Raw genomic sequence first — 57094 nt, 5'->3', positions numbered from 1 at the left:
ACAAAGGAAATGATGCCATATATTTTATTAAAGGGAGAATTTACTGAAACTATTGAAATACTTCCTTTAGTTAAAGAATGCTTTCAAGGAAGTAAAAGTGATGAGGAGTGTAAAATTATTTCATATCAATTAATTTCATTTATGCAATTAGTATTTTACAGAGCAGATGAATTTAAATTCTTTAGTAATATTGATATTAATATTAAAGAAGAAAGAGATAAGCTTATTGATATTCAATTAGATTTATTTTTTAAATAAAGAGTTTTGGGGGGGGGATAAATAATGAGTAAAGAATTTAATTTATCTGAATATATGAGTGAAGGTATTGAAAATATAGTAAAGAACGTTTTAAAATCATCTATAAAAAATCCAAAGGAAGCTGCATTTGTAATAAAGTATATGTTAGCAGTAAAGGATGCAAAAAATAAAAGGGATATGTTAGAAAGTAACGGAGAGCATATCTCACCATTTTTAATGGTAAGTATCGCTACTAATTGTAATTTGCATTGTAAGGGCTGTTATGCAAGAGCTAATAAATCATGTGGAGATAACTTAAAAGCTAGTGAGATGTCAGAAAAAAGATGGGGAGAAATCTTTAATGAAGCAAAGGAAGTTGGAATCTCATTTTTATTATTATTAGGGGGAGAACCGTTGATGAGAAGAGGGGTTATTGAAAAAGCTTCTTCTGTTAAAGAAATAGTTTTTCCAATTTTCACAAATGGAACTATGCTAGATGAAAGTTATATAAATTTATTTGATAAAAATAGAAATCTTGTGCCAATGATAAGTATTGAAGGTGATAAGGATCAAACAGATGAAAGAAGAGGAGAAGGAACTTATAATTCAATAATGACTGCAATGAATAGCTTGAATAAAAAGGGGATTTTATTTGGAGGTTCTGTAACCGTAACAACTGAAAATATAATAACTGTTACAAGTAAAGAATTTGTACAGGAGCTTTATAATAAAGGGACAAGAGTATTAATATTTGTAGAGTACGTTCCAGTAAATAACTCTACTAGAAATCTTGCACCTACGGATAAAGAACGTTTAATATTAGAAGAAAAGATAGAAGAATTGAGAAAAGTATTCGAAAACATGGTGTTTTTATCATTCCCTGGTGATGAAAAATATTCAGGTGGATGTTTAGCTGCTGGAAGAGGTTTTTTTCATATAAATGCTAATGGTGGAGCAGAGCCATGTCCATTTTCACCATATTCAGATATTAATTTAAAAGAGTGTAGTTTAAGAGAAGCCTTAAAATCACCATTATTTAAAAAGCTTAAAGATAATGAAATGTTACTTGGAGAACATGATGGTGGATGTTTATTATTTGAAAAAGAAGACCATGTTAAAGAGTTGTTAGGATTGTAATAAAGTGAGAGTGAGCAAATGGTGTTAAAAATACCTATGTTTTCTGAGGGGTGATGAAAAAATATATATACTATGATATAATTTTCCATGCAAATTAAAAGATAGGAATTACCTGTTGCAGCAACTCGGCTCATTTAATGGATACCAAAAAAGAAGAAAATAGATATATTAAGTTTTGTAACTAGAGAAATAGAGAATGTAACATAAAAGATTAAAAGTTAAGGAGGATATGGTTTCCCACACCCTCCTTATAAATTCTGACAATTTATGTTATATAACTTTGCAGCATTCATTATTTCCATAGCAGCCTTTTTGAACTTATCCATTTCCATTGTGAGATTTTTAAATTGGCTATTAGTCTCAAAAGTATGGGTATTTTTTAGTATCTCAATGAATGATAAAGCTTTCATAAAATTATTAGACGCTGGGGTAAGGAGATTCATTGTCCAATAACAGATACTTTCAGGGGAATAACTTTTAGTTACAACAAGGCATTCCATAAATCCATGACATCTAAAATGATAAAATCTACCGTTGCTAAAGTATGAAATAAAATTTGAGAAATCATTGCTTTTATTTAAGGAATCATCTTTTAACAATTCATTTATAATGTTTTCTATAATCATTATTCGTTTACTAAAGTTTTGTAATAATTCCAAAGTATATGTTGAAATTCGATCATAGTGGTGTAATATACAAGGCATCGTCTGTCCTCCAATATTTTATTATTCTATACACTATATGAAGGACATAGACTATTTGGCACTTCTGTATTATTTTCTGCTTAACATACTCTTTTGATAGTTTCCAATTTATTATTTACTATGTTCAGAATAAAATTTCAAAGCTTCTCCAATAAATTTAGATGCATCCTTCCCATATCTTTTATCTACAGCATTCATCCCTTTATTGGTATTTGATAAATAAATATCCGCCATAACAGAGAAAAATCCCTTATAGTCCAATCCCGTATTTCCTTTATAAAATTCATAATTCCTTTTAGTTGTAGCTGCTATTTCAGAAACAATTTGCTGAATTTCCTTTGAAGTAGGATCTTTACTTAAATCATCTGTAAGCTTTTTATATAATATTTCTAATTTAGGCTGCTTATCTTGCAAATAAATTTTAAAGGTTTCTCCAATAAATTTAGCCGCACCTCTTCCGTATTTTTTATCAACCTCTTCTATCCACTTAGGCTCTAGGGAATTGGTCATCATATAGTACCAGGTGTTATCTCCTCTATCCGTTTTAAAAATTTCATAGTCTTTTTTAGCTATATCCGTTATCTCTTTAGCAATTTCTTGAATCTCCTTTGAAGAAGTATCTTTACTTAAGTCGGCTGTAAGTTTTTTATATAGCTCTTTTAATTTAGGATGCTTATCGTAAAGAAAATCATTTTTAAACTCATCATATTTTTCTTTTCTAGTTATTAACATATCATTGTTTAACTCGTTCCTAACAGCTTCAGCACATTTCTTTATACTTGCATACTGCTTTATAATGTTCTTAGCAATTTTAGTTTCATTAGCTTTCATCTTTTCAATCATTTCATCAGATTTATCTATACTTCCCCAATTCTTAATTACTCTATCCTTATTTTCTTTCTTGAATTCTTCCAATACATTATAATATTCAGCCATATCAAATTCTTTAAAACTCATTGTATTTGCTCCTTTTAAGGTTTTATTTATAAGCTCTATTAAGCCATCTAATCTTTTGCGTTTTAACATAAGCATCTTTTTTTGATTTTTTAGTGCTTGCATTTTATCAAAGTATGGACTCGACATTATCTCTTTAACATCTTTTAAAGGTATGTCAAGTTCTTTAAAAAATAAAATTTGCTGCAAGGTTTTAAGGGCTTCATCATCATAAAGTCTATATCCTGCTTCTGTAATTTCACTTGGTTTTAATAATCCTATTTCATCATAGTAATGTAGTGCGCGCACACTTATTCCTGCCAAATCCGAAACTTGTTTTACTGTTCTCATTTCTATACCTCAAAGTTTGATTTTAGAGCTATCAATATTATCTAATACTGAGCCGGCTGCGAGTTTTTGCTAATATAGGTAAGCTCTACGTATATATTGCACTACGACGTGGCGTTAGAGTCAACACTTTTTCAAAAAAATTTAATCCTAAAAATCTTTAATATTGCTTAAATATTTATTTATAGCTATTATTGATATTTGGTACGCATAGTTTTTATTCAACTGAGGATCCTGATAATGAAGGTAGAACTCTTAATTTAGGAGAGACAGTTATTCTTGAAGAAGAAATAAATAGATTTATATCTATTTTAAGAAAAAAGGGAATATTAGTTACTGCACTTCATAATCATTGGCTATTTGATGAACCAAGGTTAATTCCAGGTGCCTTTTATAAAAAAGAATTAACGTATTGATAATTAGAATGATTAAAAACAATTCCATAGTTAATACTAATTGTGGAGGTGTTAGCATGTCTGAGTTAGAGGATTTATTAAAAGATATAGAGATATTAAGAACGCAATTAGAGCGTTTAATAAATGAAAAGCAAGGGAACTTAGTTGATCCTGAAGTAGTAACTTCGAGTAAGATATTAAATGCAGCATTAAATCAGTATAATAAGCTTATTGATGAAAAGTTAAAAGAGAAATAAGCCATTAATAGGACTCAGTGTGTTGATTTTTAGTGATTTCAATATACATGAACTTTCCATATGGAATTTATGGCTTGTAGTATCATTTCTGCTGATGTTATTCTATGAAATTTGTTGGATTAGATATTTTAGGAACAAACATACTGAAGAAAATTTTTATAGTAGTTTTTATTGGATTACAATACCTCTTGCAAGTTTACACGTTATGGCTTTTTTATTATTAGATACTTAAAGGAATTTTTTAACATTTTCACAATATTAATATAGTGGCTTCCCAATAAGTTAAACATAGATAGCCTTACTTAAAGAAAAGAACCCTAATAAATAGGGTTCTTTTTATATGGAGTTTTCTATATATTGGTGTATTGTCTTGGTAGATGCTATAGATAACTTAAGATTAGAAATTGAAACTCTTAAATCATTGCTAATGTGGCTAAGAACAGAACTTAAGAATACGTAATTTGATTACTAGATGACATAAGTACTTAAATAAGAGGTGCAAACAATGTTCTTTGAGAATTGAATAATAGGGTGTGAAAAAGTAGAATTACTTCACATTTATTTAGAAAGGCAATTATCTTTACTAATAAAAATTATGATATAATTACCTCTAGTAAAGTAAAAGTAGTAATTCAAATAAAATATATCCAAGAAGTAATGCCCACCAAACTATATATTTTGAACAAAATTATATAAGCAGTAGTAGAAAAAACACTTAGTAAGGAAGTTGTTCAAGTAAGTAAAAATAAGAATGTAGTAGAAAAGAGAGGTACTAGCAATGAATACATCATCATCAATAACAGAATTTGTAGGAACGGCAATTGGAGATACCATTGGCTTAGTCATAGCTAATGTTGATTGTTTTCTTCATGAAAAAATGGGATTAGATAAAAAATATCGGTCTCTAGGAATAATTAGTGGAAGAACAGGTGCAGGACCACATATTATGGCAGCAGATGAGGCTGTAAAAGCTACTAATACAGAAGTAGTAAAGATTGAAATGCCAAGAGATACAAAGGGTGGGGCAGGGCATGGTTGCTTAATCATTCTGGCAGCAGAAGACGTAACAGATGCAAGAAGAGCAGTAGAAGTTGTTCTTAAGGAATTAGATAGAACTTTTGGGGATGTTTATACATGTGATTCAGGGCACTTGGAGCTTTCATATACTGCAAGAGCAAGCTTGGCATCAGAAAAAGCATTTGGTGCTCCACTTGGAAAAGCTTTTGCGATAATTGCTGGTGCTCCAGCTGGTATCGGTTTAGTAATGGCAGATACAGCAATGAAAACTGCAAATATTGAGATGGTAACATATGCAAGTCCAGATGCAGGAACAGCACACACAAACGAAGTAATTATAACAGTTACTGGAGATTCAGATGCTGTTAGAGAATCAGTAATAGCCGCAAGAGAAATTGGTTTGTCATTATTGAAAGCAATGGGGCAAGAGGCTCAATCTGCTACTAAACCATATATTTAGCAGATGATTTATTAATCTGTTTTTTTCTTATTAAATGATCTAACTATAAACAGAGTTCTTGGCTTCAGAGGGAGTTTTTACTCCCACTGAAGCTTATTAACAGAATTCTTAGGAGTTTTACTCCTTAGAAGTCGTTATCCTTTAGGGGAAATCGTTATCCAGGGACGTAACTGCTCTTTACTCCCACTTTGAAGAAGATGGGAGTATTAGAGCGGGTAGTCATCGGATAAAAAGCCAATAATTTATTTGAGCACCGTATTATTCAAATCTGAATTTTACGGTGCTTTTACGTCATAGAAAAATTGTTTATACACATACCCTATAAATAGCAGAAAATATCAGGCATAAATTTTTTAGAAATGATAACTTTATATTACAAAATAAAGTTAAGGAGAAAAGTATTTATGAAAAACTTAAAAGCTTGTTATTATGAATTAGAAGGTACAAATTATGAAGTAGGTAAATTATTAGGAGAAAAAATGAAAGCTACGCCACAGTGTCTAGAGATGCAAAAAATCCAAAAGTATCCTTTCTCAAAAGAGGAACAAATACAAATTATAAAAATGTTTGATGAATATTGCCCAGGAATTAATGAAGAAATTCAAGGTTTTACAGATGTATTGGGACTTGATAAATTTCAAGCATTATATTATGCAATGTCATTTCTTAAACCAGGCTGTAGTCAAATGGCTATATTGCCTCAAAAGACTAAAAACAATCATGTATTATTGGCTAGAAATTATGAATTTAACGATGAAATGGAAGAACTTATTTTATGTACTACTAAAATTAAAGGAAAATATGCTCATATAGGTACATCTATGGTTCAATTTGGTAGAGGAGATGGGATGAATGAATGTGGGCTTGGAGTTAGTCAAACATCGACAGGTATACCAGTAGCTAATAATATTGAAGGGGCTAGGAAACCTGCAATTGTGGGATTACAATTTTGGGCAGTTATAAGATCAGTATTAGAAAATTGTAAGGATGTTAATGAAGCTATAAAATATGTTCAGAGTGTACCAATAGCATATAATATAAATCTTATGGTTGCTGATAAAATGGGAAATGCAGCTCTAATTGAAAGTTTAGATGGCAAAAAAGCAATTAAACGTATTTCAGCTAATACAAAAGAACAATTTCTATGCTCTACAAATCATATTCATTTTGAGGAATTGAAGAAATATGACCCTAAGAGTATGAAAAACTCAGTAGTACGATATAATTTAATTAATAAATATTTAAATAGTAAAGAAATAGTTACACAGGACAATCTTAAATCATTGTTATCTACCATGTATCCAGAAGGATTGTGTTGCCATTATTATGAAGATTTTTTTGGCACACTAAGGGGGATGGTATTTGATTTAAATGATGGAACTGCAGATGTATGTTTTGGATCAACAGCTTTAAATGATTGGCATACCTTTAAAATAGACAATGGGAAAAAATATTTAGAGTATCCAGCAAAGATTATAAAGGATAGAGCACCAAAAGATTTTTATGAATTAATATAAGAAGTTAAAAAGGGGGCTAAGCTAGCCAGTGATGTGAAGTATATAATCAAGAAAGGATTTTGTGATGTATCATGGATTATATTAAATCATTAGAAAAAGCAATTATGTATATTGAGAAAAATTTGGATGAAGATTTAAAAACGGAGGATGTAGCAAAGTCTATTGGTTATTCTTACTATCATTTCACTCGTTTATTTGAAGGATTGTTAGGTGAAACTATTGGAAATTATATACGAAAAAGAAGAATTACAAAAGCAGCGCAAGATTTAATATATACAGATAAAAAAATTATAGATATAGCATTAGATTTTCAATTTAAATCACCAGAAGCATTTGCAAGAGCATTTAAAAAAATATATGATATCAGCCCTACTGAATATAGAAAAAATAGAATTGATGTACTTAAGGGTAATAAGAAATATATAGATAATGAAAGATTAAAGCATATTTTGAATAATATTACCATTCAACCAGTAATTAAAGTTATTCCTGAAGTTAAAGTTATAGGTATAAAAGGAAAGACTTCGCTGAAAAATAATTTATTACCCGATTTATGGAATTCTTTCAATAAGAGCAGTTCAAAAATAATAAATAGGGCTGAACCACTTAAATATTATGGAATTTGCCAAAATGATAAGCCTAACAATGAATTTGGTGAAAATGTAGCATATAGTGAAATTGTTGGCACAGAAGTTACATCTTTTAAATATATACCAGAAGGAATGGTAGCTAAAGTTATTGCACAGGGGAAATATGTAGTGTTTACTCATAAGGGAAGTGTAGAAAAATTACAGGAAACTTATGAGTATATTTGGGGAACATGGATTCCCTTTTCTAAGGTAGAGATTGATATAAGAGATGATTTTGAATTATATGATGAAGGATTTAAAGGAGCAAATAATCATTTATCAGAGATTGATATTTATATTCCTATAAAATAGAGCATGATACTTGAGAGCAAAGTTTTTAAGGATTGCAATTAGGTTAAAAAATTTGATGTTTTTAGGTATAACTCTTTAATAATGTAGATATAAGAAAAAGGGGGATGGTTTAATAAAACATCCCTTTTTATATTATTTATTTTGTTGCTGGAATATTTCTTGTATGGCAATGAATTCCTCCACCATATAGATTAAGTGCTAATGTATTAACTTGTACAATGCGATGATTTGGGAAAGCAGTTTTTAAAACATTTAGTGCTTTTTCATCTTTTTCTTTGATTAACTCTGACATTCCTTCTTCGTAATACTTTTGAGCTATTACTACATTATTTGCAATTAAGAAATTGCAATAACTTAGTGCTGGTAATACGTTTATAGAATCATCTGGAAAGGGTGTTCCATTTAGCAATATCCCATTCATATCTTCTTTTGCTTCACTCCAATGGTTATAGGCATCATCCTTTGGATATAGATCAACATATATTGGTTCAGGAACAGGCATTTTAAGGATTTTGAAAGGCTTTCCATCAGAGCTTTTGGCAGCTTTCACAGCTTCAAAGTCTTTGTCTAATCGTTCTTTGTTTAATGCATGAAGTTTACTATTTAAAGCTTCTTCATCAGAAACATATGCCATTAAAATTGTATCCTGGCTAACAAACCTACAAATTTCATCAATGTGTCCGTTAGCAGAGGCTGAACGAAAAGAATTAAATGTATTATCAGAAGATGGGATTGGTCCACAATATGAGTATTCATCATCATAGGAGCATTGCGGAAGCCAGATAATTTGGTCTAAATTAAATACTTCTTTTAGCTCTTTTTCTACTTCAGCAATAGTTTTATTAGGATTACGTTTATCCACCTCAGTTTCTTGTATAGCCATCATAACGCCACGACCATTAAACTCATGATCTCCACCTTCACTAATTAGATTAGAGTATCTTGTATTTTTTATTCCAACACTTTCTGCGTGGAATTTACTAAAGCCATATAAAAGCTTAGAAAGCTCATCTTCTTCAGAATAATATCCATACATGTCAAAATGAAAATCAACTCTAGCACGGTTTCCCTTGTTACTTATCATTATTTCAGCACCAAAATCACGAGGATATACGATGCTTGAAGGAAATATTACAAATTTGATTAAGGTTATGTCAATGCCTTCATTAGTTAGTACTTTTTGTGCACGATTTTGTACATCCATATCAAAGCAACAAATAATTACTTTTACTTCTTCAATGAGAGCTTTAGCTATTTGAACACTTACAATATCATTATTTAGTTTGCTAGTGGCATAAGCACTTAGAGGCCATATAATCATTACAGATTCTTGTTTTTCAAATTCTCCTATAGTTCTATATGTTTCCATATTAAAATCTCCTTTATAATTTTATTATTGCAATTTATCTAATTAAGATGCATTATAAAGTATGGAGTTACTCAATAGTCAAGGAGGGGATTTATATAGATAGAAAAAATTTTAGAACCTTTACAACTGGTGAATTTGCAAAGAGATTTGGGATTAAAAAAGATACATTATTATATTATGATAAAATAGGTTTATTTAAACCAGCAGGAAAAAGTGAGAATGGATACCGTTATTATACCATACCACAGTTTGATATTTTTTGGGTAATTCAGTCTTTAAGAGAGCTTAATTTCCCTTTAAAATCATTAGACAATTATCTTAAAGAACCATCACCAGAGGAATTAATTGCATTATCAAAGAATCAGCTTAATAAAGTAGATGAGGAAATTGAAAAATTGATACAAATTCGTTCTATTCTTAATAGAATTGTTCTTCAATCAGAGGAAGCTTTAAATGCCCCTCTAGATAAAATTATACTTATGGATATTGAAGAAGAACCTATATTATACAGCGATAAAAATCCTTTGAAAAGTGATACGAGTAATGAAGAATGGTCTGATTATTATGAAGAATTTTTTAAGAAAACAGAATTAAAGGGACCTGCATTTGTTGGCTCTGTCATTGATAAAAATGATTTGCTTTCAGGTAGGTTTGGCAGAATTGATAGGTTATTTGTTCGTATGGATAAACCAGATGCTACCATAAAGCCAGCAGGATTATATGCAGTAACTTATTATAAGGGTTCTTATGAATCAATAGTAGATTTTTATAAGGGATTTATGAGAAAAATTAAAGAACAAGGGCTTACCATATGTGGTGATGCCTATGAAGAATATTTACTTAATATATTAGCTACACAAAATAGTAGGGATTTTGTAACAAAAATTAGTGTTGCAGTAAAAAAATAGAATATTGCTATTACGCTAAATTACTAAAGAAAATAAAGATTAATTAATGAAGAAATTAAAATACAGCCAGTACACTGAGAGTTATCCTCAGTGTACTGGCTGTATTTTATTTGATACTATAAAATGCTTGCTTTTTTATAGTTTTTGCACTACCAAGCATTATAGTTTATTTATACAATTCAGTTTATTATTTCTATCCAACAATTGGACATAAAGGAACTCTAACTAAAACGAGTTCATCTGTTGTGCTAGTTTCAACGTCAAATACTAAAAATACATTTCGGCCAAATAAAAATGGACAAATAAGATTTACTTCTCTTCCAGGTGCTGGAGTTGGAATTTCATCTGGACCTACTATTTCGCAACGACCAACTGATCTTATTAATTCTGCTGCTTGAGCAGGTGTTATTCTTATTATAAGCACTTCTTCTATATCTTCACCAGGTACCTCTACTTCTATTTCAACAAGTAATACAAAAACATTAGGAGCTAACTCAGCAACGCATGCTGCTCCAATTGAAATAGGATCATCGTGACATTTTTTGTGATTATCCGTTATATTTTGATATTCTTGACAGCTTTCATCATTATCAATTATTTGATATTCTGGTGCATTCACTATATTCACCATTCAATTTTATATTAGAGATAGAGGGCATGTCCCTATCTCTAATATATAATATTCTATATTAAAAAAAATGTTACTACTTCTTATGCAAAAAATAAGATCTTTTTTATAAATTACTATGTTTAGAAGTTAATTGGAACTATATAGTATCATAATATGAGTGTTATATATTAGGAAAACCAACAAGCTCTGTTCGTGTGTAGGTGTCTTATCCTACCTGTAAATGCGAGTTGACTTCGATATACTGGATAATGCGGCGCAGCTCGTCGGCAAACTTAAACCGTATGCTTATGTCGCCGCCCTCGTATACTTTGATATGGTCAACCAGTTCGATTAAGATTTCTCTTGTCAGCTTGTCGATGTTCTCGTATTTTCGGAAAGTTGCTAAAAAAGGATTTTCGGTGTCAATGCCATTTTCCAGTTCGTCCCGCTCTTTTTTCAGATTGGCAATCACTGTGCCAATGGCTTCATTTTGCTGTTCATAATCTTCACTCATGTGGCGGTAATCATTATGTGTGATATGACCGTCTTTCCAGTCCTGATAAAGTGCTTGCTTGTACCGCATGATTTTGGTAAGCTCTTTTTCTTTTGCGGTAATCAGTTCATTCAGCCGTATCGACTGGCTTTTTTTGAGCGGAGCCAAGTTAATTTTTGATACAATAGCGGAATAGCTGACTGCAAGATGTACCTGTTGCCGGATTGCATAGAGTACAGCCGCTTCAAGCCTTGTGCTTTTAATAGAGTGCATAGTGCAGGCTTTTTTAGAAAGGCTCTTATATGTTCCGCATTGGTAGTAAACGTACAATTCCTTGCTTGCTATCCGCGACATTGCCCGGCCACAATCCGCACAGCGGAGAAAGCCGCTAAACAGATAAAGCTGTTTCTGTTTTGGAGAAGTGCGGGTGTCACGCTTTAGCAGTTGCTTAACCTTTTCAAAGGCTTCGCGGTCAATAATCGGTTCATGGGTATTCGGGACAACAATCCAGTCTTTTTCAGGTACAGCTTCGATTTTGTGTATCTTGTAGCTTTTCACACGGTTTCGCCCCTGTGCCATATCTCCAACATAGACGGGATTTTTCAGCATATTGCTGATAGTAATGGTACTCCACATGGGCTGTGTCTGTCCGTTGGGGCATTTGTACTTTAATCCCTGACTTTGCTTGTAAACGGAAGGACACATAACACCGTGGTCGTTCAGATGATTCACAATAGCCCTGACGGTCATACCGCTTAGACACATGGAAAAAATCTGCTTTACCACTTCGGCGGCTTCATGGTCTACCAACAAAGCGTGTTTATCATTGGGGTCTTTGATGTAGCCATAGGGGGCATAGGAGCCAATAAATTCGCCATTACGTTTCTTGTAGTCAAACACCTGACGGATTTTCTTTGAAGTTTGGTAACAATACTGGTCGTTCATTACGTTCGTTATAGGAACAAGAATACTTGATACGCTGTCAGGGTTCAAATAACTGTCTACGCCCTCTGCCAAGCTGATAAAGCGTACATTCATCTGAACAAACAAATTTTCAATCAGGCTCCCGGCGTCCGTATAGTTACGGGAAAGACGGGAAAGGTCTTTGACAATCACGCAGTTTACCTTTTTCGCGTAAATGTCGGCCAGCAGTCTTTGAAAATCTGCCCGGTTCGTGTCTGTACCTGTGCAACCGTCATCAACATAGGTTTCGGCGCTTTCAAATTCATCAAGGTGCTGTCTGTAATAATCATCAAGCAACTTTTTTTGATTGGTGACACTGTTGCTGTCGTCCTTGCCACGATTCAAGTCCTCTTTGGATAACCGGATATATTTTGCAAGATTCCACCGTGTAGGATTATACGAAAATTGAGAAACAGCAGTATTTGTTTCCCTGTTTTTGGTTCGTGCCATGCTTCCTCCTTCCTATCACATTACACTTACATTATACCATTTCAGCATAATGCGAACAATGTTGTCGAGGGCTTAAAAATACCGTTAGATAGCTGATATTACCGACTTCGGGCCAAGTTGGCCCGAAGTGGCATGACCGATTACAGGCCGCTTTTCTGCCGTATAAGAAAGTTTGTAATTACATCCTGCAAGGGGGGGCCGTCCTCCGGGAACTCTACCTTTACCGCAGTATCTCCATGACGGAAGCAGTAAGGGTTTTTTACCTGCTTCAAAATATGTGCCGCACGTTCCCTTTGAGGCAGGCTGTTATCAAAGTCGATTCCGCTAACATCTGTCAACTGTGATTTATCCACTGTGGCAATATCCACATCTTGCATTGTGATGATCTGTTCCAGATTTACCATCGCTTTGTGCCTCCTTCTCAAATGAAAAATGTACTTTATGTTTCCTGCTGTCCTATGAGGAAACATAAACAGTCACCACTTTATAAGCAAAAGTGATGGCTGTTAATCTTTCCTCATACTTCGGGCCGAGTTGGCCCGAAGTCAATAGGGACTGTTCCGGTAATGCCCGTCTGCTTCGTGAATGGATTTGAAGTCAAATCTTTCGTTCAGTTCCATAACCACGCGCCGAATATCATCAGAGCTAAAACCACAGCTTTCCATTGCCCAAATGACATAGCCGCGACAAGCATTGTTGCTCCACGGTTCAGGCAGTATTTCCGATAAATTCATATCTTTTTCCATTTCGATTCTCCTATGCCAGAATAGGGGGAGTGCCGCGCCGGGAAAGAATGGGCTGTCATTAGACAGAAATGCCCGGCGCGGCCTCCTATATGGTAAATAAGAGGATAACCCGGACAGGCGGCGGCAACCGCCCTCATGGGAATTTCACCCCGCCCCATGCTGATGGCGCGACGGTCAATACTGTGACGCGTTCAAACCGTAAGTATCATTGTACCAATCAAAAGATTATCGCCGGGTAGATTGCCATATCTGCTCTGTCACAGTTGGTAGGAATCGCTCACGCTCCGTTTGGTTTTTCCCCCTTTCAACGGGCGGTTTTGGCGTACCCTGTGGCTTGGCTCCCTTTTGATTGAACGTATCCGGGTTATCTGTATTCAGTTGTCAAAGAACGGCAGATGGAGAAAAAACTCCTTCTAATAGCCGTGTGATTTGAAAGGCAAATTCGGAACTGGAAATTAAGACTTTTTCAAAAATTTCTCCATGCTTTTCAACCCTTTCTCAATAGCAACTCTGACGGCTTTTTCATTTATACCCTCTGCCCGTGCAATATCGGATTTACTCATACCGAGTATGTAATGGGCATAAATTCGTTTTCCTTGCTTGTCCGGCAAGTAAGCGATTGCGGAGTGCAGTTGTTCGGAAGTAATTTTACGCTCGTAAATCTCGCAAGGGGAAAGGGATTCAAAAAGAATATCCTTTTCGATCCCGTCGTCAGCGTCCAGCGAATAGTGGGCTTTGTTATAGAAGCGGCGGCGAATGTAGTTTTTCTCCAAACGTTCTGCTTCCAGCAAAGCGTCCTTGATTTCATCTGATATCTCAACAAAAAAGTCTGAATTATAAAACGGGTAATAATCCCGCAGATTGATTTTTGCCATAAGGCGTTCCTCCATTTCGATTTTTTAGGGAATAGTGAATCGAAATGGAGCGGGAGGGGAACGACAGCGAGGTCGGACTTCGGGCCAAGTTGGCCCGAAGTGACAAGGCTTGTTCCATACGTTGTCAGTGAAAAAAGGATACAAAAAAACACCTTTACGCAAATTAGCGCGAAAGGTGTCGAATAAAAAATGGGCGCAATAGCCGCCCACAAGTTGATATAATACTTTTAAACTATGTAAATGAAATTTTTCTGCTATATTAAACCGTCACAATATGGCGGCGTTTCTCTCAGAGAAAAAAATGCTTTGGGGTACATAAAAACCTCCTTATCCCAAAGCCGCCAGAATAAGAAGAATTACAGGTATACTCTTTCCGATTTTTAACGGAAAATGACGGCTTTGTATGTCTGTTAAATTTGTCAGCAATCGTATAACAGAAAATTGTTATATGAAAAGAGCCGATAATCAAGAGATATGTACTCATTGATTATCGGCTCTGCGTCTTTGCGTCTGGCTCTTTGATAACTGACATATTGAGTTGTAGCACATTGATTAGAGATTCTTGTTTACATTTGGGACAGTATAGGGGGAAGTTTTCGAGGATTGTATCTTTCCTAATTTTCAGTCTTGTTTTATTGCCACATATAGGACATAGTAACCATTGAACTTCAATCATTATCACCCCCTACATCATTTCATTAGTTGCTATTTTTCTGCTCTAATAATTACTGTTCCACAATTTTGATACAAAACTTCAACCGTTTTAAAACCGGCGTTTTTCATAAGTTCAAATTGATGTACCAATGTCAGTGGAATATCAATTTGTATAAACATATCTTCGGGTGTATTATTTTGCTTGCGCTTATATTCGTATTCCTTAAGGCAAAGCGCTTCCTCTTCATCGCAATAGGCAAATCTAGTATATTTCTGTTGCGTTGGACGGTAAGCTTTTAACGCGCTCAAGGTAGCTCTTGCTATTTCTTGCTTCTGTCAAATCGTAGGGGAAATTTAATTTCTCACTTACCTCCAAAGAAATTTTCTGAAACAAATCGCACATGAGAAAAACAGCATCCCATATAGCGTTTATTTGTGCTTTCGAATAAGATTCTAAGTATTGTTCATAAATCCCTTTCGGCAAATACTTGTCCATGTATTTTGCGGATTTCCCTGCGCTGACTGAAAAATCATTATCAATCCCAATTTTCCATTCCAGCAGCCGCCTAAGCATTGGCCTTATTTGAAAATTTATCATATCCATTGCATATGGAATCTCATTCCTCCATAATCCCTTCGCCACATTATTTAAACACCACCAAAATTCATTACATGTACAATAGAATTGATTTGGCACCGGCTTTTTCACCCAATATTCTTCATCGGACAATACTTGTTTTTGAGGCATGATATTGTCCTTGTCAACTAGTGTTTTATACAATTCTAGACTATTAAGTACATTTTCTAATGTCTTTACATGTAAATCCAATCTATTTCCATCAGTGAATTGAATTAGCCAACCATAGCAATTTTCAACATCAGAAGTGTAGTAGATATTTTCCTCTGGATATTGCATATACAAGCGCTCACCAAATCGATCAATCCAGGCTTTGTCCTCTCTGAATGACCTTGTTTCTGTAACAACATATACAATATCATAATCTTGAAAGATATCTTTTGGTACATTTGGATTTGCACGTGAACCTTCTAAGTAGGCCGCACGAATGCGGACATCATTGTTGGCAACTGCTATGATTAAATCCATCATTTCTTTTTCTGATCGCATACTGTGTCTCCTTTTATAGTGAAGATAAACTAAGTTATCCGGACAATTTTCTATTATATCAACTTATGAAAATGCGGCCTCATATTCTCGTATGTACAATGATATCGAAATCCCATATCGAATAATACTTTCTTGGTATTTTCAATATGTGCACCTAGCTGTCCTTTTTTATGACTGTCGCTTCCAATCGTGATAATCTCACCGCCTAATTTTTTATATAAAGTAAGTATATCTTTGGATGGTGTCATATCCGTAAGTCCATATCTGTAGGATGACGTATTTACTTCTATTCCTTTTCCATCACGAATGACAATTTTTAAAATTTCATTAACTATGTCTGAAATCTTTTCAAACGGATATGTGCCATTTTTATCATATCTTATAATAATATCTAAATGTCCCAAAACACTATAATTTTTATATTGTTTTACAATTTCCAGCAGCTCTTGATAATATTTTTCGTTATATTCTTTCTGGCTCTTTCCTTTCTGAAAATCCTGTGTCCATAATTCCAAGTTATCTATTTGATGCACAGATAGAATAATAAAATCAAATGGATATTTCACAAAGAGCTTTTCATATTGAGAAATTGTATGCACCTGTACTCCAAACTCCATTCCCTTTTTTATAGCAATCAAGTCACCATATAAATATTGTAATTCCTTAATCGTCTCAAAATATTCTGGATAATACACATTTGCCATAGGCATACCATCGCGATATTGAATTTCTTTCTTATCATTCCAGTCCAGCTTAACTCCATAATCTACATGATCCGTAAAACATATTTCTTCCATTTTTATTTGTATTGCATCTTTTACAACCTCTTCCATTTCATAAACAGAATCATCGCTAAATTCTGTGTGAACATGATAATCAGCAAACATTTTCTTCATCCCTTCAAGCAGTTTTTTTTACCAGCAATTCATGCATCATCACCATTAATAAAAGAATGATTAGCAAATATACCGGCAGCAAAACAATATTTATATGCTTTGCAATTAAGCCGAATAGCGGCGGCATCACACAGGTTCCCACATATGCACTTGCCATCTGAACCCCGATGATTGCCTGTGACTTATCCGCACCAAAACGGGACGGAGTGGAGTGAATAATACATGGGTAGATTGGCGCACATCCAAAACCAAAGAAAAACAAGCCGACCAAAGATATTACTTCATTTAACGGCAGTAACATCATAATAATACCAGCCGCAATGATTCCCTGCCCCAGACGAATCATTTGTAAATCGCTTAATTTCATACTTATAAATCCACTTAATACCCTCCCAATGGTAATACCAATAAAAAACATACTTGCAAAACCAGCCGCTGTCTCAATTGAAAATCCTTTGATCAGGGTAAGATAACTGCTTGCCCATAAGCCGGTCGTCTGTTCCAAAGCACAGTAGCAAAAGAAACAAAGCATTACTTCTTTTGCTCCAGAAATCTGAATTACCTCTTTCAAAGGCAATGCTTTTCCCGCTAAAATATCATTCTCTTCTGCCGTCCCTTTTTGGTTCTTCCATAACGGCAGGCTAAAAAACAAAACTACTGCAAAAGCAATCTGTAAAAAGGAAATATACTGATAACCTGCATTCCAATTCTGACCATGCTTCAAGGCATATCCCATCATATAAGGCCCAATAGTTGCGCCGATTCCCCACATACAATGAAGCCAACTCATATGTCTGCTTGCATAGTGAAGTGCTACATAATTATTCAAGGATGCATCAACACTACCTGCTCCAAGTCCGTAAGGAACTGCCCAGAAACAAAGCAAACCAAATGAGTGTGAACTGGAAAAGCCAAATAAAGCAACTGCCGTCATAGTAATGCTGATGGTCGTTATCTTTCCGGTTCCAAATTTACGGGTAAGTTTATCACTCTGTAAACTTGAAACAACGGTTCCGATTGCAATAATCATAGAAATGACGCCTATGTATGAAATCGGCACCCCAAATTCCATATACATGGATGGCCATGCCGAACCCAATAAGGAATCGGGCAATCCAAGACTAATAAATGCAATATAGATAATTACTAACAGTAATTGAAACATATTGATCTCCTTCTCTTTTTTGTGATATAATAATATCATCATTCAACGAACTTTTATATAATATTTCACTCGAAATTATATAATAAAATCGTCAAAGAGAAGGTATCTTGTATGAGCATAGCAAAATGTAATGTAACAGTGAATTCTTCCGGTGAAGAAGTTCAAAAGCATGGAACGTCAGAATTCCCGATTGCTTTTTATGAGGAAAACTTATCAAGCTATTCTATTCCCTGGCACTGGCACGAAGATTTTGAGATTATATGGGTAATCTCAGGATCGATAAAAGTATCTGTTAATAGCACAGAACATATCCTAAACAAAAATCAAGGGATATTTATCAATGCAGGCTTTCTTCATTCCATTCATGCAACAAACGATGGAGAATACGTTTTAAGATCCATTGTTTTTCATCCAAGGCTAATCGGAAGCATAGATAGTATATACTGGCAAAATTATATTGAGCCGATTATCCAGAATAAAAATCTGCCATACATTTTATTAGACCCATTCATTAACTGGCAGGACAAAATACTCGCTTACTCGATTTCTGTATGGAACAGACTTTATAACACTGAAAATGGTTTTGAAATATATGTCAGGAACGAATTATCGCAATTGATTCTAATTGTGCTAACAAATCATTCCATATGTGAAGCAAAACCCAGCATTCGAAATCTTCGAAATGCCGATCGAATAAAAACCATGCTTCAATACATTCAGATGCATTTTTCAGAAACCATAACCATCTCTACTTTAGCAAGGGTAGCGCTGATCAGTGAAAGCGAAGTTCTGCGCTGTTTTCACCGTACAATCCATTCCACACCGAATCAGTACCTGAAACAATATCGAATCCAAAAAGCATGTCAAATGTTAATCGATACAGATATGACTTCTATCGATATTGCCTTTCAATGCGGATTTCAAAGCAGCAGCTACTTTACGAAAACTTTCCGAGAACAGATTGGCTGTACCCCTTTGGAGTACAGAAAAAGGGATCAGCAATGCTAATCCCTCTTTCTAATGTAATGAAAAGTTAGACACGACGACCAACTGATATTCGGCAAAAACATTGAATTTTTCTATTTCGAATCTACATATTAAAATCTTCTGCATCTTTTACGGGGTACCCTTTAGTAATCAGGGCTTTAGCAAAAAGTCCCTGACCAGATATTAGCTTCCCGGTAAATGTTCCATCATATATATTGTTAACTCCGCAAGTTGGACTTCTTGACTGCAAAATAGCCAAATCAATTTTTTCTCCTTCTATTTTTTCTAATGCAAGCGCAACTGCTTTCCTATAATCAGAATCAACATTATTTCCCTTATCATCCATCACTACTTCATCAACAATCTCAGCACATGGTCGGGGAATAGGCATATTGGCTAACATTTCAGGACAAATACTGAGAACCTCTTTTCCTTTTAGATATTCAATCACAGCTTCATTGCGATTGTTTCTTCCATTATATTTACAATTACATCCTAGTACACATGCACTTACTAATACTTTCATACTCAACAACTCCTATGGAAGACTTTTACCTTAATCTATATATTTCTCATACATCACCGTTTCGCTTATTTCTTTGCGTTGGGCAATATGACGCTCTGGACTTAAAAAGCCTTTTTCTGGATACCCCATTAAGAGTAAAGCTGTCGGTTCTATGTACTCTGGTAAATGAAATTCATTGCTTATAATTGCGGGATCAAACAAACCAACCATTACGCTTCCAATATTTAATTCTCTTGCTGCCAACATCAGGTGGTCACAGACAATACCTATATCCAAATCGCCAGAACATTTTTGATCAAATGGCCGTATTAATTCATCCCGTCGATCCCGACACACGATAAAAACACACTTAGAACCAAACGTTTGATAAGCCTTTTTAATTTTTAAAATGTTTTCTTCACTTTGAACAACAATAATCCTTTGTGGTTGTTTATTACAGGCTGTAGGGGCGACACGTCCAGCCGATAAAATCTGATTTAAGTCATCTTTTGGAATCTGTGCTCCCGTAAAGCCGCGTGTTGTGCAGCGTTGTTTTGCCAGTGTTAAAAAATCCATTATTCTTCCTCCTATATACGAATGATTATTCACATTATTATTATAGTACCCGCATTGATAGATGTCAACAAAATGCGAATAATGATTCACATTTCATTGACCTGATTTAAAGTTCCAAGTATAATAAAAAAGAGGTGATATTATGAATGATGTAAGAGAACCCATTCAAAAACGTTCTATTGAAACAAAGAAAAAAATACTAGATGCCGGGTTTGCCCTTTTTTGCGAAAAAGGATATTATAAAACCAATACAATTGAGATTGCCAAACGTGCTGGTATCTCAACAGGAGCGCTATATAGTTACTTTAAAGATAAGAAACAAATATACATTGCTGCTTTTCACGATTATCTTGAAAATATTTCAGGCCATTTACTTGAAAAATTAAGTTTGCAACAACCTTTTTCACTAGCTAGTTTTGTCGAAAATTGGATCTGTTATTATATTGACTTATATGCCGATACCAGTCACGCTCTGGCTCAGTTAAGAATGATGATATCAGAAGATACTGATATCAATCGTCATTTTTCCAATTTTGAAAATGAATATTTTTTAAAAATTAAAGAGCTATTAAATAAAAATGGCATAACGCAAGATGACTTATTTGAAAAAGTTTACACTTGCTGCATTTTAATTGATGCTCTTAGACAGGAAAAATCTGCATTTTCACACAACGGCTTAGACTTCAATATTTTTAAAGACCAAGTAACCAAAACTGTCATTGTATTATTGTCAAGTTGATTTTTTATTAAGGGCTAATAAAATCGCAGAGCAAGTCTATTTTTCTGTATGGCAATTCAATTTGTCATTTGATAACTCTATCTATGTAATCTATCAAGGGGTGTAAATGAGAGACTTCAATTAATTCGGAAGCTCTTTCAGACGCAAAGATGGCGTAAGAAATTGCTTTCTTACGCCGGTATTAGCCACAGGTCTAGAGGTCAGGTCTTACCTTTTTCAACTTGTTCAGTTCCCTCGCAAACACATATCAATATTCCATTGTATTAGATAAGGACATTTTCCTTTGGAAAGCGTCATTATTATATCAAAATATACTCCAATCCAAAATCCTTCGCAAAAGTCGTAAACATCTATTAATCCTTCATATTTTCAGACTTTTTACTAAAAAACCATCTCATTCAGGAAAAGAAAGGCATTTGATACAGAAAAAAGGCAATAGCAGGTCCTATACACAGTGATATTAATGTTGTAATCAATTTTTTATGCATAAGAATTATAGCACAAATTAAAAATATTATCTCACAATACATATCATCATGATTACTGGACATAATTTGCAAAAGCATTACCGAAATAACACCTGCTGATAGTAATACCGCTAAGATATTATCTTGCTTTATTTTATGACATAAAACGGCCAAAAACGGCGATATTGCGGTAATTGTATACCAAATTAACATATAGCTATTAACATTAACATGAATCAATAAATGGTATATATGAAATGTAATATTTAGACTTAAGAAAAAAAACAAAACTCTAATTGCAGCTGAAATAGATTTTTCGCTTTTTAATGAAATAAATAATGCAATAAGGATCCATATACCAAAATTTGAAAGAATCGCATTTACATTTATTTGACCTAAGAAGAAATTGATATGGATATGCCTATTGTCTATATAGGCCGAAAAAAGACCTAATAAAACACCAACCACTGTAACGCTTAGTATGGGAATGACATTCTTTTTTGTTATTTTATTCAACTTTATAACCCTCCAAATTATATAAATAGCGAGTAATATCCATTCGCATTTTTCCATGATACATCTATTTATTTGCTAAATGAGATTGCAGTGTGTAACTGTAGCAATAATAATTAACGCAACGCCTGAACCAAACCATAACCCAACGAAATGGGACAACATCTGCTAAAGGCCCAAAAATCGCCATACCAATAGGCAAAAAACCGGAGTAGATTATTTTTGTATTCCATTGTTTTTATCCATATTTGCATTATACTTTGCGATGAACTTAATGGCAACCATAGCTCCATATATCTTGCCTCTGGAGTCGTATCATAGTACATCTCGGCAGCGAAATTACCGTAAATGCTTACAGTTTCACCATCATCACCGCACACAGACAGACATAATGACCACGTATTCACGCCGAAGTATCAGCGAAAGATAATCTATTATCAATTGAGGGACGACATACGGCAAATCATAAGAGATTTATGCAAAAGGAAGGGAATTGCGATCATAGAAGGACATATAATGCCCGACCATATTCATTTGCTTCTCTCAATTCCACCAAAATACAGTATATCGCAAATCATGGGATATCTCAAAGGAAAAAGTGCGATAATGATTTTCGATAGACATGCAAATTTAAAATACAAATTTGGTAATCGGAATTTTGGGGCGGAAGGATATTAAAAGCAAACCACAATTTTTGTGCCATTTTTGGGGCTTACGCTAACCCGCAAGCAGGGCAAGTGTATTGACACTTGCACATTTTTAAGATTTTTCCCTGCGGTCAAATCTTAAAAATTGCTTGTTGGGGCAAGCCGCCCCAAACCCTGCCACTTCGGGCCAAGTTGGCCCGAAGTCGGCGCTTCGCACCTTATGTTGCGTCATGTCGCTATCGCTCCCTTTCCTTATTTTTCTGCGCGTCCATCAGGCCAAGCAGATGGTCAATATTGCTTTTCACCGTTACAATTTCCTGCATATCTTTTTTGGTTTCCCGATACTCCCGGTAAGCCTTTTTCTTGTCTGCCGACAACCGCTGAAACTCTGCTTTCAGCGTATCCATTTTAGGTAACTTTGCCCCGGACAGCAAACGCCGGAAGGTGTCCTGCGCCGCCCGGTAGGTGGCAATATCCGCTTCATGCTCCACAAGATATTTCTTGTTGTACTTCGCCGCCTTATACCCCTCAAACACAGACCGGGTTTTAGCGTAATCCACCACTGCCGCCTTTAGCTCCGCATTGACACGCATAGCGGCTTCGGTGGATTTTATGCTATCCGAAAGCACATGAAAGTGGTCGGTAAGCTCTGCGGCCTTTTGCTCTAAATCCGCATATTCTATCAAGCCGTTTTCCTGTAAATACTGTAAGGCTGCCGCCATTTGCTTTAGGTTGAATACCTTTGCCCACCGTTCATAGGCAGGGCCTTTTCCAGCTTTCATACGGGATTGAATATCCACAATCAGATTGACCTTGCGCCGTTGCTGCGGGGCGGTTCTGCCCTCAATCGCCGCTTGTATATCCTCCTGCCCGTAGCCCTTGCCAAGAGTAGAAGCACGGAGCCGGGTAAAGCGTTCCTGCCCCTCTGCCCGAAAGCTAATTGCGCCGCCGCGCCCCTGCTTGATTTCATAGCCAGCCGCCACCATTGCTTGTAAAAAGGTATCCATATCCGGCGGCTTCGTTGCAAGGCAAATATCAATCTGCGCCTTTAATTTCTCTTGAAAGGTGGGCGGCTTATGACCGCCGAGCCATTCCCCGTAATGCTTGAATTTTCCCTTGCTGTGGCGTTTCGGATTGGTAATAACAGATAGCCTATTTTCAAAACATATACGGTCGGAGAGCCGCCGCACCGCACGGGCCGAACCGATAAAATCCCGGAATTTCCGGGTGCAGTCCAGCGAGGTTGAATTGTAGTAGATATGGCAATGAGGGTGGGGGCGGTCAGCATGGGAAACCACGAAAAAGGCGTGTCGGCCTTTCGTCCAGCGCATGGCAAGGTCATAACTGATTTTGAGGGCGGTTTCCGGATCTGTTTCGCCGGGCGGGAATGCCTGCCGGATTTGATAATACAGCACATCATTATCCCGTTTTTGTTCCCGCCCTGTGATAGCTTTGTACTTTGCTTTTGAGAGTAAAAATTCTGCGTCAGCCGTGTCGGGGTCACATTCATAGGCAAGAATTAAATCGCCGTTGCGGGTCTTGTCTGGATTTTTCCCGTAATCAAAACCGTCCTTTAAGGTTTCCATAATGGTCATGCCGCTTCCTGCATGACGGGTCATAAGGCGGGTGGTTGCTATGTGCATTTCCTCCTTTCCTCGAAAAAACAACTTCGGGCCAAGTTGGCCCGAAGTAGCCCGGCAGCTCTGTTATTCTGATGTTAGTTTACAATGAAAAAGCGAAGCGAGTTGTTCAGGCTGTGCAGTCCGTCAATCAGGTGTTCCGCAATGGCGGGAATCCCAAGAGGAGAAATCAAAAACGACAGGAACAGGAACACGCCGAAGCCCAGCTTTTCGCCGCTTATCAGCAGGGCAATACTGATAAGAACACCTATCCCGGAAACCACTTGCAAGAGAGCGGCTGCATAGCAGAACACAAATTCAATCATGGGTGTTACTATCGTCAGCAGAACCACAAACGGCGCGGCGATAATCTTAAATATCAGTTTGATAAACTTCATAAAAATTCTCCTTTCATTAAGCAACCTTATTGTTGTATCCTACCTATATTTTACCATTTCGTGCAGAGAGTAACAATGTTGTCGAGGCCACACCGATCTTGTCCCGGAACTTCGGGACAAGTTGGCCCGAAGTAGACATATACCGCTTGTGATGCCACGGGAATTATGTATAATAATTATAAAAAACACGTCTACAAGACAATACATACCTATATGTAAATCAAACTTAGCACACAGGAGTTTTACTAATATGGATAATACAATTTCTATACAGAAAGCAATTTCGCTTTCACGTCAAATTCAAGACCATCTTAATAAAGATATTCTTAAAGAAGGACAGCCATTTATAATTTTAGAAAAATATGAATGGCTTCGCGAAGTATTATCATTGCTTGCAAAACAATCAAATCTATTTGAAAGTTGCATTGTATTACTGGAAAATAATATGGAACAAGAAGCATATATTCTTGCTCGAAGTCAGTTTAACAACATGCTTTGGATTTCTTATATATGCAACGATAATGATAATTCCAGAGTAAAAGAATATTTTTATGAGCCTCATATAACTCAGTTACAACAACTTTACAACATAAAAAAATATTTACGAAGTTTGCCAGAGGACACTCCACAATTTGAAGAATTTTCCACACTGGATTTCAAGGTCATTAACTCAACAATTAATAAAATCAAGGGTATTCTTAGAACCGAGGGTTACACTGTAGACAACGCTCAAAAACCTTTAAAGAATAAGAGCATTTTTGAATTAACCGAAAAAGATCCATTGTTACTTGGAATGTATCTGTCATTCTACAATGATGCAAGTAAATTTGAACATGCAGATATATCAACTGTGAAAAATTATAGAAATGCTGTTGTAGATGACATTTCTGATAGTATTGCTTTCACATTTGAATTAAATCAATCAAACATAGCTTTATGGAAGTCGGTCTTTAAGCATACACTTACCATACTTTTTCAGTCAATTAATACACTATATACTCGCATTAAAAGTCAAGATAAACACTTATTTGATTTCAAGCAGTATGAGGAAGCTGATTTTTGTTCTATCATTGTTAATATAAAAATGGCATCTGATATAGTTGATTCTATATCAGAATGATTCACTCTCATGAATGTGTTTTGTGTAGCAAAAGCGGGGAGCGGCGGCATTGTGCCAACGCTCCCCGCTTTCCTTATAGCTCCACTACCGCCGTAAGCTGTTTGAGTACCTTTGAAACCCGGCCCCATAACTCGGTATAATCTTTTTGCAGGGCGGCAATTTCGGACGGATAAACGCCGTAGGTATTGGCATGAATGGCAACCTGATTCAGATTGTTGGCACATCTGCGTTGCAGGGAAACCAGCTCCCGGACGGGGGCAAGGTCAACATTCAGCACATAGCCATTGAGCGCCATTTTGCGGATATAGGCGCTTAAATTCTGTGTTCCGGCTTGTGCCATACGTTCCTGAATGGCGGCGTATTCATCATTACTCACCCAAACATAAAGGGGAACGCCCCGCCTGCGTTTGGGGCGGCTCACCGTTCCTCCCGTTCCCGGCTCCTGCGCTTTGCCGGCGGCTCCTTTACCCTGTCTTTCGGCCTTTCCTCCAGCATGGCCTGCGGAACAGGCAGAGGGGCATTATTCGGAATCCCATCAATCATGTTGTAATTCTGCTCGGTCGAAAGCTCTGCATTTTTCAAGTAGTTATCCTTTTCCATTCTCAAAAAATCTCCTTTTTTGTAACTTCGGGCCAAGTTGGCCCGAAGTGATTACCTGTCTTTCTCTGTGCCTTTTTCGGGAGCAGGACGGGCGGCGTTGTCCCGTGCCGCTTGTTTTGCCCCCTCTGCTAGCCGGGCGGCAATGGATTTACTTTCTCCCGGTTCCCGCATGGGGGCTTTTCTGTCGGGATTGCCGGGAGCCGCCCGAAGCTCATAGTCCGCCATCTGCTTTTCCGTCAGGGGCGCGTCATATACAAGATAGCCCCATGCCAGAAAGCGGCCTTGTTCCACACTTTCCCGCTTATCAAAATTCACAAGATATAATGGGCCGTTCTCCGTTTTAGGGAACGTGCCAATATCCACGGGCCGTTGAGTAGAATAATATCGGTAAGCCGATTTTTCGGATACGCCGTAATCATGCCGATATTCCGAAACACGGTTCTCATAGTCCCTTGTAGCGGCGGCTTTACTGGTGGTATAGTGTCCCCAATAATAGTCGCGCCTGCCGCTTGCGTCCTCGGTAAACTGCCATGTGGCAAAGGGCTGTACCGCCTGCGGATTTTCCCCAAGAGCAAAACCTCTTTCATTCTCAAAGGCAATGGCCCGTTTGATTTCATATCCTTTTACGTTATCGCTCATTTTTCCCTCCGTTCTCATACATAGAAATGTCACGCTGTTACCCTCAAAAAGCGGGGGTATGAAGCATAGATACCTTTTCCTTGAAACCGGGGCCGGAAAGCCCCGGAAATCAAGTTTTTTTCAAGCAAACTTCGTGACACCTTACCCCTTGTTTTTGCGCCTGTGCCGCTGTTGGCGGCGGCGGTCTGCTTCGCGTTTTCCTTTCCGGCGGCAGGCTTCGGAACAATAGGTCTGACTGGTGACAGGAAGATAGGCCGCACCGCAGACCGGGCAGGTCTTACGGGAAAGCACGGCGGGGGTTCCTGCTAAATTGGCTTCCAGTACCGGATCAAGCGGAAGCACGGCCTTTTGAAAATACTTGCAGTATGCGCCCGTCCAGCATTTATCCAGCATGTAACAGCCGCCGTAATCAAGGGGCAGACAGCCGTATTCCGGGTCATAGTTGGCGCACATACCTGTTACCAGCTTGCGGATTGCGGCACGTTCCCGGCGGGTCAGTTCGCGGGAATCGGCACTCATAGGTCTGACTTCGGGCCAAGTTGGCCCGAAGTTCCCTCCCTTTGCGGCAAAATCAAATTCCGGTAGCAAACGCCCACACAAACAGAGCCGTTCCAATAACTGCAATCCCGGCAGGGGGAGCCTTTCGGCGGCTTGCGCGCCGGAGCCGGGCGGCAGGGGCGGGGCCTTTCTTTCATCATTTTTTCATAGGGGCTGTTTGTGAAATTCATGCGTCCTCGTCCTCCCCGGTATCAGACTCCTCCCCGTCTACTTCCCACGGCGGGGTATCGTCCTCCTGTTCGTCATAGGGGTCGGCTTCGTATTCGTCAAATTCGTCCTCTGCCAAAGCGGCCTGTTCCTGCTTCGGGCGATAAATCTTGAAGTAATATCCGGCCCCGCCGCCAATAACTACAACCGCCAGCACCAGTAAGAGCATTTGGGTATCGCTTTTTTGCTCCGGCTCCGTAGAGGTTTCGGAAGAAGTTTCAGAGCTTATATCCGTTTCAGAATTGCTTTCCGGTTCGGGAGTGGACACAACGGCGGTTTCATTTTCCTCTGTATCCTCGGACTTCTCCGCAAGAGCCAGCAGGTCTTTTTCCGTCACGGCGTTCAGGAAATATACGTTATCCTGTTCGCGCTGAAGGTCAATCACAAGATAAAATACATTTTCGTCCGGGGTGGTAATGGTATAAAATTGCTTGCCGTCCTCGTCCGTGGCGGTATTGACTACCGTTCCCGTTCCGGCAGGGGTAAAGGGATTGGGGGCACTGGTTGTTTCAGAAGTAGCAGGGGCTTCCGTTACTTCCGGGGTTTCCTCACCGCCGCTGGCGTAGGCCATGGTGCTAAAGGAAAAGGTCATTAAAAAAACGGCGCACAGCGCCGCCATCATGCGAAATTTTCTCATTCTTCGATTTCCTCCTTTTTCGATTCGTCATGTACTGTGGACTTCGGGCCAAGTTGGCCCGAAGTGGCGCCGCCTGCCTTTGCCGCTTTCAGCAGGTCGGCAAGGTCGGTCAGGGAAATATCCATACCACGCACCGCGTCCACGATTTCCAGATTTTCAAGCTCGGTTTTCTGCTTTTCCAGCTCCCGCAGCTTCGTTTGAAACTCATTGATTTTTTCCTTTGTTTTCTGTATGTCCTTGCTTACACGCTCAATTTTCGCGTTCAAAAAACCACTCCTTTCAAAACGGGCCTATAACCGGCCCATTGCATAAAAATGTTCCGTCCAGTAATTGGTGTCCATACGGGCGTACTGAACGCCGCCGCTGGCACAATGTAGCATCATATTCCCGCCTACATAGATTCCAACGTGCGACACAGGCCCGGAACTGTCGTAGGTTCCCGTAAAAAAGATAATGTCGCCGGGTTTTGCTTCGGAGCGCGGGATCTTCGCACACTGGTTAAAAATGCCCTGCGCGGTTGTCCGGCTCATGGGATATACGCCGGACTGATCCAGCACATAGCACACAAAGCCCGAACAGTCAAAGGAAGTGGAGGGAGAAGCACCGCCCCAAACATAGGGATAGCCTAAATATTTTTCCGCTTCGGCAATCAGGGCGGCAAATTCCGGGTCGGCCAGAGCTTCCGGCGGTATGTCGTAATCGGTGTATTCGCCAGGGTGAACGTAGATATTGCCCTCAAAGAGATAAGGGCGGTTGCCTTTGGTCTTTTGGTAGATAAGGTAGCGTTCCGTCTGCTCCGGGTCGAGATTGGCAAGGGCCACGGCTCCCAATGACTTATTTTTCAAAGACACATTGAGGATATAGTAATCGTAGGGAACCTCGTAGGTGTCGGTATGGGTTTCGCCGTTTTCGTCCGTCCATGTGTCGGTTTCCGTGCGGTAGCGTACCTCCACCGTTTCCGTGATGGTCAGAATATACTGTTGCCCGAACAGGGCTTTCAGTTCTACCTGTACCTGTGCCGGGGTGTAGCCGCCGTATTTGGCGGTAAGATAGGAAGCCAGTTCAAAGGGGTCGTGCCCGATTTCGTCAACGGAATAACGGTACTCGTCATAGTTCGGATAATCCCGTTCTATTCGGGAGAGCCGTTCCCGCAAATCCTTTTCCAGCTCGGTATAATTTTCTTCCACGGCTTCAATATCGTTGTCCGACGAACCGTAGGAAGTGCCGCCCACAACGCTAATCAGTCCGTTTCCAATGGTGGTGATTCCCGCTATGCAGGATTGCAGAATCACAATCAGCAGGAACAGCACCAGACCAAGCAATATAACTTTGGGATTGCTTTTTACAAAGGCCGCAACCGTCCGGGCTACTTTTTCCGTGAATCTCACCGCTTTTTTGCCCTGCTTTGCCGCTTCCTTTGCCTGCTTTCGATACTGCTTTTTCAGCCTTTGCTTCTGCCAGAACCGGGAAACCGGATTGCTTTGCAGGCCCGGATTCTCTTTAACAAGCTGGCGGTAGGTGTAATCGGCCCTTGTACTGATATGTTTGTTTTCCCACTTGCGAACCTGCCGGGCGGGTCGGGTGCGGATACGGTGCTTGATGAAGCGTGTACCGCCCCGAACAAGGTGTTCCCCGGCAAGCTCGGTTTTGTGGACGGCTTCCGTGCCCGCATTTTCATGCTCCACCTGATGAATTTTCCCATGCACATACCACCACGATTGGTAACGGGCGGCGCGGCTAATGGTTTTTACCGGGCCGGGCTTTTTCGGGGGCTTCTGTGCCGCCAATTTCTCACGGGCGGTATTCAGCTTTTCACCGCTCTTTTCCATACGGAGCTTTGATTTCTCCATACGCTTACCGTCTTGCGCCGCCTTTTTGTTGGTAGAGCCATCACGGGAAGCGGATTCGTCGCCGGGCGGCGGCTCACCGTCACACCGCAGGCGTTCAGAGGGTCGGGGCTTCTTGCTGTCCTGCCGGAGCTTTCCCGACTTCGGGCCAAGTTGGCCCGAAGTGGCAGAAGTGCTTTCCACAGATGAAAAAGTGTCGGGGGAGGCTTCATCTTCAAACCGTAGCTTCTTATTTGCCGTGTCAGGCGGAACCGGGCCAGTGCTGTTTTTAACAGTCGAAGGTGCGTCCGGCGGTGTCATATTGTGGGAGCCGCCCTTTTTCGGTGCAGTCCGCTTTTTGGACTTCGGGCCAAGTTGGCCCGAAGTTGCCGCCTGTCCCTCAGGCTCAAACCGCAAACGGCCCGACCTGCCCGTATCACGCATTTTGGGCCTCCCTGATGTCCTCCGGGCGGGTGGTAAGCAGATTGTAGATTTCACCACGGGGGAAACGGTCTACAAAGGGAATGGTGGTATTGCCGAAGAACAAAAGCCCCTCCCCGGAATTGCTGTGGGCGATATAGGATAGCTGATGTTCTGATATGCCAAGCTGTTTGGCGAGGATTGCCCGGTCGCCCTGCGCCTGTGACAGCAGTATCATAAAGTCGCTGTTTTCCAAGATGTTTTCGATTTCCCGGCTGGCTAAAAGGTCTTTCACATTCTGTGTAAGCGCGCTCGGCACACAGCCCTTTTTACGAAGCATTTTCCACTCACGCACAAAATAGCTGGCGCTCAATGCGTCCTGCAACAAAATATGAAATTCGTCATAGTAGCACCAGGTCGCAAGACTTCTGGAAAAATTCTCGTCTACCGCCTGTGTCACCAGCTCGTTTGTGATGTGCATGGCGATTTTGCGTAAGTTTTCGCCCATGCTTTTCAGCACGATACAGGTAATGCGGTTGTCGGTCTGCACATTGGTAGGGTGGTTGAACATATTGAGGGAGCCGGTGCAGTAAAGCTCCAATGCGGTTGCAATCCGTCTGGCTTCCGGTTCAGGTTGCTGGCACAAGCTTTCATACAGTTCTTGCAGAAGCGGCATTTTCCCGTCCCCGATTCCAAGGGCAAGCTCCCGGTACACCAGCCGCACACAACGGTCAATCACCGTTTTTTCAATAGGCTGTAAGCCCTCCTTGCCGCCGATAATCAGTTCGCATAAGGACAATAAAAAATCCGCTTTCATAGAAAGCGGGCTGTCCTCTCCGGCTAAGTTCAGTTTTAAGTCCATTGGGTTGATGTTATGGGGGCTGTCCGGCGATATTTCTATGACCTCCCCGCCAAGCCGCCTGACCAGCGGGGCGTATTCGCCCATTGGGTCTACCACGATAATGCGGTCTTTGGTGGCAAGAAACACGTTGATTAGCTCACGTTTTGCGGCAAAGCTCTTGCCGGAGCCTGTACTGCCAAGATACAGGCCGTTGGCAGATTTCAGCTTTTTGCGGTCTGCCATAATGACGTTATGGGAAAGGGCGTTCATGCCGTAATACAATGCCTGCCCGTCCATGCGAAGCTCCTGCGTCATAAAGGGAACGAAAATAGCGGTGCTTGAGGTTGTCATGCCCCGCTGTATCTCGATTCCGTTGTACCCAAGAGGGAGCGAGGACATAAAGCCCTGTTCCTGCTGAAAATCCAGCCGTTTGAGAAAGCAGTTATATTTCTGCGTAATGCCCGATACCGTGAAAATGTCATTTTCCAACTGCTGGCGGGTGGGGGCTGTATTCACCACAAGGAACGTAAGCAGAAACATTCGCTCGTTCCGGCTCTGTAAATCTGCCAAGAGTGCCGCCGCGTCCTTGCTGTATGTCAGTAAATCCGGGGGAAGTATGTCAATATCATATCCGGCCCGTGCGGCTTTTTTCTGCTCGTCCATTTTCATACGGTCTATGTCGGTCAGCTTTGCCTTGACCGTTTTCACCGCTTTGGTCTGGTCTACTGTCTGGATATGCAGGGTGATGGTCATTTCCGCGTCCACTTCCAAAAGCTCCGCTAACAGCTTATCGGAAAGCTCAGAAGCCATAATCTGCATATACAGAGCCGCGCCCCATGTGGTTCCCACACGAAAGGCGCGGCTTTGGCGAAAGTCAAAGGAAGTGGGAGCAATAAAGTCCTTTGTCCCCATGCCTGTTTTGGGTATCATATCCCATGAAAAGCGGAACGGCTCCCGCCCTCCGGGGTGAAGCTGGCTGTGCAGCACTTCCAAGCGTTCCCGCCCGGAAAGGGTTGCCGACTGTACGCCAAGTTTCTTGAAGTTCCCCACAATATCCGCTTCGATACGCTCCAAGCGGGGTCGTGCCGCCGCGATCCCGTTCGCATTGATACCGAACGTAATGTATTTGGAACGGACAATGCCGTTGTTGCTTTTGGCAATCTGGTTTTCCAGCATGGCGGTAAATTCGCCTCGAATACTGTTGAAATCGTCGTCCTGCGGGGATATATTCACGCTGTAACGATTCTCCGGGCGGGAACGGTGATTGATAAAGGATAGCTGAAAGGGCAAGGCACTGTCAAAGTAATTGAGAAAGCCGCAATAGCCGTCAAAAATAGTGCTTTGGTCATCACTGGAAGCCACGGCGTAGTTAATATCCTCATAGGAAAGGGTCTTTGTATAGTAGCCCTCCCGCACCTTGCAGATACCGTCTTTCAGCATTTCCTTGTAGGGAATGGTCTGCTGTGCCGACTGCGGCCCGCGCTTTTTAGGCTTTCCACTTTTTACGGGAACGGGTGGGCGTTTTGTTTTTTGTGCCATTGGGTGAAACCTCCTTTCCGGGGTTACTTAGATAGGAATAGAAATTCTGTGTCTGATAGGGGCGTGTGCGGGGCCATAGGAATTTGGAGCGGACAATATTACGCACCACCTTTTCCAGCGGCTGTCCGTCACGCTCATACATGGCAATGAGAAAACAAGGGAGCATAAAGGTAATCATTAAGAGCATGGCCCCGGTATTGCCAATGGCGGTACGGGTAAAAAGATAAGGCGGAATCCCGACTACCGCCGCCGCTCCGAAGCATAGTAGCTGGCGTTTGGTGAGATTGAACGCCACTTTGGTTTTTATTTTTGATAAATCATTTGGTACGCTTACATAGGCCAATGAAAAATCCTCCTTTCTGACTTCGGGCCAAGTTGACCCGAAGTTGATTATCGTTCTGCATTGTGGATAGGAACCGTCTGCCGTGCCGGGGTCTTTTCCAGTCCAGCCTGCCGTACCCGCCAATAGTCCGGGTTATGTTCCCGGAGCGACTTATTGATGTTTTCCTCAAAAGCGGCCTTGTCTTTTATACGGTCTGGAACCGCCCACAGCTTTTTATCCAAAAGCTCCCGCAGGGCAACATCTTCCTGCGTATCTTCCTCAAAACAGAGAAAACCACTGTGACGAAAGCCGCACTTGATAGCGGCAGGAGAAAGCACCGCCGCCATATCCTTTGCAACCATTGTGCCGCCATGACTGGCGGTACTCACAAGAAACACGCCGGGGCAAAGAATATCACAGGTCTGCACCTTGCCCCACGGCGATTGTTCCGGTTGTTGATACATAAAAACTCCTTTCCACTTCGGGCCAAGTTGGCCCGAAGTTACCTTTCTGCATTTTTGGCTTTACCTGTCTTTACCGGAGCAGGCCGGGCGGCGTTCTCCTGTGCCGCCTGTTTGGATCCCTCCGCAAGCTGTTTCGGGATAGACTGCTTTTCGGGGGAAGCAATGGCAGCGGCGCGGGTCTGCAACTTTTCAAGCTCTGCATGGTAGGCCGCTGTCACGGCTTCGGTCAGCTCGGCGCGAAATTCCTTTGTGATGGGGCGGGATGTATCCCGGTAGCCGGTCTTGCTGGTCTTATCCGGCTTGCTCGGCATACCTACAAAAATGCCCTTGTCGTTCTGCAAAATCTTGAAATCGTCAATCACAAAGCAGTCGTTCAGTTTCAGACTGGCAAAGCCTACAAGGTTGCCCTTTGGCTCAATGAGCCGGGCGGTAACGTCCAGTTTCAGCGGCAAAGCCGCCTGTTCTGTTTCCTGCGGAGCTGTTGTTTTTTCGTTGCTCATAGTAAAAATTTCTCCTTTCTCACTTCGGGACAAGCTCTCACCCCAACAAATCTACGATTTGCCGGGGACCCCGAATGGCCCGAAGTCGTCAGTGCGCTCCAAAGATGGATTTTGCAAGGCTTCCCGTCTTGAACATGGTGAAGCACAAGAGAACCGTATAGCCGATTACCGTCCATATGGCTCCAATGGGGTCGCCGCCTACAGCGATACTCTGCACCAGCTTTGCGTAAATCCCCACGCATACCAAAATCAACAAGCCTTGAAAACCCACAGCACACAAAGATTTTAAATAGTTCTGGCCCATGCCGCCGATTTCCCTGTTGACCAAGGTTGCCATTGGCACCGGGGCTAAACTGGTGAGTAGGTAAATTTCAATCATTCTGCCGTACACAATGACAAACACAACAATATTGATTGCTACGACAATAATCTTTATCAGAAAGGATTGCATCCACAGGCCAAGCAGAGGGCCGATTTCCATTGTCATGAGCTGGGTTTCCAAGCTGTCCATCATATCGGGGCTTACCGCCGTGTTTCCTGCAATCACGCCCCCTGCACTGTTTATGACGCTTTGGGAAACATCAAATACCGCCATCACGATATTGAATGTGTTGGAAAGAAGCAGTACTGCGATAAAGGTTTTGAATATCCACTTGAAAAAAATCCATGTGTCAATATCGTGCAGGTTATTCCGGTCAATGAGCATTTGAATCAGCTCATAGCACATGACAAAGGTAAGCACCAGTCCGGCAATCGGCAAGACAACCGTTTCGGAAAGCTGCCGTATGAGAGAGAACACACCGGGGTTCCAATTCCCCGGCGTGGTTCCCACCTGTGTTGCAATCTCTCCGATCTGGTCGTTCACGTTCTCGAAAAGGCCGCTTAAATTGCCCATGATACCGTCCACCAGCAGGCCCTTTATCCATTCGTTAATCCAGTCGGTGAGAAAATCCATACCGGCCTACCTTAAAACAGGCTGGAAAGCATAGGCACAAGCGTTGTTCCCAGCAGGATAACGCCGCCCCCGGCCATGAGCTGTTTAATGCCTTGCGATTTCGCGCCCGGATTGTCCGACCCGTAACCTTCCAAAAGGTTGATAACGCCCCACACGGCAAGACCCGCGCCAAGAGCTACAACAAGGGTTTGCAAGGTACTAACTGCACTCGTAAAAAATCCCATAATCTGATTACCTCCATATTTTCATATTGTTTTCGGGTACAAAAAAACCGCCATTTTCGGCGGCTGTCACTTCGGGACAAGTTGGCCCGAAGTTATGCAAATGCTTCCGGGTCGTCCACATCATCATAGTTGAGAATGTCCTCGTTCTCGTCTATGGCGGCGGTTTCCTCGTCGGCACTTACTTCATAAACGGTATACTGCTCATTGGGATTGAGCTTTTTCATGCGGCGGTTTACCAGCTTTGAAGCGTCAAAAGCGTTGCGCTTATCAGCTTCGGCGGTATACCTGTAATTGGGGTGCTGTTTTAAATCGTATTTGGGGGAAAGGAATGGACGCAGGCCGCGAAGCTGTAAAATACACTTGTTGCCCGGCATAGTGGTCAATTCGTCCATTGTCATAAGCTCCTTGCCGAGCCGTTGCAAGTTCTGTCCATAGCTTTCCGACTGGCCCCGCGTCCGGCTTTCCGTCTGCATGGAAATGGTTTCTTTCCCCAAAACCTCCGAAAGTTCCTTGATGGTGGAATGTTCCCGGCCACCAAGAAAAATCACGCTGTCCATATTTCCCATAATGGTTTCAGCGTGGTCTTTATATAAGGCTTTGAGCTGGCTTTGCGCCTGTAAAAACAGGCATAAGGATATTTCGCGGGAGCGGATAACGGCAACCAATTTTTCCAATTGCGGAACCTGTCCCGTGTTGGCGGCTTCGTCCCATAATACCCTTACATGATGGGGGAGCCTGCCGCCGTATTTGCTGTCAGCCCGTTCACACAAAAGATTGAACATCTGCGAAAAAGCAAGGGCAACAATAAAGTTGTAGGTCGTATTGGTGTCGCTGATGATGAAGAAGGTGGCGGTTTTCTTATCGCCCATGCGGTCAAGTTCCATTTCATCATAGCTCATAATCTCCCGGAGCTGTCCAATATCAAATGGGGCAAGTCTGGCTCCGCAGGAAATCAGGATACTTTTCGAGGTTTTCCCGCTGGCGAGCTTGAATTTTTTATACTGGCGCACCGCAAAATGGTTGGGATTGCGCTTTTCCAAGCCAAGGAACATATAGTCCACGGCGTTCTTGAAATTTTCATCATCTTCCCTTGTTTCCATGCTGTTCAGCATATCCACTAGGGTATTGATATGGCGTTCTTCCTCCGGCCCCTCAAGGACGATATAGCCGATTAAAGCACAATAAAGCAAGGTTTCTGCTTTCGTCCAGAATGGATCACCCTCTTTACCGTCGCCCTTTGTGTTCTCAATCAGAGCGTTTACAAACTTCAAAATATCGCTTTCCGTCTTTAAGTAGGCCAGCGGGTTATAGTGCATTGACCGGGCAAAATCAATGGAATTGAATACCTTGATTTTGTAGCCCTGCTTTTTCAGAAAAGAGCCGACCTGCTCTAAAATGCCGCCCTTTGGGTCAACCACCACATAGGACGAATGAGCCTGTAAAAGCTGTGGGGTCAGCCAAAAGCGAGTTTTCCCGCTTCCGCTGGAGCCTATGATACAGCAGTTAAGGTTTCGGGCGTTGGCGGGATTGGCGGGTCGGGTATTCATGGTAAGAAGCTCTGTCCCGGTTAGTATCACGTTGTTGCTGAATTTTGGGTCGATAAAGGGCTTGATGTCCTTTGCCGTTCCCCACCGGGCCGAGCCATATTCCACATCCCTCCGAAACTTTTTTGCGTTTTTTACCTTATACCATACCACCAGCCGGAGTATGACCGCCCCGGCAAGGCCAATGAGCCAATCGGACAGCACAAAGCCCGGCGCAAATGAAGCAAACGCCGGGCTTATAGTCTTTATCATGCCAACCAGTTTATTTCCGAAGTCTGCACCTGCCGCAAGGCGGTAGGCTGTGCCGAGCTTCAGACAGAACCACAGCACCAACAGATAGGGAACATTGGGAATCACATATCTACGGATTTTATCGTTCATTCCGCACCACCTCCCGTTTTCGTTCCTTTTGTCGCGGTTTGGTGCGCTCCCTGTCGGCAAAGGCTTTTAACTGTTTCAGAATAGAGGGGTGGCGGCTCTTGCCCCGGTTCAGCACCAGCTTTGTATATTCGCCAAAACAGGCGGTAATAGCGTCAGCCTGCCCGGCCTTGAAGAATAACAAATATTTATCCGGCCCGGTTTTGTGAAAAGCATAATCTACATTGTACTTTCGGGCCACACGGTCAAAGAGCTTCGTATCCCCGGACAGGTCAAGACTGTTTGTAGAAACGCCGTGGTTCATCAACTTTTTTACGCTCTGTCTGCCCTGCGGGGTCTGCCGCTTCTGATGGCCCTTTTGTATCTGCCGGAGTGCTGCCGCCAGCACCTTTGCCAGCGTCCGGCCCGTCAGTTTTGTAGCATTGACAGATAGGGCAACCGTCCGGCGTTCAATATCTTCCTGCATGAAATTCCTCCTTTCCTGCCAGATATGGCAATCGTATAGGCGGGAGGACTTCGGGCCAAGTTGGCCCGAAGTGTGTTACCTCTCTGCATTGACAGGGCGGGGGCGTTCTGTGGTGGGAGCGTCCTTTTGTGCCTGCGCGATTTTTTCATTGTGAGTAGCAAGAGCTTCCCGGATAGAGGGCTTTTTCTCTGCCGCCCGTTCTTCCAACCGTGCCAGCGTATTCAAAGATTTTTCTATATGGCTTTTTATACTGGAAAAATGGGAACGCTCCGCACGGAATGGAGCGGATATGACCGCCGCCAGCTTGCCGGGCTGTTTTACTTCCTGTGCCGCTTCTCTGCCAAGCATGACCCGACCCATGTTTTTCAAATGCCGCCCGGCTTGATGGTATTCGGTGCTGATGGCTTCGATTTTGGCAATAGCCTTATCGTCGTACTGAATATCCTTTGTGAGCATATCCCGCATGGCTTCTAAAGTGGGGCGCACCTTGAAGAACCGGGCTACGTTATCCAGCGCGGAAATGCCGGTTTCCTTAAAAGCGGTAACGGCGTTCTTACAACCGTCTATGACGCTTTGCTTTAGCTCCGCCAATTTATCCCGCAAGTCCAATACCTGCCCCTGCATAACAATGACCGCCTTTTGCAAAGCGGTCTTAACCGGGTGGTTCTGTTCCTGTGCTGTTCGGAGTTCCTGCCGCATGGCGGCAAGCTCCTTTACAGCGGCGTCAAGCTGTTTTTCCATTGCTCCGACATGATGCAGAACCGCAAGAAAATCCTTTGTGGACGGGGAAATGTTTTCCCGCAATATCGCCAAAAGCTCCTTAACGTGTTCATTTTCCAAAATCGGCTCGGCGGTAGTTTTCGTTTTTGCCATAGGCTTTAACCTCCTTTCACACTTCGGGCCAAGTTGGCCCGAAGTTGGTTATCGTTCCGCATTGGCGGGGTGGGGGCGCTCACGGGCGGCGGTGACGGTTTCGTTTATCATCTTCCCGTAGCTTTCCAGCGTTTTCTTGATGGATTTTTCCGGTTCGGGATAAGCAAAAATTCGGTATTCCTCCGGTAAATCGTCCCTGCCGCTGTAATACTCAGTGAAGCTGTCGCCTGTCCGTACCACATAGCCGCCATCGGTAAAACGCCCGTCGTCGTCCAAGTTCATATCCCGCCCATAGGCTTCATAATCAATATTGTTTTCCAAATGCTCCGGGATTTCCAGCGTACACATTTCCTCAACATAGTAGCGGCCTAAATCTTCCTCATTCTCAACCCCGGCGTAAAACTCAAAACAATCCAGATTTTGCGTAAGGTTAATTAGGGCGGGTACACTGTTGTACTCCCCGAAGTCCACGGCGGCAGAAAACTTTTCTAACTCCCATTCCTCCATATCGTCCAGCAGGGAAGCCAAGAAGTTCAACTCATCAATGCTTTCATATTCTCCTAAGCAGTCACGCAGACCGGGAATGTCGGTTTCATAATTAGTAATGAAAATTTCCTCATACCGCACACCGTCCACATGGATACGCTTCAAAAGAGCCTGCACTTCCTCGGTGGTGGCAGGGAGCTTTAAAGGCTCCCCGTCCAAATATCCCTCGTTATACCGTCCAAGATTGGTAACAAAGGCTTCAAGCATGGTCTTTTTCCTGCCCCTGTGTTTTCACGGTCAGAATCCCGTCCAGCGTGGTTGCCGTGATGTTCAGCCGCCCGGCAACGGCAATGTCGTTTTTCACGTCCTCGTCAATATCGCTTCCGCATACGACAAGTACATGGGCGCGGCGCAGGAGATCCCGGCTCATATCAATGCCGCTTTTATGTTCCTCCGGGATTGCGTCATTGAGAAAAAGCGGAAGATACAGGGTCGGGCAAACCGGGGAAAACCCGGCTTCATAGACTGCCCGGCAATACTGCGCCGCCTGTTTGGTATCCGTATCGTGATTGCCGCACCACGCGGCAGTAATGTATGCTAAAGGTCGTTTCATGATTTAAGCACCTCCGTTCTTGTTGCGCTGAATGTGTCAACCTATCCCCCCGCCCTTTCCACGCTTGGAAAGGGAGCAGCTCAAAGGAATATATATCCCCGTCGCTTGACTGCCTTAAAGCATAACCGGGAGAAATCCGTCAAGAGTGCGAAGCACCGCCTACGGCGGCAAGCTCTTGACCGATTTTCCCGGCTATGCTACCCAATAAGCGGCGACGGGGAATATATTTATCCTTAGAGCTTTGGGGCACGGGGCAAAGCCCCGCATATACCGACTTCGGGCCAACTTGACCCGAAGTGCTTATTTTTCCTGTTCGGCTTTCTTTTGAGGAGCCGAAACCTCTTTCAGCTTCGCCTTGTTTTCCTCCAGCAGTTTCATAATGGTATCCTTCATTTCGCGAGGTGTTTTCTCCTTGCCGAAATACTGGCTTAATTCCTGACTTGAAATAATCACTTTGTCTGCCTCCTTTTTTTCTTCTAACATGATTCCGTCAATCACATCGGGGTTTAACAACTTCTTTTGGTCAAGGTCACGCATACGCTGTGCCTGTGAGAGTGAGGGAGCCGACTGCTGGCCCTCAATGGCGATAGCGATATACCGCTGATTTTTGGGCTTGATGAACGCAAGCTCCACGGCGGGAGTGAACGCGATTTTCTTTTCGTCCACCATTTTTATAAGGTCGGGAACCAACTCATTGAGCTTAATATACCGCTGAACCTGCTTGACCGTCATTTTGTTGCGCTCTGCTACAACCTCATTGGAGCGTTGCCCGTTGCCGGTTCGCGCGCCCTGCCGCTTGATGGCTTCCAACTGCATTTGCAGGGCTTTGGCCCGTTCACTGGGCAGGATATTTTCACGCTGGTTGGTGTTGTCCTCTACCATCTGCGTGATGGCCTGTTCGTCCGTCATGTTGCGGATAATACAAGGCATATCCGCAAATCCGGCTAATTCGCTGGCCTTCTGGCGGCGGTGGCCTGATACGATTTCATAGCCGCCATCTTCACGGGGGCGCACAATGGCAGGCTGGGTAACGCCCTTGTCCTTAACGCTTTCCACCATAGCCGCCATTTCTTCATCATTACGAACCTGAAACGGGTGATCTTTGAAAGCGAAAAGCTCGGAAAGATTGAGATAAACAATCTGTTCCTGTTCGCCGGGGCGGGGTGCTTCCCTCGGTTCGGACGGCAGTTCCGGGGCAGGGGACGGCGTTTCCTGCTGTGCCTGTTCCGTAGCTTGCGGGGAATCAGAAGCCCCGCCGCCAATTTCTGCGGCTTGTTTCGGTTTATCCGGCTTTTCCGGTTTTACAGCCTTTGGGGCTTTTTCCTGTTTGGCAGGGCGAGTAGGCTTTTTGTCCGCTTTTTCAGTGGTTTTTTGTGAGCGAGATTTGGGCTTGCTGTTAGCCGTTTTCGGCTCGTTTTCCTTTCCCTTATCCATACCGGGTTTCTCTGGCTCTGCCTTTTTTTCGGTGTGTGCTGATTTTTCCATGTCCTTTTTTTCGGGGGCGGTCTGCTCCGCTTCCTTTACCGCCGCCTGTTTCCCGGAAACAATCTCATTGATTTTGTCAAAGGAAACCACCACATCACCGGGGGCGGGAATGTCAATGGGGGTAGGTACTTTCGGCCTGTCCTTATCAGATTCATGCAGGGCGGCTCCGTCCTCATGGGGAAGTGCCGCTGTTTCTTCGGCAGTCTTTTCCGGGGCAGGAGCTTTGCCGCCAATCTCCGGCATGGGTTTGGGAGTGCTTTTTTCTTCTGCTGCGGCTTCCTGTGCCGGGGCGGTTTTTACTTCGTCCGGTTTGTTTGGCTCATTTTTTGCCATGCGTTTTTCCTCCTTGTCTGTTTTATGGCATGAAAAAGGGGCTTGATTTTTTAGGTCAAGCCCCACAGGGATTTGTAATCCCCCCTTTCCACTTCGGGCCAAGTTGACCCGAAGTTCCGCTATCCAGATACAAAAATACCGCCTATCTTGTCCAATTAGGCGGTATCCTGTGTAATGTGATAGCTCATATTTTATTTTGGTATTCCCTTATCCCGCATAGAATAAGGGTTTTTGCAGTTTTCCTAATACGTTTGGCTCATATGAAATTACGGCGATATAATTACCAAAGTCAGGAATACGAATAATGTTCTTTGAAGATTGAATAATGTGGTGTTTTAAAATTATTATGTTTTTATTTACATATGAAAACATATAGAAAGCATGGTATAATTTTAATAATAATTAAGTCGTAGTTGTTGTGAAAAACTGTGAAATAAAGATTATTGATATAATTCGCAAACAAATAGTAATTTACAAAAAGATTATGTATATTTTATTTAATAAAAGGAGAATTGAATTGTGGGAAAAAGTTTATTAGAAATGTCACTTGAAGAGTTATGGACGTTGTTTCCAGTAATATTGAAAGAACATAATCCCATGTGGAAAGTTTGGTATGTGGAAGAAGAAAAGTTAATTATCAGTAGCATTGGAAATGATAATATAGAACGAATAAATCATATCGGAAGTACTTCTGTTAATGGATTGATTGCAAAGCCAGCAATAGATATATTGCTTGAAATAACAAAGGACTGTGATTTGAAGTTTTTAGTAAATGTGTTGGAGGAGAATGGATATATTTTTGAAAAGCAACCACAGAAACCAGCGCCACATATGATGTTTATGAAAGGTTATACAGAGAAGGGGTTTGCTGAAAAAGTATTTCATCTTCATGTAAGGTATTTAGATGATTGGAATGAATTGTATTTTAGAGATTATTTGCAATCACATACAGATATTTCTCAAAAGTATGGAAAATTAAAAATGAGTCTTAAGGATAAATATGAGCATAATAGAGATGGATATACTGAAGCAAAAATGGAGTTTATTAGAAAATATACTACTATTGCAAAAATAGAATTTAAGAATAAATACAGCCCAGCAAAATAAAAAATAAATATTTACCCTCATTTAACTATATTAATTTGTGTTAACTGAGGGTAGTGTCTAGTACCTATAAATGCATAAGATTATACTATTGTAACTGTTGTACCTATAGGAACAAGGTTACTTAACTCAATAACTTGATTATTAAACATTCTTATACATCCGTTAGAAACGCTTTTCCCAATTGAAGAAGGATTGTTTGTACCATGGATTCCATAGTCCCCATAAGGTATATTCAAGCCTAACCATCTTGCACCAAAAGGACCACCTGGGTTTATGGCACGATTAATTATTTTAAAAGTCCCTTTAGGTGTCGGGGTAGAGGGCTTTCCAACGGCAACTTTATAAGTTTTGTAAACATTATTGTCTCTAAATAAAGTAAGAGTGTGATCTTTCGTATTTATCACTATACGATAGATCGCTCTGTAAGATTGAGCATATGGGTATAAATAATAAAACATTGATTATATCTCCTAATATAGCTATATAAACAGGATATTCGTAGTTACATTATTTGTGAAAAAATTACGTAATAAATAGGAGTTACAAATTGAAAAAGATAGAAAAGGCTTTAATTGATTATATGCTAACAATTCAGTGAAGAAGAGGATAAGCATATTTAATGGATAAAAAACTATATACAAAATACAGAGGATAGATTATAGAGATATTTTATAGATACAAAAAAATAGTGAATATAGAAAATAGATACATCTACAATAATTTTATAAAAATTGTAGCAGCATCTATTTTCTTAATTATATAACATTATTTATATGCATATGTTTACCTATTCATCCACCATGGCCACATGAAAGGATGGAAAAAATGATGATGGATGTGATGGTGCATGTGGTGACGACGATGAGGATTGCGATCATGGTGAGCATGAGGAGAACGGGCTAATTCATAATCGTCAAATTCGTCATCATAATCATCATAATTATCATTATCATATTCTACATTTGTAGGCATAGCTTGAGGAGTACACATTAAAGGATCATACATCATTGGAGAAAAGCTCATGTATGGATAATTATAAGATTCATTATAAAAGTTTTCATCAAAGTTTTTATTAGGAGACTCAACATCCTCCTTATTTATACTTTCATTGCCATTTCTGTAATACATATATACCTCCATAAATTTTAATTACATTAATATGATATGAATGTATAAAAAAAAAGGTTACAAAATTGAAAAAGATTAAGTAGAGCAGAAATATACCAAAATACTTGGAGTTTTGATTCAAGTTTTTTTAAAAATAGGAGTTAGATAAATATAAATAAATAGATATAATAAAATATAATTATTATAAAGGCAACTTCATATGAAATCATATAAAGTTGCCTTATATTATACTAAATTAACATTCTTCAAATATAGGAGCTTCAATTAGTGTTGCAAAAATAAATCTATGCCTATGACCATCATTAAGAGTTGTAACACCAGATACAAAGTGCACGTGTCTACCATCGCCTACAGGTATTGCAGGACCAGTAATAACATCTATCATGTGAAAGTGATCGAAGAAGTCTGTATTTGTTCTTATATTGTGCACATGACTGTTACCTCTTTTTATAGCTTCACCACTAACACCAGCAAAACGATGATTGTGAACATCTTCTGGATCATCAACCTCAGCTAATCGAGTGCTACCTAAGAATTCATGAACATGAAATTGCCTTTCTTCACAGTAAGACATATACTCACCTCCTTATCTCGGAGTAGTATATAATATAATATGTAGATTGATTAATTATTGATACTATATTTTCATATTATTTAAGTTGAAATTAATAATTCATTACAATGAAGAGGTGAATGGTATTATTTTACTTATATGGGTTAAGTTCTTTGAATTATTTATCGATGATAATTATATACTAAATAATCATGTTAGAGAGGTGTAAAAATGAGTTGCAATATAAACAATGCTTGTAGTAGAAAACCTCATGATTCTTTTATAATGTCAAAACATCAAAGTAAGGAAAAAGATACAGAGGAATCACAAAAGAAGAAACAAGTTGTATCAGAAAGACAAGGAAATTATTATTGTACTTATATGGTAGATGAGGAAGGAAAGAAAGTTTTAATAAATAAAGTTCCTGTTGAGGAAGCGGAAGAACAAAATGGATTACTAAATTCAAATAAATCTGACGGCAAAAAATCCTGGAACTATAATTCAGCAAAAAACACTAATACAGATTTTGAGTATAAACAGCAAATGAATATGGAAGCCACATATAGAAAGAATCAACAAGAAATAATGAAGAATGTAGGTAGTACAAGCAATTCAAATAAATATTATGGTTATTAATAGCACATATTTTTTTCGTAATAACTGAAAAAATAAACAATTTATAAAACACTGTAAAGTTTAAGTTTAAATAATATGGTGTTTTTATGTTAAACTAACTTATTATATTTATATAGTAAGCTAGTTTTTGTTATTTAAATAGAGAAATCCAATATCTTTGTGTAATTCTTTTATCTTCTGAAACTTCATTTTCAAGAACACCGCCATTGTAGATAATAGTTTTTGCCGATGAAATATTTTCTTTGCTACAAGTAATTAGTACTTTTTCTATATTCATATCTTTGCATTTTTCTAAAGCTAAGTGTAGCATTTCTTTTGCATATCCTTTTCTTCCTTCAGATTTTCTTACACTATATCCAATGTGTCCACCAAATTGAAATAAATATTCATTTAGCTTATGACGGATATCGATCATACCAATTAATTTTAGAGTTCTAATAAAAACCTCCTCATGATTAAAAAATATTAATAATGTTTAATAACTTAATTGTATAGAGGTCCCTGTGGCATGTAAATAAGTTATAAACATAATTTATTTTAATACCTTTCTAAAAAGTAGAATCATATGGAGTAATATTAAATATGAGGAATAATATGTATTAAATTCATTAAGTTGTATAAAAAAATAACGAAAATAATGTCAAGAAGCTTAGTTATATTATAAAAAGATGAAATAGGGGGACTAAGAATGAAAAAAATAAATACATTCTTTATGAGTTTATGTTTTATATTATTTTTTAGCACTACTGTTGCAGCAGCAGGTACTGTATTAGATGAAGTAGAGCCAAATAATTCACCGGAACAAGCTCAGATGATGGAAAAGAATAATGTTAATCCAAGTGGCGTTGTTAAGGGAGATTATACCGGACAATTTGTTGCAGCAGGAAAAATTTCAGATAAATCAGATGAAGATTGGTATAAAGTGTTATTAAGTGAAAATAATAGTACTTTACTTACAGTTTATAGTGCACAACTTAATGATACTGGTATATTTGATATTTATGATGAAAATATGAATCGTATTAAGAGTATAAATCATCACCAAGACGTTATGGTGTTTGGAGAAAGTGCATATAAAGTTGTAATTCCTAAGACTGGCAATTATTATATTAAAGTAACTTCACCTTTACGCTCTGGAGAGTATAGATTTTCTATAGGTGGTCCAAATTACAAACGTGGAGATTATACTTACAAAGCTAAAAATTCTTGTACTTTAACTCCAAATAAAAAATCAGTACAAGCAACATATGATCTTAGTAGTATAAGTTCTATACCTAATGAAGCAATAGTTCACTATATTTCTATAAGTGGAAGAAAGGAAAATAGAGCTACTAGTGAATATAGAAGTATCAAGTTAGAAAGCGATCGTAACTGGACTTCTACAGCAATGTATAATTATTATGCAGATATTCCAGTTATAAGTAAGAAAATTCTTAAGAATAAATGGATGTTTAAACTTGAAGGAAATGTATCAAAGTATACTGAATATTATAGTTTAACACCTGAAATTACATTTAAATATATATATCCTGTATTACCTAAATAAGCATTAAAAAGGTTTAAGGTAATTAAAAAATATAACTAAGCTTTTTAACAATAAGTAAGGGGAATATTTACAAATAAAGGAGCGAAATAATGAGATTAAATAATTATATGAAAAATTATGCAGACCTGCTATTAAAATCAAATAGAAGTTTGTATTCTTCAGGATATAATAATTTAAATAATAAAAGGAATTCAAATATATATGCTGAAACTTCTGATTTTATAAAGAATGACATAGATTTTGATAGATCAAAAGAGTTTTTATCTAATAGAGAATTACTTTCAAGATTAAAAAGTATTAATGGAAAAGAAATTAAACCAGTAAAGGCTGTTGATAATGTTTTGAACTTTGAAAAGGGAGTATATAATAAAATGAAAACAAAGTCAGGAATAACAGCTATATTTACTGCTGGAGATGGAGGCAATGTATATATGCCTTATGATGATATTAAAGATAATTTTTCTTTATGTCCTTCAGATTCTGGGGAAGTAGCTAGAGCAGGAAGATTATTTACATATCTTGCAAGTGATAAAACAGGATATTGTGCTTATTCTTCATTTAGTAAAGAGGAGATAAAAGAAACATTAGGAAGTGTCGGTATTAAACCAGGATGGTTTGAAGTTAAAAGTGGAAGTTATTCAAATAAATTTTATATGTTAGATGATGGCGATATTTATCCAGAATATCAAATAGAAGCCGAAAGAAATGGAATTAATAAAAGTAATTGGTTTAAAGATGGATATACTAAAGATTCTAAATTTATTTTAGATGGTAAGGAGTATAAATTAGATGATGAAGGTCATTTGCATATACCAAAGGGGGAAGGGTGTGTCATGGAAAAACTAATAAGGATTAAATAGAGGTCCACTGGAAATGTAAAAAATATTAATATAATTTGTTTTTTGTTTAGTTATTATGATTTGTTTTAGACATGCTATTTCAGATAGAACTTATCATGTATTAGTATTTTAAAAAATTTATCCTGTAGAGTAATAACCTTAAAAAGTTTTCTCTATGGGTTTTTATTTTTATGATAACTTTAATGTAGACTAATATTTTCCTAAAAAGTAGAATGATATGGATTAATATTAAATATGAGGAATAATATGTACTAAATTCATTAAGTTGTATAAAAAATAACGAAAATAATGTCAAGAAGCTTAGTTATACTATAGATAATGTAAAGATATATTATAATTTAACACCTGAAATTTTATTTGAAAATATATATCCTATATTACCTAAATAAACATTAAAAAGGTTTAAAGTAATTAAAAAATATAACTAAGCTTTTTAACAATAGGTAATAAAAATACTTATAAATAAGGAAGTGAAAAAATGAGATTAAATAATTATATGAAAAATTATGCAGATCTGCTATTAAAATCAAATAGAAGTTTGTATTCTTCAGGATATAGTAATTTAAATAATAGAAGGAATTCAAATATATATGGAGAAACTTCTGATTTTATAAAGAATGACATAGATTTTGATAGAGCAAAAGAGTTTTTATCTAATAGAGAATTACTTTCAAGATTAAAAAGTATTAATGGAAAAGAAATTAAATCAGTAAAGGCTGTGGATAATGTTTTGAATTTTGAAAAGGGAGTATATAATAAAATGAAAACAAAGTCAGGAATAACAGCTATATTTACTGCTGGAGATGGAGGCAATGTATATATGCCCTATGATGATATTAAAGATAATTTTTCTTTATGTCCTTCAGATTCTGGGGAAGTAGCTAGAGCAGGAAGATTATTTACATATCTTGCAAGTGATAAAACAGGATATTGTGCTCAGTCTTCATTTAGTAAAGAGGAGATAAAAGAAACTTTGGAGAGTGTTGGTATTAAACCAGGATGGTTTGAAGTTAAAAGTGGAAATTATTCAAATAAATTCTATATGCAGGATGATGGAATCATATCAGGTGAGTATGATATCGAAGCCACAAGAAATGGAATCAATGATCGTGATTGGTTTGGAGATGGATATACTAAAGATTCTAAATTTATTTTAGATGGTAAGGAGTATAAATTGGATGATGAAGGTCATTTGCATATACCAAAGGGTGAAGGGTGTGTCATGGAAAAACTAATAAGAATTAAATAGAAGTCCACTGGCATATAAAAATATGCAAACAATTTGTTTTTAAATAATTGATATAGAAATTTTCAAGAGCTATAAAAAAGGTTATAAAAAAGAGTTTGTCTTAAAATAAATTATTATACAAAAATATTATAAAATAGTTCCCACTATATTATAAATTATTAAGTTTCTAAAAAAATGGGCTATAAACTAGAGAAGGGACTTCTCATATTGCATTTTTATGCATTGTGAGATAGCCCCTTTTAATTATGAAGTTATTGCTATAAATTTTCTTACTTTTTTATCTTAACATACTATATAAATCCTTAGGATTTTCTAATTTTGGTACAAGAATTTGTGGCTCTCCGATATTTTCTTCTTTAGCAATGTCATACATTAATCTTAACATTGAAAAATCTTCTAAAGCAAAACCTACTGAATCAAAAATAGTGATTTCACCAGGCTTTCTATCTATAGGCTTTCCAGTTTTAATTACATTACAAATTTCAGTTACTTTAAAGTCTTTGTCCATATGTTGAATTTCTCCCTCTATACGACTTTGAGGTTCAAATTCAACGTATACATCACCCATATGAAGAACTTCTGAATCTAATTCAGTTTTTCCAGGGCAATCTCCGCCAACGCCATTTATGTGCATACCTGGTTCAACCATATCTGGTGTAATAACTATAGCATTTCTCTTGTCTGCAGTAACAGTTGTTATAATGTCAACACCTTTACACGCTTCTTTTGTGCTGCTACATTTTATTAATTTAAGATTTTTTATATTTTTCAGATTGTCCATCAATTTGTCAGTAGCAGCTGGATCTACATCGTAGCAATAAATTTCGTCTATACCTAATATGTGATGAAAAGCAAGTGCTTGGAACTCACTTTGGCAACCATTTCCGATTAATGCCATTTTCTTTGAATCAGGTCTAGCTAAATACTTTGCACCCATTACTGAATTAGCTGCTGTACGAAGAGCTGTTGTTAATGTTAATTCGCTTAAAAGCAACGGAAATCCAGTTGATACTTCTGCTAAAAGACCGATACCCATTACTGTTAAATAGTTATGTTTAGGATTTTCAGGATGTCCATTTACATATTTAAATGAATATTTTTCTGAATCACCTATAGGCATTAATTCAAGAACGCCTATATCGGTGTGATGTGCTGTTCTTGGCATCTTTTGAAAATATTCCCAGCGTTTGTAATCATCCTCCATATATGGGATAAGACGTTCCATAACAGTTTCTGGACCAACAGATTTTAAATATTTCGCCATAGTAGGCAAATCAATATATTTTGTTTTTAATGTTTCCATATTTAGCACCCCGCATATAATTTTAATATTAACTATTCGGCCGAAGAATTATAAAAATATAAACAATGATAAACGTTTACAATATGAAATTTTATTGAAAAAGTCTATCAATTACTTACAACAACAATGTACCAAGATTTAGAACTTGTGTCAACATATATCAATCTTTTTTATTGAATTTGGTAGTTAACTAGATTAAAAGTAAGAAAAATAGAAAAAACATATTGTAATATGAAATATTTAGGCTATAAGAATAAATTTGGTAAAATACTCAACTTAACTAATAATTATGCATAAAAGTAATAATTATTCATTGAATTACTTGAAAAAACATGATATTTTTTTAACAATCTTTCTGTTGCTGCGGAGTGATATATCCTTTTACCTTAAATAAAAAAAATTCTTTACATTTTGTTTAAATAGTTACTTTTAGCACTTTAAATTTTGTGTGATTTAGTTTAATATGGAGTTCGAATATATTTTTATAAACTATTACAATAATAATTAAAATAATGAGTTAAGTTTAATTAAATAATTGGGAAAATAGTTTTTGATAAGGGAAATATTGGGATGAAAAATTATGCAAATAAAAGCCTTTTCAAAAAAATAAATTAGAAAAGTCTTATACATATTATTTAAAATTTTAGGAGGATTTTTTATGAGGAAAAAAATATGCTCGAGTTTCATAGTACTATCTTTAATTATTTCTATGGCACTAATTTATTTTTTAATGCCAGTTTTTTCAGTGAAATTTTATTCTTTTTATATTGTTTTTATAATAATTGCACTACTTTTAAGTATTAATGTAAGTTTAAAAAAAGGTAAGGAAAGTTCCAAAATATATGGTATTCCTGTTATATTAATAGGATTATTTATTATAATGTTTATAATTAGTTTACCTATATTTAGAGCTAGTAGTTATAAGAAATTATTACCAACGCCTAAATATGAGGAGTTTTCAAAGAATATAACTCCAATTGATATAAAGGAAATTCCAACAGTAAATCAAAAATATGCAGAATTATTGGCAGATAAAAAACTAGGGGAAGAAACTTCTTTAGGTAGTAAAGTGGAACTTGGTACTTTAACATTACAAAATGTGAATGGTAAGCTTTTTTATGTGGCGCCTTTAGTACATTCTGGTTTTATGAAATGGCTTTTAAATGATAGCACACCAGGATATATAACAGTATCTGCAACGGATGATAAGGATGTAAAGTTAGTAACAAAATTAAATGGTAAGGATATAAAAATAAAATATCAACCAAAGGGTTTTTTAAATGATGATTTAAAAAGACATATATACTTGAAAGGAACAATGAATAAAGGCATAACAGATTTAACTTTTGAATTAGATGATAAGGGAAATCCATATTATACAGCTACCATATATGAAAATAAGGTGGGAATGTCGGGGCAGAAAGCAGTAGGAACAGCCATAGTTAACCCAGAAACAGGAGAAGTTAAAAAATATACTGTGGAAAATACTCCTAAATGGGTAGATAGAATACAACCACAATCTTTTGTAGAGAATAATCTGAAAAAATGGGGGAAATACATTAAGGGATTCTTTAATTTTTCAGGACAAGACAAGTTAAAAACTACAGAAGGAACAGGGGTAATATATAATAATGGTAAATGTTATTATTACACAGGGTTAACTTCTGTAGGTAAGGATGAATCAAGCATAGGTTTTGCTTTAATAGATACAAGAACTCAACAGACAAGAATATTTAAAATAGCAGGAGCTACAGAAACAGCTTCTATGAAATCTGCAGAGGGTAAAGTGCAAAATTTAGGATATACATCTACTTTTCCTATATTAATAAATGTGGATAATATACCTACTTACTTTACAACTTTAAATGATAAAAATGATTTAACAAAAATGTTTGCTATGATTTCTGTAACAGACTACAATATCATAGGAACAGGAGAAAATATTACAGAATGTAAATCAAATTACATTAAAAACCTAGCAAGTAAAGGAAATTTAATAAATGTAGGTTCTACAGGAAAAGAAGAAAATGTAACAGATACTATAGAAAGAATAAATTCTTATGTGGTAGGAAATTCTACAATATACACATTTATATTAAAAGATCATAAAGATAAAATATTTAATGCTGGTGTATCTATATCTAATGAACTGCCTATAACTAAAGAAGGGGACAAAGTAAATATAAGATATGTAGATACAAAACAGGATACTATTAATATAACTAGCTTTGATAATATAGGGTTTAAACAGCAAAGTATTAAATAAAATATATTAGAAGTAATATGTGAAAAATAAATTTAAAAAGAGGATGTCTCAAAATAGCCTTAATTTTAATATAGTAAATATAAATAATACATGTAATAAACATATGAATGAGCTTTAGTAGTTCTTAATTTGACGGAATTTAAAATTTTTGTAATTACTCACAGGACGTGAGGAGCCAGTGGTGAAGCCAAGGAAGGCGCCTCTATTGGGTAAAAAATTTTTAATGAAGTCAAATTTAGAACTGCTTAGCAAAATGAATTGCTTTATGAATGTATTATTTATATTTACGGTTTCAAAATTAAGGCTATTTTTATTTTGAGACACCCTTTTTTATTTTTAAAATATATTTTTGTTTTTTAAAAATTTACTCACTTCTAAGAGCAATAACAGGATCTTTTTTAGCTGCCATTTTTGATGGTATTGCTCCACCTATCATTGTAAGAACAATACTAGTTATAACCAATGCAATTGCATGCAATGGATTTAATTGAGCAACATTATTCAAGTCAGTAAATTTATATAAAATTGAATTTACTGGAATAGTTAATAAATATGTGATGGCAATACCTAGCCCACCTGAACAAAATCCGATGATAAAGGTTTCAGCATTAAATACTCGAGTTATATCTTTTTTTCTTGCTCCTAAAGCACGTAAAACACCTATCTCTTTGGTTCTTTCAAGTACAGAAATGTAGATAATAATACCTATCATAATCATAGAAACAACTAAAGAAATTCCAGCGAAAGCCACTAAAACAATGGTAATACCGTCCATAATATTCCCAGTCAAACTAGTAATCATAGATGCCATATCAGTGTAGACAATTTGGTCCTCTTCCTTTAGTTTTTTATTCCAATCATCAAGATAAGTAGTAATATTATCTTTTGCCTCGAAATTGACAGGATAAATTGAAATAGATGTTGGAGAAGACGTAGCACCTAAAGATGCAAGTACATCATCTTTAGTTTCAACATTAGATGTAATATTGGTTGTCATGTTAGGTGCTCCATGAACTGCTGCAGTTGTTGTGCTAGTCTTTTCTGTTAGAAGATTACCATTCATAACATTATATTTTGCTTCTTTTTGTGCAAGAACAATTTTAGAGTTTTTAGCATTCTCTATAAAGTCTTGGGCTAACTGGTCTGAATAAACTATACCTGTGGATAAATTAGACACATTAGCATCTTCCTTTATACGAATGATACTGCTAATTTTTAATGTAATTGCATTTTTATTGTTATAAAGATTTTCTAAGTTTGTAGTATCTCCATTAACTGTAAAATACTTACCGGATTGAGTATAATAATCGTCATTATATATTAATTTATATTCTGTTCCTATCATAGAATTAAAATTTATATTTTTAGAATCTGCACTAAAACCTAATGCTTCAAGGATACTAGTATCAACTTGATTATATTTATCAACAACTAAAACCAATTCTTTTTCATTTTTTGGATAACTACCTGCTAATACATCATAGTATGATTTTAAATAGTCTGTTTTAAAACTATCACCTTTTGAAGGATATGTAGAGAATGCAGCGGCTGAAGTATTCATGCTTACTACTTTGCCATCTTGCTTTTTCAATATATTCATATTTACATTTCTTGTGTAAGAAATTCCATTAATTAAACTGGAATCTATTTTTTTGATGTAATCTACATATTCAGTTGAAATTGCATTAGCATGAACAGCAGCATCTTTACTTGAATCATATGGATAAATCATTGATTTATTAGGAAATTCAGTTTTTTCCTTGTCCTTGGATTTGGAAGATGGAGACATTCCAAGAGACATTGAATTCTGCTCAATACTTATTGGATAGTTGGAAAGAGAATCTTTTTCAAATTCATTTATTTGTTTATTAAATCCATTTGATAGAGATAAAACAAGGGCAACACCAATAATTCCTATACTGGATGCAAAGGCAGTAAGTGCTGTTCGCCATTTTTTAGTAACAATATTATTTCCAGATAGCTTAAGTGCTGTAAGGAAATTCATACTTGTTTTTTTAGGCTTATAATCGTTTGAGTTATTTTCTGATACAAATGGATTGGTATCGGAAACAATTTTACCATCGGAAAAACTTACAATTCTATCAGCATATTCTTCTGCTAATTCAGGATTATGAGTTACCATAATCACAAGTTTATCTTTTGCGATTTCTTTAATTAAATCCATTATTTGTTGGCTTGTTTGAGTATCTAGAGCCCCTGTTGGTTCATCAGCAAGAATAATTTCAGGATCATTTGCTAATGCACGAGCAATGGCAACACGTTGCATTTGTCCTCCAGATAATTGATTAGGCTTTTTATGTATATGATTACCTAAACCAACTTTCTCTAAAACGTAAGTGGCCTTTTGTCTTTTTTCTGATTTTGGTACCCCAGAAAGGGTCATACCCATTTCTACATTATCTACAATACTTAAATGTGGGATAAGATTATAACTTTGAAAGATAAATCCTACACTATTATTACGATATGTATCCCAATCAGATTCACCAAATTTTTTGGTGGATAAGCCATTAATAATCATATTTCCTGAATCATATTGGTCTAAGCCTCCAAGCATATTTAATAAAGTTGTTTTACCTGAACCGCTTGGACCTAAAATAGCAACAAATTCACTTTGTCTAAAGTCAATACTAACACCATCAAGTGCAGTTTGTTTAAATTCTCCTGTTGTATAAACTTTTTTTAAATCTTTTATTTGTAACATGTTTAATCTCCTTTCAATTTACTTTCATAGTATATATAAAGTTTTTAAACTGAATGTAAACTGGTGAGTTTATCCGATGACTACCCGCTCTAATACTCCCATCTTCTTCAAAGTGGGAGTAAAGAGCGGATACGTCCCTGGATAACGATTTCCCCTAAAGGATAACGACTTCTAAGGAGTAAAACTCCTAAGAATTCTGTTAATAAGCTTCAGAGGGAGTAAAAACTCCTTCTGAAGCCAAGAACTCTGTTTATATGCAGTTTATATTTATTTGATAAAGTTTTTAAGAAGAATAAAAATGTGTTATAATTTACAACCTATTAAAAAGGAGGCCTAGATAATGTTTAAAGTATTAGTAGTAGAAGATGACCCAGCTTTGCGCAAACTTTTTTGTACAGTACTTAATAAAAATGGATATAAATCCATTGAAGCTAAAGATGGAGACAGTGCATTAGATATATTATATAAAGAGTACATAGACTTAATTATTTCAGATATAATGATGCCGAATATGGATGGCTATACCCTCACAAAATTAATAAGAGAGTCAAATAATAATGTGCCTATATTAATGATTACTGCAAAAGAAACATTTTCTGATAAACAAGAAGGTTTTAGAGTAGGTACGGACGATTATATGGTGAAACCTATTGATGTAAATGAAATGATTTTACGTGTAGGTGCTTTGCTTAGACGATCCCAAATAATCAATGAACGAAGAATTGTAATAGGTGAAACAACATTCTTATATGACTTTCTAAGTGCTAAATATAATAATAAGGAGCTAGTATTACCCCAAAAAGAGTTTTATTTAATTTATAAACTTGTATCCACACCTAATAAGATTTTTACACGACAACAATTAATGGATGAAATATGGGGCATAGAATCTGAAACAGATCCAAGGACAGTTGATGTTCATATAAATAGATTACGAGAGCGGTTTAAATACAATAAAGACTTCAATATTATTACAATTAGAGGATTAGGTTATAAGGTGGTTAAACAGTGATGAATAATAAAATATCCGTTAAAATGGTAGTTGCTTTTTCTTTAATAGTTTTTTTTATTGTTACTTCGGCTGTTGTTATTAGTGGCTTAGTAGTGGTATTTCTTTCTCGTTTTAATGTATTTACTCAACCTAATCCTTTAATTTTATTAGGTTGGTTAGGTATTATCAGTATAATGGTAAGCACAGCGATTGCTCAAATTATAGGAAAAAAAGTACTATCCCCGATTTCTGATCTTAACAAAGCAACTAAAGAAGTTGCTAAGGGAAATTTTAATACTAGACTTTCAGAAAATAGCTGGACAGATGAAATAAGAGAAATGGCACATAGCTTTAATATAATGACTCATGAACTAGGTAATATTGAAACCTTAAGAGATGATTTCATTAGCAATGTTTCTCATGAATTTAAGACTCCTATTTCAGCTATTGAAGGCTATGCTACATTGCTACAAGATGATGAATTATCTGATGAAGAACGTAAGGAATATATTCATAAAATACTTATAAGTACAAAAAGATTATCTTCTCTTTCAGGGAATATTTTACAAATAACAGAACTTGAAAATCAAAAGATTTTACCTTTAGAACAAAAATATTGTTTAGATGAACAAATCAGACAAACTATTTTATTATTTGAATATCAGTGGACAAAAAAAAATATAACTTTAGATATTAATTTAGACAATATTACTTACATTGGAAGCAAAGAATTGTTAGCTCAAGTATGGCAAAATATTTTAGGGAATGCCATTAAATTTTCCCATCAGAATGGAACAATACAGGTAACATTAACACAAACAAATAAGGAAGTTTTAATTAAAATAAAAGATAATGGTATAGGCATGTCTGAGGAGGTTAAGGACCGAGTATTTGAAAAGTTTTATCAGGGAGATAGTTCACATTATTCAGAGGGGAATGGATTAGGTTTAGCACTTGTGAAAAGAATTATAGATATATGTGAAGGAACTATAGAAATCTCAAGCCATGAAGGAGTAGGTACAGACTTTATTGTCAAGCTTCCTAAGTA

Annotated in this window: 60 protein-coding genes and 3 pseudogenes (2 of these 63 running past the window's edge); 20 read left to right on the top strand and 43 right to left on the bottom strand. The window is 38.0% G+C overall.

From position 1 onward, the window contains the following. Both ACYUDJ_RS06410 and ACYUDJ_RS06405 read left to right on the top strand, forming a co-directional pair. Positions 1–258, top strand: partial view of a TetR/AcrR family transcriptional regulator gene (locus ACYUDJ_RS06410; RefSeq protein ID WP_003489097.1) — the end only. It extends 306 nt beyond the left edge of the window; 258 of the gene's 564 nt are visible here — the last part of the coding sequence; its start codon lies beyond the left edge, outside the window; it ends in the stop codon at positions 256–258. Between the two features lie 24 nt (positions 259–282). After that, on the top strand, positions 283–1374 hold the full coding sequence (locus ACYUDJ_RS06405) for a radical SAM protein (RefSeq protein WP_003489098.1): 1092 nt from the start codon (positions 283–285) through the stop codon (positions 1372–1374). 248 nt (positions 1375–1622) lie between these two features. Here the strand turns inward: ACYUDJ_RS06405 and ACYUDJ_RS06400 are convergent, their stop codons facing one another. Both ACYUDJ_RS06400 and ACYUDJ_RS06395 read right to left on the bottom strand, forming a co-directional pair. Next, on the bottom strand, positions 1623–2078 hold the full coding sequence (locus ACYUDJ_RS06400) for a hypothetical protein (protein WP_042386317.1): 456 nt from the start codon (positions 2076–2078) through the stop codon (positions 1623–1625). 111 nt (positions 2079–2189) lie between these two features. Then, on the bottom strand, positions 2190–3362 hold the full coding sequence (locus ACYUDJ_RS06395; RefSeq protein ID WP_003489103.1) for a MerR family transcriptional regulator: 1173 nt from the start codon (positions 3360–3362) through the stop codon (positions 2190–2192). Positions 3363–3580: 218 nt separating this feature from the next. On the opposite strand from ACYUDJ_RS06395, the pseudogene ACYUDJ_RS06390 reads away from it, so the two are divergent. From ACYUDJ_RS06390 to ACYUDJ_RS06370, 5 genes and pseudogenes are all read left to right on the top strand, one after another. Next, positions 3581–3739 (top strand): annotated as a pseudogene (locus ACYUDJ_RS06390) (DUF1259 domain-containing protein); the annotation flags it as partial. A gap of 92 nt (positions 3740–3831) precedes the next feature. Beyond that, positions 3832–4011 (top strand): aspartyl-phosphate phosphatase Spo0E family protein, encoded by a 180-nt coding sequence (locus ACYUDJ_RS06385; RefSeq protein ID WP_030033929.1) that lies wholly within the window; start codon positions 3832–3834, stop codon positions 4009–4011. 778 nt (positions 4012–4789) lie between these two features. Further along, positions 4790–5488, top strand: a complete 699-nt coding sequence (gene pduB / locus ACYUDJ_RS06380) for a propanediol utilization microcompartment protein PduB (protein ID WP_003489112.1) — start codon at positions 4790–4792, stop codon at positions 5486–5488. A gap of 404 nt (positions 5489–5892) precedes the next feature. Further along, on the top strand, positions 5893–7005 hold the full coding sequence (locus ACYUDJ_RS06375) for a C45 family autoproteolytic acyltransferase/hydolase (protein ID WP_061329651.1): 1113 nt from the start codon (positions 5893–5895) through the stop codon (positions 7003–7005). Positions 7006–7076: 71 nt separating this feature from the next. Next, positions 7077–7946 carry an AraC family transcriptional regulator gene (locus tag ACYUDJ_RS06370; RefSeq protein ID WP_043031675.1) on the top strand — a complete coding sequence of 290 codons (870 nt, stop codon included), beginning with the start codon at positions 7077–7079 and terminating at the stop codon, positions 7944–7946. Between the two features lie 136 nt (positions 7947–8082). Here ACYUDJ_RS06370 and ACYUDJ_RS06365 read toward each other — a convergent pair whose 3' ends face one another. Next, the gene (locus ACYUDJ_RS06365) at positions 8083–9315 is read right to left on the bottom strand and encodes an agmatine deiminase family protein (protein WP_043031677.1); all 1233 of its coding nucleotides are present in this window, start codon (positions 9313–9315) and stop codon (positions 8083–8085) included. A gap of 47 nt (positions 9316–9362) precedes the next feature. On the opposite strand from ACYUDJ_RS06365, the gene ACYUDJ_RS06360 reads away from it, so the two are divergent. After that, the gene (locus ACYUDJ_RS06360) at positions 9363–10223 is read left to right on the top strand and encodes a MerR family transcriptional regulator (protein ID WP_187648970.1); all 861 of its coding nucleotides are present in this window, start codon (positions 9363–9365) and stop codon (positions 10221–10223) included. A 193-nt stretch (positions 10224–10416) separates the two neighbouring features. On the opposite strand, the gene ACYUDJ_RS06355 is transcribed toward ACYUDJ_RS06360, so the two are convergent. The 10 genes from ACYUDJ_RS06355 to ACYUDJ_RS06310 all read right to left on the bottom strand — a co-directional run bounded on the left by ACYUDJ_RS06355 (position 10417) and on the right by ACYUDJ_RS06310 (position 18201). Beyond that, entirely contained in the window at positions 10417–10854 is a 438-nt protein-coding gene (locus ACYUDJ_RS06355) for a hypothetical protein (protein WP_043031678.1), read from the bottom strand. Between the two features lie 205 nt (positions 10855–11059). Then, positions 11060–12739: a recombinase family protein gene (locus ACYUDJ_RS06350; RefSeq protein ID WP_011988840.1), complete on the bottom strand. Its 1680-nt coding sequence runs from the start codon at positions 12737–12739 to the stop codon at positions 11060–11062. A gap of 140 nt (positions 12740–12879) precedes the next feature. Continuing rightward, complete coding sequence (locus ACYUDJ_RS06345; RefSeq protein ID WP_009064822.1) at positions 12880–13143, bottom strand: DUF6870 family protein; 264 nt, start codon at positions 13141–13143, stop codon at positions 12880–12882. A gap of 141 nt (positions 13144–13284) precedes the next feature. Beyond that, entirely contained in the window at positions 13285–13485 is a 201-nt protein-coding gene (locus ACYUDJ_RS06340) for a hypothetical protein (protein ID WP_011988842.1), read from the bottom strand. Positions 13486–13940: 455 nt separating this feature from the next. After that, positions 13941–14360 carry an RNA polymerase sigma factor gene (locus tag ACYUDJ_RS06335; RefSeq protein ID WP_009064814.1) on the bottom strand — a complete coding sequence of 140 codons (420 nt, stop codon included), beginning with the start codon at positions 14358–14360 and terminating at the stop codon, positions 13941–13943. A gap of 487 nt (positions 14361–14847) precedes the next feature. Then, positions 14848–15036 (bottom strand): cysteine-rich KTR domain-containing protein, encoded by a 189-nt coding sequence (locus tag ACYUDJ_RS06330; RefSeq protein ID WP_011988843.1) that lies wholly within the window; start codon positions 15034–15036, stop codon positions 14848–14850. A 29-nt stretch (positions 15037–15065) separates the two neighbouring features. Continuing rightward, positions 15066–15323, bottom strand: coding sequence for a hypothetical protein (locus tag ACYUDJ_RS06325; protein WP_011988844.1), 258 nt, complete (start codon positions 15321–15323; stop codon positions 15066–15068). Then, entirely contained in the window at positions 15277–16140 is an 864-nt protein-coding gene (locus ACYUDJ_RS06320) for an aminoglycoside 6-adenylyltransferase (RefSeq protein WP_011988845.1), read from the bottom strand. Before ACYUDJ_RS06320 ends, ACYUDJ_RS06325 begins: the two co-directional genes overlap by 47 nt. Positions 16141–16193: 53 nt before the next feature. Continuing rightward, entirely contained in the window at positions 16194–17027 is an 834-nt protein-coding gene (locus ACYUDJ_RS06315; protein WP_009064810.1) for a histidinol-phosphatase HisJ family protein, read from the bottom strand. Positions 17028–17040: 13 nt separating this feature from the next. After that, positions 17041–18201 (bottom strand): MFS transporter, encoded by a 1161-nt coding sequence (locus ACYUDJ_RS06310; protein ID WP_009064824.1) that lies wholly within the window; start codon positions 18199–18201, stop codon positions 17041–17043. 111 nt (positions 18202–18312) lie between these two features. Between ACYUDJ_RS06310 and ACYUDJ_RS06305 the strand changes: the two genes are divergently transcribed. Further along, entirely contained in the window at positions 18313–19209 is an 897-nt protein-coding gene (locus tag ACYUDJ_RS06305) for an AraC family transcriptional regulator (protein WP_009064827.1), read from the top strand. An 82-nt stretch (positions 19210–19291) separates the two neighbouring features. Here the strand turns inward: ACYUDJ_RS06305 and ACYUDJ_RS06300 are convergent, their stop codons facing one another. Both ACYUDJ_RS06300 and ACYUDJ_RS06295 read right to left on the bottom strand, forming a co-directional pair. After that, positions 19292–19714, bottom strand: a complete 423-nt coding sequence (locus tag ACYUDJ_RS06300) for a 2-thiouracil desulfurase family protein (RefSeq protein ID WP_011988846.1) — start codon at positions 19712–19714, stop codon at positions 19292–19294. Positions 19715–19744: 30 nt separating this feature from the next. Beyond that, positions 19745–20269, bottom strand: a complete 525-nt coding sequence (locus tag ACYUDJ_RS06295; protein WP_009064821.1) for a nitroreductase family protein — start codon at positions 20267–20269, stop codon at positions 19745–19747. Positions 20270–20411: 142 nt separating this feature from the next. On the opposite strand from ACYUDJ_RS06295, the gene ACYUDJ_RS06290 reads away from it, so the two are divergent. Further along, positions 20412–21008 (top strand): TetR/AcrR family transcriptional regulator, encoded by a 597-nt coding sequence (locus tag ACYUDJ_RS06290; RefSeq protein ID WP_009064831.1) that lies wholly within the window; start codon positions 20412–20414, stop codon positions 21006–21008. 398 nt (positions 21009–21406) lie between these two features. Here ACYUDJ_RS06290 and ACYUDJ_RS06285 read toward each other — a convergent pair whose 3' ends face one another. Beyond that, the gene (locus tag ACYUDJ_RS06285) at positions 21407–21991 is read right to left on the bottom strand and encodes a hypothetical protein (protein WP_020073007.1); all 585 of its coding nucleotides are present in this window, start codon (positions 21989–21991) and stop codon (positions 21407–21409) included. Between the two features lie 345 nt (positions 21992–22336). Here ACYUDJ_RS06285 and tnpA point away from each other — a divergent pair. Then, a pseudogene (gene tnpA, locus ACYUDJ_RS06280) lies at positions 22337–22663 on the top strand (IS200/IS605 family transposase); the annotation flags it as partial. Between the two features lie 208 nt (positions 22664–22871). Here the strand turns inward: tnpA and ACYUDJ_RS06275 are convergent. Together ACYUDJ_RS06275 and ACYUDJ_RS06270 are read right to left on the bottom strand one after the other, a co-directional pair. Beyond that, positions 22872–24278 (bottom strand): relaxase/mobilization nuclease domain-containing protein, encoded by a 1407-nt coding sequence (locus tag ACYUDJ_RS06275; protein WP_205610224.1) that lies wholly within the window; start codon positions 24276–24278, stop codon positions 22872–22874. Positions 24279–24352: 74 nt separating this feature from the next. After that, on the bottom strand, positions 24353–24652 hold the full coding sequence (locus ACYUDJ_RS06270) for a CD1845 family protein (RefSeq protein ID WP_009064829.1): 300 nt from the start codon (positions 24650–24652) through the stop codon (positions 24353–24355). 250 nt (positions 24653–24902) lie between these two features. Here ACYUDJ_RS06270 and ACYUDJ_RS06265 point away from each other — a divergent pair, with 250 nt between their 5' ends. After that, positions 24903–25772: a DUF5677 domain-containing protein gene (locus ACYUDJ_RS06265; protein ID WP_011988849.1), complete on the top strand. Its 870-nt coding sequence runs from the start codon at positions 24903–24905 to the stop codon at positions 25770–25772. 73 nt (positions 25773–25845) lie between these two features. Here the strand turns inward: ACYUDJ_RS06265 and ACYUDJ_RS06260 are convergent, their stop codons facing one another. The 19 genes from ACYUDJ_RS06260 to ACYUDJ_RS06170 form a co-directional block, all read right to left on the bottom strand. Further along, entirely contained in the window at positions 25846–26193 is a 348-nt protein-coding gene (locus ACYUDJ_RS06260) for a plasmid mobilization protein (RefSeq protein ID WP_460289537.1), read from the bottom strand. Then, positions 26190–26372, bottom strand: coding sequence for a DUF4316 domain-containing protein (locus ACYUDJ_RS06255; protein WP_011988851.1), 183 nt, complete (start codon positions 26370–26372; stop codon positions 26190–26192). Before ACYUDJ_RS06255 ends, ACYUDJ_RS06260 begins: the two co-directional genes overlap by 4 nt. A gap of 51 nt (positions 26373–26423) precedes the next feature. Further along, positions 26424–27011, bottom strand: coding sequence for a defense against restriction DarA-related protein (locus ACYUDJ_RS06250; RefSeq protein WP_011988852.1), 588 nt, complete (start codon positions 27009–27011; stop codon positions 26424–26426). Positions 27012–27152: 141 nt separating this feature from the next. Further along, on the bottom strand, positions 27153–27635 hold the full coding sequence (locus ACYUDJ_RS06245; protein ID WP_012620091.1) for a cysteine-rich VLP domain-containing protein: 483 nt from the start codon (positions 27633–27635) through the stop codon (positions 27153–27155). Between the two features lie 100 nt (positions 27636–27735). Then, a complete protein-coding gene (locus ACYUDJ_RS06240; RefSeq protein ID WP_011988854.1) occupies positions 27736–28413 on the bottom strand; it encodes a DUF4366 domain-containing protein in 678 nt (225 codons plus the stop codon). Next, positions 28410–28679, bottom strand: a complete 270-nt coding sequence (locus tag ACYUDJ_RS06235; protein WP_009064758.1) for a DUF4315 family protein — start codon at positions 28677–28679, stop codon at positions 28410–28412. Before ACYUDJ_RS06235 ends, ACYUDJ_RS06240 begins: the two co-directional genes overlap by 4 nt. Positions 28680–28703: 24 nt before the next feature. Beyond that, positions 28704–30683 carry a C40 family peptidase gene (locus ACYUDJ_RS06230; protein ID WP_163253244.1) on the bottom strand — a complete coding sequence of 660 codons (1980 nt, stop codon included), beginning with the start codon at positions 30681–30683 and terminating at the stop codon, positions 28704–28706. Continuing rightward, entirely contained in the window at positions 30676–33039 is a 2364-nt protein-coding gene (locus ACYUDJ_RS06225; RefSeq protein WP_460289536.1) for a VirB4-like conjugal transfer ATPase, CD1110 family, read from the bottom strand. Before ACYUDJ_RS06225 ends, ACYUDJ_RS06230 begins: the two co-directional genes overlap by 8 nt. Beyond that, positions 32987–33382 carry a PrgI family protein gene (locus tag ACYUDJ_RS06220; RefSeq protein ID WP_009064709.1) on the bottom strand — a complete coding sequence of 132 codons (396 nt, stop codon included), beginning with the start codon at positions 33380–33382 and terminating at the stop codon, positions 32987–32989. The genes ACYUDJ_RS06225 and ACYUDJ_RS06220 overlap by 53 nt, the downstream gene beginning before the upstream one ends. Before the next feature lie 47 nt (positions 33383–33429). Then, a complete protein-coding gene (locus ACYUDJ_RS06215; protein WP_009064699.1) occupies positions 33430–33825 on the bottom strand; it encodes a DUF7007 domain-containing protein in 396 nt (131 codons plus the stop codon). 38 nt (positions 33826–33863) lie between these two features. Next, positions 33864–34325 (bottom strand): SpoVG family protein, encoded by a 462-nt coding sequence (locus ACYUDJ_RS06210; RefSeq protein ID WP_009064773.1) that lies wholly within the window; start codon positions 34323–34325, stop codon positions 33864–33866. A gap of 88 nt (positions 34326–34413) precedes the next feature. Further along, positions 34414–35280 carry a VirB6/TrbL-like conjugal transfer protein, CD1112 family gene (locus ACYUDJ_RS06205; protein WP_009064771.1) on the bottom strand — a complete coding sequence of 289 codons (867 nt, stop codon included), beginning with the start codon at positions 35278–35280 and terminating at the stop codon, positions 34414–34416. A gap of 11 nt (positions 35281–35291) precedes the next feature. Continuing rightward, on the bottom strand, positions 35292–35504 hold the full coding sequence (locus ACYUDJ_RS06200) for a Maff2 family mobile element protein (RefSeq protein WP_011988858.1): 213 nt from the start codon (positions 35502–35504) through the stop codon (positions 35292–35294). A gap of 92 nt (positions 35505–35596) precedes the next feature. Further along, on the bottom strand, positions 35597–37429 hold the full coding sequence (locus tag ACYUDJ_RS06195; protein WP_009064741.1) for a VirD4-like conjugal transfer protein, CD1115 family: 1833 nt from the start codon (positions 37427–37429) through the stop codon (positions 35597–35599). Further along, positions 37419–37892 (bottom strand): PcfB family protein, encoded by a 474-nt coding sequence (locus ACYUDJ_RS06190; protein ID WP_011988860.1) that lies wholly within the window; start codon positions 37890–37892, stop codon positions 37419–37421. Before ACYUDJ_RS06190 ends, ACYUDJ_RS06195 begins: the two co-directional genes overlap by 11 nt. A gap of 75 nt (positions 37893–37967) precedes the next feature. Next, positions 37968–38765 carry a DUF6674 family protein gene (locus ACYUDJ_RS06185; protein WP_460289535.1) on the bottom strand — a complete coding sequence of 266 codons (798 nt, stop codon included), beginning with the start codon at positions 38763–38765 and terminating at the stop codon, positions 37968–37970. Between the two features lie 48 nt (positions 38766–38813). Beyond that, positions 38814–39518: an antirestriction protein ArdA gene (locus tag ACYUDJ_RS06180; RefSeq protein ID WP_011988862.1), complete on the bottom strand. Its 705-nt coding sequence runs from the start codon at positions 39516–39518 to the stop codon at positions 38814–38816. Then, a complete protein-coding gene (locus ACYUDJ_RS06175; protein WP_011988863.1) occupies positions 39511–39864 on the bottom strand; it encodes a DUF7768 domain-containing protein in 354 nt (117 codons plus the stop codon). Before ACYUDJ_RS06175 ends, ACYUDJ_RS06180 begins: the two co-directional genes overlap by 8 nt. Before the next feature lie 300 nt (positions 39865–40164). Continuing rightward, positions 40165–41682, bottom strand: a complete 1518-nt coding sequence (locus ACYUDJ_RS06170; RefSeq protein WP_009064745.1) for a ParB/RepB/Spo0J family partition protein — start codon at positions 41680–41682, stop codon at positions 40165–40167. A gap of 519 nt (positions 41683–42201) precedes the next feature. Here ACYUDJ_RS06170 and ACYUDJ_RS06165 point away from each other — a divergent pair. After that, on the top strand, positions 42202–42789 hold the full coding sequence (locus tag ACYUDJ_RS06165; protein WP_043031680.1) for a GrpB family protein: 588 nt from the start codon (positions 42202–42204) through the stop codon (positions 42787–42789). Between the two features lie 80 nt (positions 42790–42869). On the opposite strand, the gene ACYUDJ_RS06160 is transcribed toward ACYUDJ_RS06165, so the two are convergent. From ACYUDJ_RS06160 to ACYUDJ_RS06150, 3 genes are all read right to left on the bottom strand, one after another. Beyond that, positions 42870–43247 (bottom strand): L,D-transpeptidase, encoded by a 378-nt coding sequence (locus ACYUDJ_RS06160; RefSeq protein WP_043031682.1) that lies wholly within the window; start codon positions 43245–43247, stop codon positions 42870–42872. A 325-nt stretch (positions 43248–43572) separates the two neighbouring features. Further along, complete coding sequence (locus ACYUDJ_RS06155) at positions 43573–43917, bottom strand: hypothetical protein (protein WP_043031684.1); 345 nt, start codon at positions 43915–43917, stop codon at positions 43573–43575. A 235-nt stretch (positions 43918–44152) separates the two neighbouring features. Then, positions 44153–44491: a YmaF family protein gene (locus ACYUDJ_RS06150; RefSeq protein WP_003489128.1), complete on the bottom strand. Its 339-nt coding sequence runs from the start codon at positions 44489–44491 to the stop codon at positions 44153–44155. A gap of 210 nt (positions 44492–44701) precedes the next feature. On the opposite strand from ACYUDJ_RS06150, the gene ACYUDJ_RS06145 reads away from it, so the two are divergent. Further along, complete coding sequence (locus ACYUDJ_RS06145; protein WP_003489130.1) at positions 44702–45106, top strand: hypothetical protein; 405 nt, start codon at positions 44702–44704, stop codon at positions 45104–45106. Between the two features lie 130 nt (positions 45107–45236). On the opposite strand, the pseudogene ACYUDJ_RS06140 reads toward ACYUDJ_RS06145, so the two are convergent. Then, a pseudogene (locus ACYUDJ_RS06140) lies at positions 45237–45533 on the bottom strand (GNAT family N-acetyltransferase); the annotation flags it as partial. A gap of 261 nt (positions 45534–45794) precedes the next feature. Here ACYUDJ_RS06140 and ACYUDJ_RS06135 point away from each other — a divergent pair. From ACYUDJ_RS06135 to ACYUDJ_RS06125, 3 genes are all read left to right on the top strand, one after another. Then, on the top strand, positions 45795–46652 hold the full coding sequence (locus ACYUDJ_RS06135) for a hypothetical protein (RefSeq protein WP_043031686.1): 858 nt from the start codon (positions 45795–45797) through the stop codon (positions 46650–46652). Positions 46653–46741: 89 nt separating this feature from the next. Further along, the gene (locus tag ACYUDJ_RS06130; RefSeq protein ID WP_042386329.1) at positions 46742–47512 is read left to right on the top strand and encodes a hypothetical protein; all 771 of its coding nucleotides are present in this window, start codon (positions 46742–46744) and stop codon (positions 47510–47512) included. Positions 47513–47990: 478 nt separating this feature from the next. Continuing rightward, positions 47991–48761 carry a hypothetical protein gene (locus ACYUDJ_RS06125; protein WP_042386331.1) on the top strand — a complete coding sequence of 257 codons (771 nt, stop codon included), beginning with the start codon at positions 47991–47993 and terminating at the stop codon, positions 48759–48761. Between the two features lie 277 nt (positions 48762–49038). On the opposite strand, the gene ACYUDJ_RS06120 is transcribed toward ACYUDJ_RS06125, so the two are convergent. Then, positions 49039–50064: an ornithine cyclodeaminase gene (locus ACYUDJ_RS06120; protein ID WP_003489141.1), complete on the bottom strand. Its 1026-nt coding sequence runs from the start codon at positions 50062–50064 to the stop codon at positions 49039–49041. 658 nt (positions 50065–50722) lie between these two features. Here ACYUDJ_RS06120 and ACYUDJ_RS06115 point away from each other — a divergent pair. Further along, positions 50723–52330 (top strand): hypothetical protein, encoded by a 1608-nt coding sequence (locus tag ACYUDJ_RS06115; RefSeq protein WP_042386333.1) that lies wholly within the window; start codon positions 50723–50725, stop codon positions 52328–52330. Positions 52331–52694: 364 nt separating this feature from the next. On the opposite strand, the gene ACYUDJ_RS06110 is transcribed toward ACYUDJ_RS06115, so the two are convergent. Continuing rightward, entirely contained in the window at positions 52695–55055 is a 2361-nt protein-coding gene (locus ACYUDJ_RS06110) for an ABC transporter ATP-binding protein/permease (protein WP_003489145.1), read from the bottom strand. A 340-nt stretch (positions 55056–55395) separates the two neighbouring features. On the opposite strand from ACYUDJ_RS06110, the gene ACYUDJ_RS06105 reads away from it, so the two are divergent. Both ACYUDJ_RS06105 and ACYUDJ_RS06100 read left to right on the top strand, forming a co-directional pair. Then, entirely contained in the window at positions 55396–56067 is a 672-nt protein-coding gene (locus tag ACYUDJ_RS06105) for a response regulator transcription factor (protein WP_003489147.1), read from the top strand. Then, positions 56067–57094: the 5' portion of a sensor histidine kinase gene (locus tag ACYUDJ_RS06100; RefSeq protein ID WP_003489150.1), read on the top strand. It continues 1 nt past the right edge of the window; only the first 1028 of its 1029 coding nucleotides appear in the window; the start codon lies at positions 56067–56069; only part of the stop codon is in view: it crosses the right edge, with 2 bases visible at positions 57093–57094. The genes ACYUDJ_RS06105 and ACYUDJ_RS06100 overlap by 1 nt, the downstream gene beginning before the upstream one ends.

The organism is Clostridium sp. CTA-6 (assembly GCF_054768115.1).
The sequence above is the reverse complement of the archived record's forward strand: the minus strand, read 5'-3'. Positions and strand labels throughout refer to the sequence as shown.

Excerpts from the sequence above, each read along its gene's own strand:
- ACYUDJ_RS06295 (WP_009064821.1), bottom strand. The coding sequence starts at position 20,269 with ATGGATTTTTTAACACTGGCAAAACAACGCTGCACAACACGCGGCTTT.
- ACYUDJ_RS06265 (WP_011988849.1), top strand. The coding sequence starts at position 24,903 with ATGGATAATACAATTTCTATACAGAAAGCAATTTCGCTTTCACGTCAA.
- ACYUDJ_RS06175 (WP_011988863.1), bottom strand. The coding sequence starts at position 39,864 with ATGAAACGACCTTTAGCATACATTACTGCCGCGTGGTGCGGCAATCAC.
- ACYUDJ_RS06150 (WP_003489128.1), bottom strand. The coding sequence starts at position 44,491 with ATGTCTTACTGTGAAGAAAGGCAATTTCATGTTCATGAATTCTTAGGT.
- ACYUDJ_RS06115 (WP_042386333.1), top strand. The coding sequence starts at position 50,723 with ATGAGGAAAAAAATATGCTCGAGTTTCATAGTACTATCTTTAATTATT.
- ACYUDJ_RS06205 (WP_009064771.1), bottom strand. The coding sequence starts at position 35,280 with ATGGATTTTCTCACCGACTGGATTAACGAATGGATAAAGGGCCTGCTG.
- ACYUDJ_RS06190 (WP_011988860.1), bottom strand. The coding sequence starts at position 37,892 with ATGCAGGAAGATATTGAACGCCGGACGGTTGCCCTATCTGTCAATGCT.
- ACYUDJ_RS06170 (WP_009064745.1), bottom strand. The coding sequence starts at position 41,682 with ATGGCAAAAAATGAGCCAAACAAACCGGACGAAGTAAAAACCGCCCCG.
- ACYUDJ_RS06375 (WP_061329651.1), top strand. The coding sequence starts at position 5,893 with ATGAAAAACTTAAAAGCTTGTTATTATGAATTAGAAGGTACAAATTAT.
- ACYUDJ_RS06270 (WP_009064829.1), bottom strand. The coding sequence starts at position 24,652 with ATGAAGTTTATCAAACTGATATTTAAGATTATCGCCGCGCCGTTTGTG.
- ACYUDJ_RS06210 (WP_009064773.1), bottom strand. The coding sequence starts at position 34,325 with ATGAGCAACGAAAAAACAACAGCTCCGCAGGAAACAGAACAGGCGGCT.
- ACYUDJ_RS06370 (WP_043031675.1), top strand. The coding sequence starts at position 7,077 with ATGGATTATATTAAATCATTAGAAAAAGCAATTATGTATATTGAGAAA.
- ACYUDJ_RS06250 (WP_011988852.1), bottom strand. The coding sequence starts at position 27,011 with ATGAGCGATAACGTAAAAGGATATGAAATCAAACGGGCCATTGCCTTT.
- ACYUDJ_RS06290 (WP_009064831.1), top strand. The coding sequence starts at position 20,412 with ATGAATGATGTAAGAGAACCCATTCAAAAACGTTCTATTGAAACAAAG.
- ACYUDJ_RS06275 (WP_205610224.1), bottom strand. The coding sequence starts at position 24,278 with ATGCACATAGCAACCACCCGCCTTATGACCCGTCATGCAGGAAGCGGC.
- ACYUDJ_RS06365 (WP_043031677.1), bottom strand. The coding sequence starts at position 9,315 with ATGGAAACATATAGAACTATAGGAGAATTTGAAAAACAAGAATCTGTA.
- ACYUDJ_RS06340 (WP_011988842.1), bottom strand. The coding sequence starts at position 13,485 with ATGGAAAAAGATATGAATTTATCGGAAATACTGCCTGAACCGTGGAGC.
- ACYUDJ_RS06385 (WP_030033929.1), top strand. The coding sequence starts at position 3,832 with ATGTCTGAGTTAGAGGATTTATTAAAAGATATAGAGATATTAAGAACG.
- ACYUDJ_RS06335 (WP_009064814.1), bottom strand. The coding sequence starts at position 14,360 with ATGGCAAAAATCAATCTGCGGGATTATTACCCGTTTTATAATTCAGAC.
- ACYUDJ_RS06395 (WP_003489103.1), bottom strand. The coding sequence starts at position 3,362 with ATGAGAACAGTAAAACAAGTTTCGGATTTGGCAGGAATAAGTGTGCGC.
- ACYUDJ_RS06105 (WP_003489147.1), top strand. The coding sequence starts at position 55,396 with ATGTTTAAAGTATTAGTAGTAGAAGATGACCCAGCTTTGCGCAAACTT.
- ACYUDJ_RS06160 (WP_043031682.1), bottom strand. The coding sequence starts at position 43,247 with ATGTTTTATTATTTATACCCATATGCTCAATCTTACAGAGCGATCTAT.
- ACYUDJ_RS06400 (WP_042386317.1), bottom strand. The coding sequence starts at position 2,078 with ATGCCTTGTATATTACACCACTATGATCGAATTTCAACATATACTTTG.
- ACYUDJ_RS06315 (WP_009064810.1), bottom strand. The coding sequence starts at position 17,027 with ATGTTTGCTGATTATCATGTTCACACAGAATTTAGCGATGATTCTGTT.
- ACYUDJ_RS06130 (WP_042386329.1), top strand. The coding sequence starts at position 46,742 with ATGAGATTAAATAATTATATGAAAAATTATGCAGACCTGCTATTAAAA.
- pduB (WP_003489112.1), top strand. The coding sequence starts at position 4,790 with ATGAATACATCATCATCAATAACAGAATTTGTAGGAACGGCAATTGGA.
- ACYUDJ_RS06305 (WP_009064827.1), top strand. The coding sequence starts at position 18,313 with ATGAGCATAGCAAAATGTAATGTAACAGTGAATTCTTCCGGTGAAGAA.
- ACYUDJ_RS06155 (WP_043031684.1), bottom strand. The coding sequence starts at position 43,917 with ATGTATTACAGAAATGGCAATGAAAGTATAAATAAGGAGGATGTTGAG.
- ACYUDJ_RS06240 (WP_011988854.1), bottom strand. The coding sequence starts at position 28,413 with ATGAGAAAATTTCGCATGATGGCGGCGCTGTGCGCCGTTTTTTTAATG.
- ACYUDJ_RS06195 (WP_009064741.1), bottom strand. The coding sequence starts at position 37,429 with ATGAACGATAAAATCCGTAGATATGTGATTCCCAATGTTCCCTATCTG.
- ACYUDJ_RS06355 (WP_043031678.1), bottom strand. The coding sequence starts at position 10,854 with ATGGTGAATATAGTGAATGCACCAGAATATCAAATAATTGATAATGAT.
- ACYUDJ_RS06120 (WP_003489141.1), bottom strand. The coding sequence starts at position 50,064 with ATGGAAACATTAAAAACAAAATATATTGATTTGCCTACTATGGCGAAA.
- ACYUDJ_RS06110 (WP_003489145.1), bottom strand. The coding sequence starts at position 55,055 with ATGTTACAAATAAAAGATTTAAAAAAAGTTTATACAACAGGAGAATTT.
- ACYUDJ_RS06185 (WP_460289535.1), bottom strand. The coding sequence starts at position 38,765 with ATGGCAAAAACGAAAACTACCGCCGAGCCGATTTTGGAAAATGAACAC.
- ACYUDJ_RS06350 (WP_011988840.1), bottom strand. The coding sequence starts at position 12,739 with ATGGCACGAACCAAAAACAGGGAAACAAATACTGCTGTTTCTCAATTT.
- ACYUDJ_RS06255 (WP_011988851.1), bottom strand. The coding sequence starts at position 26,372 with ATGGAAAAGGATAACTACTTGAAAAATGCAGAGCTTTCGACCGAGCAG.
- ACYUDJ_RS06345 (WP_009064822.1), bottom strand. The coding sequence starts at position 13,143 with ATGGTAAATCTGGAACAGATCATCACAATGCAAGATGTGGATATTGCC.
- ACYUDJ_RS06180 (WP_011988862.1), bottom strand. The coding sequence starts at position 39,518 with ATGCTTGAAGCCTTTGTTACCAATCTTGGACGGTATAACGAGGGATAT.
- ACYUDJ_RS06135 (WP_043031686.1), top strand. The coding sequence starts at position 45,795 with ATGAAAAAAATAAATACATTCTTTATGAGTTTATGTTTTATATTATTT.
- ACYUDJ_RS06145 (WP_003489130.1), top strand. The coding sequence starts at position 44,702 with ATGAGTTGCAATATAAACAATGCTTGTAGTAGAAAACCTCATGATTCT.
- ACYUDJ_RS06200 (WP_011988858.1), bottom strand. The coding sequence starts at position 35,504 with ATGGGATTTTTTACGAGTGCAGTTAGTACCTTGCAAACCCTTGTTGTA.
- ACYUDJ_RS06230 (WP_163253244.1), bottom strand. The coding sequence starts at position 30,683 with ATGCGTGATACGGGCAGGTCGGGCCGTTTGCGGTTTGAGCCTGAGGGA.
- ACYUDJ_RS06225 (WP_460289536.1), bottom strand. The coding sequence starts at position 33,039 with ATGGCACAAAAAACAAAACGCCCACCCGTTCCCGTAAAAAGTGGAAAG.
- ACYUDJ_RS06125 (WP_042386331.1), top strand. The coding sequence starts at position 47,991 with ATGAGATTAAATAATTATATGAAAAATTATGCAGATCTGCTATTAAAA.
- ACYUDJ_RS06215 (WP_009064699.1), bottom strand. The coding sequence starts at position 33,825 with ATGTATCAACAACCGGAACAATCGCCGTGGGGCAAGGTGCAGACCTGT.
- ACYUDJ_RS06320 (WP_011988845.1), bottom strand. The coding sequence starts at position 16,140 with ATGCGATCAGAAAAAGAAATGATGGATTTAATCATAGCAGTTGCCAAC.
- ACYUDJ_RS06310 (WP_009064824.1), bottom strand. The coding sequence starts at position 18,201 with ATGTTTCAATTACTGTTAGTAATTATCTATATTGCATTTATTAGTCTT.
- ACYUDJ_RS06405 (WP_003489098.1), top strand. The coding sequence starts at position 283 with ATGAGTAAAGAATTTAATTTATCTGAATATATGAGTGAAGGTATTGAA.
- ACYUDJ_RS06330 (WP_011988843.1), bottom strand. The coding sequence starts at position 15,036 with ATGATTGAAGTTCAATGGTTACTATGTCCTATATGTGGCAATAAAACA.
- ACYUDJ_RS06360 (WP_187648970.1), top strand. The coding sequence starts at position 9,363 with ATGCATTATAAAGTATGGAGTTACTCAATAGTCAAGGAGGGGATTTAT.
- ACYUDJ_RS06300 (WP_011988846.1), bottom strand. The coding sequence starts at position 19,714 with ATGAAAGTATTAGTAAGTGCATGTGTACTAGGATGTAATTGTAAATAT.